Origin of the sequence: Salmonella sp. 741265050_HSA (genome assembly GCF_046569445.1) — a bacterium.
Lineage (GTDB): Bacteria > Pseudomonadota > Gammaproteobacteria > Enterobacterales > Enterobacteriaceae > Salmonella > Salmonella enterica.
Genome location: NZ_JBKFSV010000013.1, coordinates 57,672 through 102,074, shown reverse-complemented (window position 1 = coordinate 102,074; position 44,403 = coordinate 57,672). Strand labels below are relative to the sequence as shown.

44 protein-coding genes (1 of these 44 cut by a window edge) are annotated in these 44,403 nt (G+C 53.6%); 15 read left to right on the top strand and 29 right to left on the bottom strand.

The genetic code is table 11. The features are described from left to right. The 9 genes from ACLD4F_RS18195 to fkpA all read right to left on the bottom strand — a co-directional run. Positions 1-222 (bottom strand): GTP-binding protein (locus ACLD4F_RS18195; protein WP_000031665.1); only part of this gene is annotated, 222 nt, incomplete at its 3' end. Positions 223-293: 71 nt separating this feature from the next. Continuing rightward, entirely contained in the window at positions 294-2,408 is a 2,115-nt protein-coding gene (gene fusA / locus ACLD4F_RS18190) for an elongation factor G (RefSeq protein ID WP_000124693.1), read from the bottom strand. Positions 2,409-2,504: 96 nt separating this feature from the next. Continuing rightward, the gene (gene rpsG / locus ACLD4F_RS18185; RefSeq protein WP_001138042.1) at positions 2,505-2,975 is read right to left on the bottom strand and encodes a 30S ribosomal protein S7; all 471 of its coding nucleotides are present in this window, start codon (positions 2,973-2,975) and stop codon (positions 2,505-2,507) included. A gap of 95 nt (positions 2,976-3,070) precedes the next feature. After that, complete coding sequence (gene rpsL, locus ACLD4F_RS18180; protein ID WP_000246815.1) at positions 3,071-3,445, bottom strand: 30S ribosomal protein S12; 375 nt, start codon at positions 3,443-3,445, stop codon at positions 3,071-3,073. Between the two features lie 125 nt (positions 3,446-3,570). Beyond that, positions 3,571-3,858, bottom strand: a complete 288-nt coding sequence (tusB, locus tag ACLD4F_RS18175; protein WP_000903400.1) for a sulfurtransferase complex subunit TusB — start codon at positions 3,856-3,858, stop codon at positions 3,571-3,573. Positions 3,859-3,865: 7 nt separating this feature from the next. Further along, the gene (tusC, locus tag ACLD4F_RS18170) at positions 3,866-4,222 is read right to left on the bottom strand and encodes a sulfurtransferase complex subunit TusC (protein ID WP_000820705.1); all 357 of its coding nucleotides are present in this window, start codon (positions 4,220-4,222) and stop codon (positions 3,866-3,868) included. Beyond that, complete coding sequence (gene tusD, locus ACLD4F_RS18165) at positions 4,222-4,608, bottom strand: sulfurtransferase complex subunit TusD (protein ID WP_001268010.1); 387 nt, start codon at positions 4,606-4,608, stop codon at positions 4,222-4,224. Before tusD ends, tusC begins: the two co-directional genes overlap by 1 nt. Next, a complete protein-coding gene (locus ACLD4F_RS18160; protein ID WP_000091471.1) occupies positions 4,608-5,330 on the bottom strand; it encodes a transcriptional regulator in 723 nt (240 codons plus the stop codon). The genes tusD and ACLD4F_RS18160 overlap by 1 nt, the downstream gene beginning before the upstream one ends. A 276-nt stretch (positions 5,331-5,606) precedes the next feature. Further along, positions 5,607-6,425 (bottom strand): FKBP-type peptidyl-prolyl cis-trans isomerase, encoded by an 819-nt coding sequence (gene fkpA / locus ACLD4F_RS18155; RefSeq protein ID WP_000838225.1) that lies wholly within the window; start codon positions 6,423-6,425, stop codon positions 5,607-5,609. Between the two features lie 219 nt (positions 6,426-6,644). Between fkpA and ACLD4F_RS18150 the strand changes: the two genes are divergently transcribed. Continuing rightward, positions 6,645-6,863, top strand: coding sequence for a protein SlyX (locus ACLD4F_RS18150; protein WP_001152701.1), 219 nt, complete (start codon positions 6,645-6,647; stop codon positions 6,861-6,863). A gap of 188 nt (positions 6,864-7,051) precedes the next feature. Here the strand turns inward: ACLD4F_RS18150 and slyD are convergent, their stop codons facing one another. The 4 genes from slyD to kefG all read right to left on the bottom strand — a co-directional run bounded on the left by slyD (position 7,052) and on the right by kefG (position 10,304). Then, positions 7,052-7,642 (bottom strand): peptidylprolyl isomerase, encoded by a 591-nt coding sequence (gene slyD, locus ACLD4F_RS18145; RefSeq protein ID WP_001521971.1) that lies wholly within the window; start codon positions 7,640-7,642, stop codon positions 7,052-7,054. A gap of 94 nt (positions 7,643-7,736) precedes the next feature. Beyond that, positions 7,737-7,937, bottom strand: a complete 201-nt coding sequence (locus tag ACLD4F_RS18140; RefSeq protein WP_001007735.1) for a YheV family putative zinc ribbon protein — start codon at positions 7,935-7,937, stop codon at positions 7,737-7,739. A 10-nt stretch (positions 7,938-7,947) separates the two neighbouring features. Beyond that, the gene (gene kefB / locus ACLD4F_RS18135) at positions 7,948-9,753 is read right to left on the bottom strand and encodes a glutathione-regulated potassium-efflux system protein KefB (RefSeq protein ID WP_023136948.1); all 1,806 of its coding nucleotides are present in this window, start codon (positions 9,751-9,753) and stop codon (positions 7,948-7,950) included. Next, positions 9,753-10,304 (bottom strand): glutathione-regulated potassium-efflux system ancillary protein KefG, encoded by a 552-nt coding sequence (kefG, locus tag ACLD4F_RS18130; protein WP_000081820.1) that lies wholly within the window; start codon positions 10,302-10,304, stop codon positions 9,753-9,755. Before kefG ends, kefB begins: the two co-directional genes overlap by 1 nt. Before the next feature lie 265 nt (positions 10,305-10,569). Here kefG and ACLD4F_RS18125 point away from each other — a divergent pair, with 265 nt between their 5' ends. Both ACLD4F_RS18125 and ACLD4F_RS18120 read left to right on the top strand, forming a co-directional pair. Beyond that, positions 10,570-12,477, top strand: a complete 1,908-nt coding sequence (locus tag ACLD4F_RS18125; RefSeq protein WP_023233146.1) for an ABC transporter ATP-binding protein — start codon at positions 10,570-10,572, stop codon at positions 12,475-12,477. Positions 12,478-12,639: 162 nt separating this feature from the next. Further along, positions 12,640-12,861 carry a LysR family transcriptional regulator gene (locus ACLD4F_RS18120; protein WP_079944722.1) on the top strand — a complete coding sequence of 74 codons (222 nt, stop codon included), beginning with the start codon at positions 12,640-12,642 and terminating at the stop codon, positions 12,859-12,861. Between the two features lies 1 nt (position 12,862). On the opposite strand, the gene ACLD4F_RS18115 is transcribed toward ACLD4F_RS18120, so the two are convergent. After that, positions 12,863-13,174, bottom strand: a complete 312-nt coding sequence (locus tag ACLD4F_RS18115) for a monooxygenase (RefSeq protein WP_000047689.1) — start codon at positions 13,172-13,174, stop codon at positions 12,863-12,865. 197 nt (positions 13,175-13,371) lie between these two features. On the opposite strand from ACLD4F_RS18115, the gene ACLD4F_RS18110 reads away from it, so the two are divergent. Genes ACLD4F_RS18110 through ACLD4F_RS18100 form a run of 3 tightly spaced genes read left to right on the top strand, consistent with a single transcriptional unit; the run spans position 13,372 to position 15,575 of the window. Next, the gene (locus ACLD4F_RS18110) at positions 13,372-14,439 is read left to right on the top strand and encodes a hydrolase (protein WP_001214115.1); all 1,068 of its coding nucleotides are present in this window, start codon (positions 13,372-13,374) and stop codon (positions 14,437-14,439) included. Continuing rightward, on the top strand, positions 14,436-14,654 hold the full coding sequence (locus ACLD4F_RS18105) for a YheU family protein (protein WP_000586568.1): 219 nt from the start codon (positions 14,436-14,438) through the stop codon (positions 14,652-14,654). The genes ACLD4F_RS18110 and ACLD4F_RS18105 overlap by 4 nt, the downstream gene beginning before the upstream one ends. Positions 14,655-14,705: 51 nt before the next feature. Beyond that, positions 14,706-15,575, top strand: a complete 870-nt coding sequence (locus ACLD4F_RS18100) for a phosphoribulokinase (protein WP_001274690.1) — start codon at positions 14,706-14,708, stop codon at positions 15,573-15,575. Positions 15,576-15,670: 95 nt separating this feature from the next. Here ACLD4F_RS18100 and ACLD4F_RS18095 read toward each other — a convergent pair whose 3' ends face one another. After that, positions 15,671-16,075 carry an OsmC family protein gene (locus ACLD4F_RS18095; RefSeq protein WP_001148919.1) on the bottom strand — a complete coding sequence of 135 codons (405 nt, stop codon included), beginning with the start codon at positions 16,073-16,075 and terminating at the stop codon, positions 15,671-15,673. 307 nt (positions 16,076-16,382) lie between these two features. On the opposite strand from ACLD4F_RS18095, the gene crp reads away from it, so the two are divergent. Then, complete coding sequence (crp, locus tag ACLD4F_RS18090) at positions 16,383-17,015, top strand: cAMP-activated global transcriptional regulator CRP (RefSeq protein WP_000242758.1); 633 nt, start codon at positions 16,383-16,385, stop codon at positions 17,013-17,015. Between the two features lie 48 nt (positions 17,016-17,063). Continuing rightward, positions 17,064-19,151: a YccS/YhfK family putative transporter gene (locus ACLD4F_RS18085; protein WP_000269311.1), complete on the top strand. Its 2,088-nt coding sequence runs from the start codon at positions 17,064-17,066 to the stop codon at positions 19,149-19,151. Positions 19,152-19,193: 42 nt separating this feature from the next. Here the strand turns inward: ACLD4F_RS18085 and ACLD4F_RS18080 are convergent, their stop codons facing one another. The 5 genes from ACLD4F_RS18080 to ppiA all read right to left on the bottom strand — a co-directional run bounded on the left by ACLD4F_RS18080 (position 19,194) and on the right by ppiA (position 22,532). After that, positions 19,194-20,411: an aspartate aminotransferase family protein gene (locus tag ACLD4F_RS18080; protein WP_411010971.1), complete on the bottom strand. Its 1,218-nt coding sequence runs from the start codon at positions 20,409-20,411 to the stop codon at positions 19,194-19,196. Positions 20,412-20,496: 85 nt separating this feature from the next. Continuing rightward, positions 20,497-21,060 carry an aminodeoxychorismate synthase component 2 gene (gene pabA / locus ACLD4F_RS18075; protein ID WP_411010970.1) on the bottom strand — a complete coding sequence of 188 codons (564 nt, stop codon included), beginning with the start codon at positions 21,058-21,060 and terminating at the stop codon, positions 20,497-20,499. 31 nt (positions 21,061-21,091) lie between these two features. Next, positions 21,092-21,694 carry a putative adenosine monophosphate-protein transferase Fic gene (locus tag ACLD4F_RS18070; protein ID WP_024798402.1) on the bottom strand — a complete coding sequence of 201 codons (603 nt, stop codon included), beginning with the start codon at positions 21,692-21,694 and terminating at the stop codon, positions 21,092-21,094. Further along, a complete protein-coding gene (locus tag ACLD4F_RS18065; RefSeq protein ID WP_001519136.1) occupies positions 21,684-21,851 on the bottom strand; it encodes a YhfG family protein in 168 nt (55 codons plus the stop codon). Before ACLD4F_RS18065 ends, ACLD4F_RS18070 begins: the two co-directional genes overlap by 11 nt. A 108-nt stretch (positions 21,852-21,959) precedes the next feature. Next, positions 21,960-22,532: a peptidylprolyl isomerase A gene (gene ppiA / locus ACLD4F_RS18060; RefSeq protein ID WP_000920478.1), complete on the bottom strand. Its 573-nt coding sequence runs from the start codon at positions 22,530-22,532 to the stop codon at positions 21,960-21,962. 276 nt (positions 22,533-22,808) lie between these two features. Here ppiA and tsgA point away from each other — a divergent pair, with 276 nt between their 5' ends. The 7 genes from tsgA (at position 22,809) to ACLD4F_RS18025 (ending at position 36,041) form a co-directional block, all read left to right on the top strand. Beyond that, positions 22,809-23,990, top strand: a complete 1,182-nt coding sequence (tsgA, locus tag ACLD4F_RS18055) for an MFS transporter TsgA (protein WP_000185268.1) — start codon at positions 22,809-22,811, stop codon at positions 23,988-23,990. Between the two features lie 262 nt (positions 23,991-24,252). Further along, a complete protein-coding gene (gene nirB / locus ACLD4F_RS18050; protein ID WP_076727287.1) occupies positions 24,253-26,796 on the top strand; it encodes an NADPH-nitrite reductase large subunit in 2,544 nt (847 codons plus the stop codon). Further along, positions 26,793-27,119, top strand: a complete 327-nt coding sequence (gene nirD, locus ACLD4F_RS18045) for a nitrite reductase small subunit NirD (protein WP_000084812.1) — start codon at positions 26,793-26,795, stop codon at positions 27,117-27,119. Before nirB ends, nirD begins: the two co-directional genes overlap by 4 nt. 194 nt (positions 27,120-27,313) lie before the next feature. After that, positions 27,314-28,123: a nitrite transporter NirC gene (nirC, locus tag ACLD4F_RS18040; RefSeq protein WP_000493576.1), complete on the top strand. Its 810-nt coding sequence runs from the start codon at positions 27,314-27,316 to the stop codon at positions 28,121-28,123. An 11-nt stretch (positions 28,124-28,134) separates the two neighbouring features. Further along, positions 28,135-29,508 (top strand): siroheme synthase CysG, encoded by a 1,374-nt coding sequence (gene cysG / locus ACLD4F_RS18035; RefSeq protein ID WP_000349897.1) that lies wholly within the window; start codon positions 28,135-28,137, stop codon positions 29,506-29,508. Positions 29,509-29,836: 328 nt separating this feature from the next. Continuing rightward, a complete protein-coding gene (gene bigA / locus ACLD4F_RS18030; RefSeq protein WP_411010969.1) occupies positions 29,837-35,677 on the top strand; it encodes an autotransporter adhesin BigA in 5,841 nt (1,946 codons plus the stop codon). Positions 35,678-35,870: 193 nt separating this feature from the next. Beyond that, a complete protein-coding gene (locus ACLD4F_RS18025; protein WP_000472323.1) occupies positions 35,871-36,041 on the top strand; it encodes a YhfL family protein in 171 nt (56 codons plus the stop codon). 144 nt (positions 36,042-36,185) lie between these two features. Here the strand turns inward: ACLD4F_RS18025 and trpS are convergent, their stop codons facing one another. The 9 genes from trpS to ACLD4F_RS17980 form a co-directional block, all read right to left on the bottom strand. Continuing rightward, a complete protein-coding gene (trpS, locus tag ACLD4F_RS18020; RefSeq protein WP_000165562.1) occupies positions 36,186-37,190 on the bottom strand; it encodes a tryptophan--tRNA ligase in 1,005 nt (334 codons plus the stop codon). Further along, complete coding sequence (gene gph, locus ACLD4F_RS18015; protein WP_079944570.1) at positions 37,183-37,941, bottom strand: phosphoglycolate phosphatase; 759 nt, start codon at positions 37,939-37,941, stop codon at positions 37,183-37,185. Before gph ends, trpS begins: the two co-directional genes overlap by 8 nt. Then, entirely contained in the window at positions 37,934-38,611 is a 678-nt protein-coding gene (gene rpe / locus ACLD4F_RS18010; RefSeq protein WP_000816287.1) for a ribulose-phosphate 3-epimerase, read from the bottom strand. The genes gph and rpe overlap by 8 nt, the downstream gene beginning before the upstream one ends. Before the next feature lie 17 nt (positions 38,612-38,628). Continuing rightward, positions 38,629-39,465 carry an adenine-specific DNA-methyltransferase gene (dam, locus tag ACLD4F_RS18005; protein WP_000742132.1) on the bottom strand — a complete coding sequence of 279 codons (837 nt, stop codon included), beginning with the start codon at positions 39,463-39,465 and terminating at the stop codon, positions 38,629-38,631. Between the two features lie 180 nt (positions 39,466-39,645). Then, positions 39,646-40,923 (bottom strand): cell division protein DamX, encoded by a 1,278-nt coding sequence (damX, locus tag ACLD4F_RS18000; protein WP_079944569.1) that lies wholly within the window; start codon positions 40,921-40,923, stop codon positions 39,646-39,648. Between the two features lie 97 nt (positions 40,924-41,020). Further along, the gene (gene aroB / locus ACLD4F_RS17995) at positions 41,021-42,109 is read right to left on the bottom strand and encodes a 3-dehydroquinate synthase (protein ID WP_000439824.1); all 1,089 of its coding nucleotides are present in this window, start codon (positions 42,107-42,109) and stop codon (positions 41,021-41,023) included. 56 nt (positions 42,110-42,165) lie between these two features. Then, positions 42,166-42,687, bottom strand: coding sequence for a shikimate kinase AroK (aroK, locus tag ACLD4F_RS17990; protein ID WP_000818621.1), 522 nt, complete (start codon positions 42,685-42,687; stop codon positions 42,166-42,168). 464 nt (positions 42,688-43,151) lie between these two features. Further along, positions 43,152-44,390 carry a DNA uptake porin HofQ gene (gene hofQ / locus ACLD4F_RS17985; RefSeq protein WP_079944568.1) on the bottom strand — a complete coding sequence of 413 codons (1,239 nt, stop codon included), beginning with the start codon at positions 44,388-44,390 and terminating at the stop codon, positions 43,152-43,154. Beyond that, on the bottom strand, positions 44,305-44,403 hold the 3' end of the coding sequence (locus ACLD4F_RS17980) for a HofP DNA utilization family protein (RefSeq protein ID WP_000648140.1). 303 nt of this gene lie beyond the right edge of the window; the window shows 99 of its 402 coding nt (coding positions 304-402); its start codon lies beyond the right edge, outside the window; its stop codon occupies positions 44,305-44,307. The genes hofQ and ACLD4F_RS17980 overlap by 86 nt, the downstream gene beginning before the upstream one ends.

Below are 44,403 nucleotides of genomic sequence, written 5' to 3'. Positions count from 1 at the left end.
GGTCGGGGTATCGTATTCAACGTGAGAAGTGTTGATGGTGATACCACGCGCTTTTTCTTCCGGAGCGTTATCGATCTGGTCGAATGCACGAGCAGCACCGCCGTAGGTTTTAGCCAGTACGGTGGTGATTGCAGCGGTCAGGGTAGTTTTACCGTGGTCAACGTGGCCGATGGTGCCGACGTTAACGTGCGGTTTTGTACGTTCAAATTTTTCTTTAGACACGGCTATATTCCTTACTATAGCGCTCTCCCCTTCAGGAGAGAGCACGGGATTTTGGTTTTTAACCCTGCGGCTTATTTACCACGGGCTTCGATTACGGCCTGAGCAACGTTGTTCGGCGCATCATCATACTTCAGGAATTCCATAGTGTACGATGCGCGACCTTTGGTCAGAGAACGCAGCTGAGTTGCATATCCGAACATTTCAGACAGCGGTACTTCAGCGTGGATCTTAACGCCTGTAACTTCAGATTCCTGACCTTTGAGCATACCACGACGGCGGCTAAGGTCGCCGATAACGTCACCGGTATTCTCTTCAGGTGTTTCTACTTCAACCTTCATGATCGGCTCAAGCAGAACTGGTTTTGCTTTCTTAAAGCCTTCTTTAAAGGCGATAGACGCAGCCAGTTTAAACGCCAGCTCAGAGGAGTCAACGTCATGGTAAGAACCGAAGTGCAGACGCACACCGAGATCAACTACCGGATAACCCGCCAGCGGGCCAGACTTCAGCTGCTCCTGGATGCCTTTATCAACGGCCGGGATGTATTCGCCAGGAATTACACCACCTTTGATGTCGTTGATGAACTCGTAACCTTTCGGGTTAGAGCCCGGCTCCAGCGGGTACATGTCGATAACAACATGACCATACTGACCGCGACCACCAGACTGTTTCGCGTGTTTACCTTCGATGTCGGTAACTTTCGCGCGAATCGCTTCGCGGTAAGCAACCTGAGGTTTACCCACGTTAGCTTCAACGTTGAATTCACGCTTCATACGGTCAACGATGATATCCAGGTGAAGTTCACCCATACCAGCGATGATGGTCTGGTTAGATTCTTCGTCAGTCCATACGCGGAATGACGGGTCTTCTTTCGCCAGACGGCCCAGAGCCAGACCCATTTTTTCCTGGTCAGCTTTGGTTTTCGGTTCTACCGCGATGGAGATTACCGGCTCAGGGAATTCCATACGTTCCAGAATGATCGGGTTTTCCGGATCACACAGGGTGTCACCGGTAGTCACGTCTTTCAGGCCGATAGCAGCCGCGATGTCGCCCGCGCGAACTTCTTTGATCTCTTCACGTTTGTTGGCGTGCATCTGAACGATACGACCGAAACGCTCACGTGCGGTTTTCACGGAGTTCAGTACGGTATCACCAGAGTTAACCACACCGGAGTACACACGGAAGAAGGTCAGGTTACCCACAAACGGGTCGGTAGCGATTTTGAACGCCAGCGCAGAGAACGGCTCGTCGTCGCTTGCGTGACGCTCAGCCGGAGTATCTTTACCGTCGTCCAGAATACCGTTGATCGCAGGTACGTCTACCGGGGATGGCAGGTAATCAATTACCGCATCCAGCATCGCCTGAACACCTTTGTTCTTGAATGCAGAACCACAGGTTACCAGGATGATTTCGTTGTTCAGAACGCGCTGACGCAGAGCTTGTTTGATCTCTTCTTCAGTCAGTTCTTCACCACCCAGGTATTTTTCCATCAGCTCTTCAGAAGCTTCTGCGGCGGACTCGATCAGGTTCTGGTGCCATTCGTTAGCCAGGTCCTGCATGTCAGCCGGGATATCTTCGTATTCGAAGGTAACGCCCTGGTCGGCATCGTTCCAGTTGATGGCTTTCATTTTCACCAGGTCAACAACGCCGGTGAAACCTTCTTCAGCACCAATTGCCAGCTGCAGCGGAACCGGGTTCGCGCCCAGACGGGTTTTGATCTGACCAACAACTTTCAGGAAGTTCGCGCCCATGCGGTCCATTTTGTTAACGAACGCAATACGCGGAACTTTGTATTTGTTTGCCTGACGCCATACGGTTTCAGACTGCGGCTGAACACCACCAACTGCGCAGTAAACCATTACCGCACCATCGAGAACACGCATGGAACGTTCTACTTCGATAGTGAAGTCAACGTGCCCCGGGGTGTCGATGATGTTGATGCGATGCGGTTCATACTGCTTAGCCATACCAGACCAGAATGCAGTAGTCGCTGCGGAGGTGATAGTAATACCACGCTCTTGCTCCTGCTCCATCCAGTCCATGGTAGCTGCGCCGTCATGAACTTCACCGATTTTGTGGTTTACACCGGTGTAGAACAGAATACGTTCGGTAGTAGTGGTTTTACCGGCGTCGATGTGCGCACTGATACCGATATTACGGTAGCGTGCGATGGGTGTTGTACGAGCCATTTGATTCCTCGTTGATATCTTTAGGCGTTCAGTTAAGTTATCCAAAACGGGCGACTTACCTGAAGCGCCCGCCTGGTGACTATGACTCCGAAGGGATTACCAACGGTAGTGTGCGAACGCCTTGTTGGCTTCTGCCATACGGTGAACGTCTTCACGTTTCTTAACTGCAGTACCTTTGTTGTCTGCAGCATCAGAAAGTTCGTTCGCCAGGCGCAGAGCCATGGATTTATCACCGCGTTTACGAGCAGCTTCTACGATCCAACGCATTGCCAGAGCATTACGACGGACCGGACGGACTTCAACTGGTACCTGATAAGTAGAACCACCTACACGGCGGGATTTAACTTCTACAGTCGGGCGAACGTTTTCGAGAGCGACTTCGAAAGCTTCCAGTTCAGATTTACCAGAACGCTGAGCCAGGGTCTCCAGCGCGCTGTATACGATTGATTCTGCAGTAGATTTTTTACCATCTACCATCAGGATATTGACAAATTTAGCCAGCAGTTCTGATCCGAACTTCGGATCCGGCAGAATTTTACGCTGACCAATGACGCGACGACGTGGCATGGAAATACTCCGTTGTTAATTCAGGATTGTCCAAAACTCTACGAGTTTAGTTTGACATTAATTTAAAACGTTTGGCCTTACTTAACGGAGAACCATTAAGCCTTAGGACGCTTCACGCCGTACTTAGAACGAGCTTGCTTACGGTCTTTAACGCCGGAGCAGTCAAGCGCGCCACGAACGGTGTGGTAACGAACACCCGGGAGGTCTTTAACACGACCGCCACGGATCAGGATCACGGAGTGCTCCTGCAGGTTGTGACCTTCACCACCGATGTAGGAAGTCACTTCAAAACCGTTAGTCAGACGAACACGGCAAACTTTACGCAGTGCGGAGTTCGGTTTTTTAGGAGTGGTAGTATATACACGAGTACATACGCCACGTTTTTGCGGGCATGCTTCCAGCGCAGGCACGTTGCTTTTCGCAACTTTGCGAGCACGTGGTTTGCGTACCAGCTGGTTAACTGTTGCCATTAAATAGCTCCTGGTTTTAGCTTTTGCTTCGTAAACACGTAATAAAACGCCCTCACACAATATGAGGACGCCGAATTTTAGGGCGGTGTCGAAAAGGTGTCAAGAAATATACAACGATCCCGCCATCACCAGGCCATCTGGTTGGCATACTTAACCGTGAGTCTGACAAACTCAGTATAGTCAACCCTGACGACACTGTCTGAAATTTGACCACCCAGGCCGCGGGCGTCAATGTCTTCTTTCAAGGCATAGACCGTTATGGGGGCATCGCGCAGACTTTCAAGGAAGCGGTTACCTTCAATCGCGACGGTAACGCCATCCTGGAGCAACAAAAGCGCATCGCCCTCTTTTAGCAGGCGCAGCAAAGCGGGAAAATCAACGCTCGAGGCGCAATGAGGTAAGGTATGCAGCATAAACGCCTCAGAATCTCAGGATGACATCATAGTTGCCAAGCTCGCGGCGTAACGCCACGGGTTCAAGCGGCGTGGCGTCTACCACAAAATTAACGTTCTCCAGACCACGCTCGCGCAGCGATGCCGCGCAGATCCAGCATTGATCAATATCGTACAAATCAAAGAGCTTGAAAGTAGCAATATAATCACGCGCCAGCACAGCGTCTGGTTTTTGTCCCGGTAATAACTGAAAGACGCCGTCGCTGATAAAAAAGACGCCCAGCGCTTCCGTTAGCGCTGACGTCGCCAGCAGCGCATCCAGTCCTTCACGGCCTGAGGCGCTGCCGTGCGGCGCGGTGGAAAAGACAAATGCAATACGTTTCATTAAAACTGCACCACCCGATCGCAGGTGAGAGATGCCTCCGCCAGCGCGCCCAGTCCGCTTAGCGTAAAGCCCGGCTGAAGATTGGCGGACGGCAACGCCAGTCTGCCAGCTTCAGTTTCATCAATAATACCGCGACGAAGCGCCGCCGCGACACAGATGTTCAGCGCTACGCCATGCTGCGTATTCAATTTCTGCCAGGCGCGTACCAGATCATATTCATCGCTCGCCGGCGAGGTCAGGAGATTGGCGTTATAGACACCTTCCCGATAGAAAAAGACGCTGGCTAACTCATGCCCCTCATTGAGCAGCGCGTGGGCGAACTGCAATGCGCTGCTGGCCTGCTGGGTGCCATATGCCGGCCCGGTGACCATAATGGCATAACGCATTATTTATCCTGCCCCTGAAAATCGCCGCTTTTGAACTGGCGAATATAGAGGTAAACCGTGTGTTTTGAGATATTCAGACGATCGGCTACCTGGTTAATGGCGTCTTTAATATCGAAAATGCCTTTTTCGTACAGGTTAAGGACGATCTGACGATTTTTCGCGTTGTTAGAGACATTACGATCGGCATTCACTTCTTCGATCGTGAACTCCAGCGTCTGGGTGACTAAATCTTCGACTGAGGAGGCAAAATTAACCGCTGAGCCGACTTCCGGCGTTTCCGGCGGAATAAAGGTATTCATAATCTGTGAAAATGGCACATCAAGATTCATGTTGATGCACAGTAGACCAATGACGCGCTGCTCGCGGTTGCGAATGGCAATCGTCAACGACTTCATCAAGACACCGCTTTTCGCGCGCGTGAAATAGCATTTCGACACGCTACTGTCCGCCCCTGTCATGTCGTGCAACATGCGCAACGCCAGGTCGGTAATCGGCGAGCCAATTTTACGGCCCGTATGTTCGCCATTGGCAATACGAATGGCTGAACATTTTAGATCCTGCAAAGAGTGCAATACGATTTCACAATGGGAACCTATAAGCATCGCTAACCCGTCCACTACCGCTTCGTAGGATTTCAGAATATCGAAGTCGGTTTGCTCGAAGGGACGCTGATCCAGCAAATCAAGTTCACTGGTTTCGTTGGTTAAAAGCGACCTGGACATGAAAAAAAACACTCCTTTTCAGGAGCCTGTCGTTATGTTTTCAGGGCAGGCTCATTATTTACGCGGATGATTAAATTAATACAGTGAGGGTTCATCTTTCCAGTACTAATTTGCTCGTCTATTTCAGGCTACGTGTGCGTTGGCGGTCATTCAGCCTACGGTCTCGCCCTTAACGACCAGCGCAAGCGCCGTTATCCGCAAATCAAATTATGGTGAGTAATATATCCGGCCTGCATAAAAAAAACCGCCGCTATTACAAGCGGCGGCTCTCAGTTTTTATTTTTTAGCAGCATCTGCGGCTTTAGCGTCAGCCGCATCGGCAGGTTTAGCATCCGCTTTCGGCGCTGGTTTGATATCCAGCAGCTCTACGTCGAATACCAGGGTGGAGTTCGCCGGGATACCCGGAACGCCCGTTTTACCGTAGGCCAGCGCCGGTGGGATAACCAGCTTGATCTTGCCGCCTTTCTTAATATTTTTCAGGCCTTCAGTCCAGCCAGGGATAACGCCGTCCAGACGGAAGGAGAGCGGTTCGCCGCGCGTGTAAGAGTTATCAAACTCTTTACCGTCGATCAGCGTACCTTTGTAGTTCACCACAACGGTATCGCTATCTTTCGGCGCCTCGCCTGTGCCTTCTTTCTCTACTTTGTAAAGCAGACCGGTAGAGGAGGTTTTCACGCCTTTCTCTTTAGCAAAAGCGTCGCGGAACGTTTTACCTTTTGCTTCGTTATCGGCAGCGTCTTTTTCCATCTTCGCCTGAGCAGCGCTCTTCACGCGTGCTTCAAACGTCTGCAGCGTTTGCTCAATTTCCTGATCGGACAGTTTGCTCTTATCGGCAAAGGCATCCTGAACGCCGGCAATCAACTGATCTTTATCCAGTTTGATGCCCAACTTTTCCTGCTCTTTAAGCGAATTTTCCATGTAACGACCCAGCGAGGCGCCCAGCGCATAAGCCGCTTTTTGATCGTCGTTTTTAAATGCTGCTTTGCTATCAGCGGTAGCTGCCGGTTTCGCCGCATCAGCAGCAAAAGTGATCGGTGCATGCATAGCAACGGCCATCGTAGTTGCCAGCAGCGTGGCTTTAAACAGTGATTTCATCCATATCTCCAGGGCCGGGGCATCTCGCCCCATGTTAACTTACGTAAGAAGCGTACTATAAATCGTTGCAGAACAAATCAACATACGAACACGCCCTATTATCACTTCTTTTCAGACTCTTTTTGTTTAAATTAGTTTCGTAGGGCGCGTAATGGTTGCTGTGAAAGCCGGTAAAGTTAAGTAGAATCCGCCGACGGAGACAACATAAAGAGGTACATCATGCAGGATATCACGATGGAAGCTCGTCTGGCTGAACTGGAAAGCCGTCTGGCGTTCCAGGAGATTACCATAGAAGAACTAAACCTGACGGTAACCGCACATGAAATGGAGATGGCGAAGCTGCGCGATCATCTGCGTTTGCTCACGGAAAAGTTAAAAGCCAGTCAGCCGTCAAATATCGCCTCTCAGGCAGAAGAAACGCCGCCGCCGCATTATTGAGACGAAAAAAAAGCGGGGTTAACCCGCTTTTTTTGTGCCCGATGATTTATCGAACCAATGATAATACCCTAAGGATTTCGAGTCACAGCAAGGCGGCAAGCTTGAAAATTCCCCGGGAGCATAGATAACTATGTGATCGGGGTTTGAAAGCGTAGCCAACACCGCGGTGGCTTGAAAGACGACGGGGATTAGTGGCAACCGCAGCCGCCTTTACCACCGCCACCGCAGCAGCCTTCGCCGCCGTGCTCGTGACTATGGTCATGACCATGACCGCCACAGCAGCCGTCTTCACCGTGATCGTGGTGGTGATCGTGCGCGCCGTGAACATGACCGTGAGCCAGTTCTTCTTCAGTCGCTTCACGAATCGCAACAACTTCGACGTTAAATTTCAGATTCTGGCCCGCCAGCATGTGGTTACCATCAACCACAACGTGATCGTCTTCCACTTCGGTAATCTCTACCGGTACCGGGCCCTGGTCGGTTTCAGCCAGGAAACGCATCCCTACCTGCAGTTCATCAACGCCCATAAAGACGTCTTTAGGCACACGCTGCACCAGATTTTCGTCATACTGGCCGTAAGCGTCGTTCGCGCCAACAGCGACATCAAATTTGTCGCCAACTTCATGGCCTTCCAGCGCGGTTTCCAGACCAGAGATCAGGGAGCCGTGACCGTGCAGGTAATCCAGCGGCGCACTCACCGGAGACTCATCAACCAACACACCGTCTTCTGTACGTACCTGATAGGCCAGGCTGACCACCAGGTCTTTTGCTACTTTCATGATATCTCCTGAGCATGGGAAGAATAGTGGCGCAGATTGTAGCGGAATTCTGCAGCCGTGTACCCCTTAGCTTAAAAAAACCTGCGGCATATCGCTAGTCCGGATGAAAAATCCCGATCACTTGCTCTTCTTTGCGAACATGCTCGCGAACGTCTTTATCCGCTTCCCGCATTTGATGCCCGCACTTAACGCATTCAACAATATCGACATTATTTTCACGCCACATCGCCATTGTATCCTGCGCCTGACAGGCCGGACATTTCGCGCCTGCAATAAAACGTTTACGGATTGCCATTGTTTTACCCCTACTCAAATTCATCCCAGCCATCCAACTGGCGCCGTTCCTGTTGCATTTCGCGCTGAAAAATCTCCTCCAGTTCGCGTCGGGCCTCTCTGGCGCGCGAAATCTGTACCATGTCGCTATGCTCCGGGATCAGCTCCCGCAACATTCGCATATCCAGCCGACGAAAATGCAACTGCGCGCGTTGCGCCTGATGCGGATGCATACCTAACGACACCAGAGTTTTACGTCCCAATTCCAGCGCGCTGGAAAACGTTTCACGGGAAAACTGCGTGACGCCAGCCTGTAATAACTCATGGGCCTCCACACGTCCACGCGCTCGCGCAAGAATATGCAGATGAGGAAAATGCTGCTGACACAGCGCCACCAGCTTCATCGTGTCTTCCGGTTCATTACACGTGATGACTATCGACTCCGCCGCCTCCGCGCCCGCAGAACGCAGCAGCTCGACTTGTGCAGCGTCGCCGTAATATACTTTATAACCATATTTGCGCATCAGATTAACGGCGCCGATATCGCGTTCCAGCACGGTGATACGCATCTTATTCGCCATCAATAAGCGAGCGATCACCTGACCAAAACGGCCAAAGCCGACGACAATCACCTGGGGCTTATCATCTTCAACCCACGGCTTTTCATCATTCTCTTCCGGGCCATTAAGACGGCGCGATAACCACTTATCAATCCCTTTCATCAGTAGCGGCGTGGTCATCATTGATAACGTGACAGTCACCAATAATAACGCCATCTGATCGCCCTGAAACAGGCGCTGAGAAGAGGCGGTAGAAAAGAGCACAAAAGCGAACTCGCCCCCCTGACTCAGCACGCTGGCAAACTGCATCCGTTCAGAACTTCTTATTCCATATAGCCGCGCCAGCAGATACAGCGTCAGCATTTTTATGGCGACCAGAATAACAACGCTCGCCGCCACCCACAGTAAATGGGTATAAAGTACGCCGAGATTTAGCGACATACCGACGGAGATAAAGAACAGCCCAAGCAGTAAACCTTTAAAGGGATCGATAGCGTTTTCCAGCTCATGCCGGTATTCGCTCTCTGCCAGTAAAACGCCGGCAATGAAGGTTCCCAGGGCCATCGACAGTCCCAGCGCGTCCATAAATAAGGCGGCGCTCAACACCAGCAACAACGTCGCGGCAGTGAAGACCTCCCGCACGCCGGACGCAGCAATAAAACGAAATACCGGGCGCAACAGGTAACGACCGCCAATCAGCATTACCGCGAAGGCCAATACCTTCATTGCCACTTTAAACCAGTCGAAATGCTCGTCGGCCGATCCCGCCAATAAAGGCACCAACGCCAGCGCGGGGATCACCGCTAAATCCTGAAACAGTAAGACGGAAAACCCTAACTGCCCGGACTCGCTACGGTTCATGCCTTTCTCGCGCATCAGTTGTAGCGCCATCGCCGTCGAAGACATCGCCAGGCCAATCCCGCCGACGACCGCCGCCTGCCATAAGAAATCAGCAAGCATCAATAACCCCGCCAGCACCGCCGCGCTTAACAGCACCTGAGCAGCGCCGACGCCGAAGATAGAGCGCCGTAGTTGCCAAAGCCGGGACGGATTGAGTTCGAGACCAATGATAAACATCAGAAACACGACGCCCAGTTCGGAAAAGTGCAGGATCTCGTCAACGTCGCTGATAAATCCCAGCCCCCACGGACCGATGGCGATTCCCGCCAGCAAATACCCTAGCACCGCGCCGATGCCCAGCCTCGCGGCTAACGGCACCGCCGCCACCGCCGCGAAGAGGAACAACACTCCCGCTGTCAATAAATCAGCACCTTCCATCAATAGCCTCCCGCGCTCACAGGATTCGCCAGCCACTCGCCATAGGCTTTCGCATGACTGGCCAGCGTCTGCGGCGACTGGCGCCGCGCCCAGTACACAATAATGGGCGGCATCCAGTGCATCCGGCACATGGCCGCGGTCAGTTCAAAGGGGCGCAGTACATCGCTCATTGGATAGCGGTTTAGCGCGTCATACCGGTAAGCGCTCTCCGGCTCGCCGGTCGTAATCACGCTACGCCAGTACTTTCCCACCAGTTGGTTTCCCCCTGGTCCGCTGGCGAACCCCCGACTCAAAACGCGATCAAGCCATTCTTTCAGTAAAGCCGGACAGCTATAGGTGTAAAGGGGATGCTGAAAAACAATGACGTCGTGCTCACGTAACAGGGCTTGTTCATAGGGCGTGTCGATAAAAAAATCAGGATAGCGCGCATAAAGATCGTGCACGGTTACGTTATTGTGCTGTATGGCCGGTTTAAGCAGTACCCGGTTAGCAACCGAGTCCTGAGATTCCGGATGGGCATACAACAGCAAGACTTTCGCTGGCTGAGACATCAATCCCCCTCCCGGTTGTTTTGGGTCGATACATGCCATTCTTCAGGCCGCTTCTACGTTGACAGTGTTTGTTCAACTCAGGAACGTACTCTATGTCCGCCGCTGGAGATTAATGAGAGATATTCTTGTCCCTCACCAAAGGCGGCCTGAATGATTTTGTGTATCGTTGTTGTTTTGAGCTACCATTGCGCTCCAGCGCGGCGGTACGCCCGAATATTACATTATCATAATGATAAATTAACATAGTCTGAACATACGGCGCCTTATGATTGTTTTCTCCTCGTTACAAATTCGTCGCGGCGTGCGCGTCCTACTGGACAATGCCTCGGCTACCATTAATCCAGGCCAGAAAGTCGGCCTGGTGGGTAAAAACGGCTGCGGTAAATCTACCCTGCTGGCATTGCTAAAAAATGAAATCAGCGCCGATGCCGGGAGTTTTACCCTGCCCGGAACCTGGCAATTAGCGTGGGTGAATCAGGAAACACCTGCGTTGCCTCAGCCAGCGATTGAGTATGTCATTGATGGCGACCGTGAATACCGGCAGCTGGAGGCGCAGCTTAACGACGCCAACGAACGTAACGACGGACATGCTATCGCCTCCATACACGGTAAGCTGGACGCCATCGACGCATGGACCGTTCGCTCGCGCGCCGCCAGCCTGCTACACGGTCTCGGCTTCTCTAACGATCAGCTGGAACGTCCGGTCAGCGACTTTTCCGGCGGCTGGCGGATGCGCCTTAACCTGGCTCAGGCGTTGATTTGCCGTTCCGATTTACTGCTGCTCGACGAACCGACCAACCACCTCGATCTGGATGCCGTTATCTGGCTGGAAAAATGGCTGAAGAGCTATCCAGGCACCCTGATTCTGATCTCCCACGATCGCGATTTTCTTGACCCGATAGTGGATAAAATTATCCATATCGAACAGCAGACTCTGTTCGAGTACACCGGCAACTACAGCGCGTTTGAAGTTCAGCGCGCCACGCGCCTGGCGCAACAGCAGGCGATGTATGAGAGCCAGCAGGAGCGTGTGGCGCATCTGCAAAGCTACATCGACCGTTTCCGCGCCAAAGCGACCAAAGCCAAGCAGGCGCAAAGCCGTATCAAGATGCTGGAGCGTATGGAACTGATTGCGCCGGCTCATGTCGACAACCCGTTCCATTTCAGCTTCCGCGCGCCGGAAAGCCTGCCGAACCCGCTGCTGAAGATGGAAAAAGTCAGCGCAGGTTATGGCGATCGCATCATTCTGGAATCCATCAAGCTGAACCTGGTGCCCGGCTCGCGTATCGGCCTGCTGGGCCGCAACGGCGCGGGGAAATCGACGCTGATCAAGCTGCTGGCGGGCGAACTGGAACCGTTGCACGGTGAAATTGGCCTCGCCAAAGGCATTAAGCTCGGCTACTTCGCCCAGCACCAACTGGAGTTCCTGCGCGCCGATGAATCCCCGTTGCAGCATATGGCGCGTCTGGCGCCGCAGGAACTGGAGCAGAAGCTGCGCGACTATCTCGGCGGCTTCGGCTTCCAGGGCGACAAAGTAACGGAAGAGACGCAACGTTTCTCCGGCGGCGAGAAAGCGCGCCTGGTGCTGGCGCTGATCGTCTGGCAGCGTCCAAATCTGCTGCTGCTCGATGAACCGACCAACCACCTGGATCTCGACATGCGTCAGGCGCTCACCGAAGCGCTGATTGATTTCGAAGGCGCATTGGTCGTCGTGTCGCACGACCGCCACCTGATTCGCTCCACCACTGACGACCTCTATCTGGTTCACGACAAAAAGGTCGAACCGTTCGACGGCGACCTGGAAGATTATCAGCAGTGGTTGAGCGATGTGCAGAAGCAGGAAAACCAGGCCGACGACGCGCCGAAGGAAAACAACGCCAACAGCGCCCAGTCACGCAAAGATCAGAAGCGTCGCGAAGCCGAGCTACGCACTCTGACGCAGCCGCTGCGTAAAGAGATTACCCGTCTGGAAAAAGAGATGGAAAAGCTCAACGCCCAGTTAGCGCAGGCGGAAGAGAAGCTCGGCGACAGCAGCCTGTATGACCCCAGCCGTAAAGCGGAGATGACCGAGTGTCTGCAACAGCAGGCCAGCGCCAAATCCGGGCTGGAAGAATGTGAAATGGCATGGCTTGAGGCGCAGGAGCAGCTTGAGCAGATGATGCAGAACGACTAAGAGCCTATCCCATTAGGCTATTTTATTCGCCATTTTAGGGCCGGGCAGTGCTCGAAATCCTCACGTACTATGTGTACGCTCCGGTTTCTGCGCGCTGTCCGGCCCCAAACTGGCTTCAACAATTACGCCTACTGCGATAGGCTCTAACGCGCGGGGCGGGCGATGAACCTGTCAATCACCGATGACATTACCTTCCGCAAGCTCACCATCTTCATGATGTTTGTGGAGAAGGGTAACATCGCCCGCACCGCCGAGGCGCTGAACACGCTGGAAGAGAACGTTCGTGGTCCGCTGTTCGTCCATAAAGGCCTCTTCGGTACTCGTCCCGGTATAAAGATTACCGTTGCGGTCGGCAGCACCGGAACAGAAGCCTGCGTTATGTGATTTAGCGGCAAAGGTTGCCGTGATTTATTTTCGTCAGCGCGTCGTTCACGCCAAATAATTTAAACGTCACCTCATCAACGCCAAGATTTTTCAGACGCGCAGTGTGTTTTTTAATATAAGCCTGCGCCGTTTCTTCGGATTCAAACAAGTAAATGCCGCCAGCTTGCTGGTTTTTCTCGCTTTCTGTCCAGATTTTCCAGATGAAGCCCGGCTCCTCATTGATAGACTCCGCCAGCCCGACCAGTTGCTGAGTCATCTCCTCGCCAAAAGGGCCGCTAAAGTTAAAATGGATCTGTAAAAGTGTCTTCGACATGCCTTCTCCTTGAGTCACATAACTATCGTGTTGCCACACTACCACGATTAATTCGGCTGATGCAGAGGTTCACGCGATTTCTGTGGGGTATTGCGCGCGCCTTGCATACCGCCCCCGCTGGTGAAATGAGGCGCAATTTTATTTCGCCAGACGACCAATTGAACGTAAAATCACATATTGACTAATCTGTGAACCTTATGCGCGGTATAGTATTGTTTCCAATTATCAATTGTTCTGGTGCTATGGTTGAGATCACGTCCACAGAAATGACCCCGCCTGTCAATGACTCGCATGAATTTATTCCCATGCGTGGCATTCGTAATCGCCATTTACAAACTATGCTGCCGCGCTTAATCCGCCGCAAAGTGAAGTTCAACGCCCACTGGCAGCGGCTGGAGCTACCGGACGGCGATTTTGTCGATCTGGCATGGAGCGAAGAACCGCAACAGGCAAAGCATAAACCGCGGCTGGTGGTCTTTCACGGTCTGGAAGGCAGCCTGAACAGCCCCTATGCCCACGGGCTGATTGAGGCGGCGCAAAAGCGCGGCTGGCTGGGCGTGGTGATGCACTTTCGCGGCTGTAGCGGCGAACCCAACCGTCTGAATCGTATTTACCACTCCGGTGAAACGGAGGACGGAGCCTGGTTTTTACGCTGGTTACAGCGGGAGTTCGGCGCCGTTCCGACAGCCGCCGTGGGCTATTCGCTCGGCGGTAATATGCTGGCGTGCCTGCTGGCGAAAGAAGGCCGCGATATTCCCATCGAGGCGGCGGTGATTGTTTCTGCGCCCTTTGTTCTCGAAGCCTGTAGCTACCATATGGACAAAGGGTTTTCCCGCGTCTATCAGCGTTATTTGCTTAATCTGTTAAAAGCGAATGCGTCACGCAAGCTGGCGGCGTACCCCGGGTCGCTGCCGGTGAATCTGGCGCAACTGAAATCAATGCGCCGTATTCGCGAGTTTGACGACCTGATCACCGCGAAAATTCACGGCTTTGCCGACGCCATCGACTACTATCGTCAGTGTAGCGCCATGCCGTTGCTTAACCAGATTGCTAAACCGACGCTGATTATTCACGCTAAAGACGATCCGTTTATGGATCATCATGTGATCCCTAAAGCGGAAGATCTGCCCCCGCAGGTGGAGTATCAGCTAACTGAGCATGGCGGACACGTAGGATTTATCGGCGGTACGCCGCTGCGCCCTGAAATGTGGCTGGAACGCCGAATTCCTGACTGGCTGACAACGTACCTGGAGGCGTCATCATGATCATTCCCTGGCAGGGGCTCGCCCCCGACACGCTGGACAACCTGATCGAAAGCTTTGTGTTGCGCGAAGGCACCGATTATGGTGAACATGAACGTTCGCTTGAACAAAAAGTCGCTGACGTAAAACGCCAACTGCAATCCGGCGAGGCCGTGCTGGTATGGTCTGAATTACATGAAACGGTCAATATTATGCCGAAAAAGCAGTTTCGCGAATAAAACGCCTTTGCCGACAATACATTATTACTAAAGCTCAATCATGGAGTTGCCATGTCAGCCAAACATCCGGTGATAGCAGTAACAGGGTCAAGCGGCGCGGGGACCACCACCACCAGCCTCGCGTTTCGTAAAATTTTCGCGCAGTTAAATCTGCACGCCGCCGAGGTGGAAGGCGACAGTTTTCATCGTTACACCCGCCCGGAAATGGATATGGCGATCCGCAAAGCGCGTGACGCCGGGCGGCATATCAGCTATTTCGGGCCTGAAGCCAATGACTTCAGCCTACTGGAACATACCTTTATTGAGTACGGGCAGACGGGTAAAGGCCAGTCGCGTAAATATCTGCATACCTATGATGAAGCCGTACCGTGGAATCAGGTTCCCGGCACGTTTACCCCCTGGCAGCCGCTTCCCGAACCGACCGATGTGCTGTTTTATGAAGGACTGCACGGCGGCGTCGTCACCCCGCAACATGATGTCGCGCGTCATGTTGATCTGTTGGTTGGCGTGGTGCCTATCGTCAACCTCGAGTGGATTCAGAAACTGATTCGCGACACCAGCGAGCGCGGGCACTCCCGTGAAGCGGTGATGGATTCCGTGGTGCGTTCCATGGACGACTACATCAATTACATTACGCCGCAGTTCTCGCGTACCCATATTAACTTCCAGCGCGTGCCGACCGTCGACACGTCCAATCCGTTCGCCGCAAAGGGTATTCCCTCGCTGGATGAGAGTTTTGTGGTGATCCATTTCCGCAACCTGGAAGGGATCGATTTTCCCTGGCTCCTGGCGATGCTCCAGGGCTCGTTTATTTCTCACATTAATACATTAGTGGTGCCGGGCGGCAAAATGGGGCTGGCGATGGAGCTGATTATGTTGCCGCTGGTGCAGCGATTAATGGAAGGCAAAAAAATCGAATAACCGCGGTGAAATGCCCGATGGCGCTACGCTTATCGGGCCTACGAGATAAAAACGGGTAGGCCGGATAAAGCCACGCCGCCATCCGGCATCACGTGTTACGCCGCAATCACTTCATACGAATGGGTAATATTGACCGCTTTTTCCAGCATTAGCGCCACCGAGCAATATTTTTCCGCGGAGAGATCGACAGCGCGCGCGACGGCAGCCTCTTTCAGATCGCTGCCGGTAACGATAAAATGCAGATTAATGTGCGTAAACAGGCGCGGCGCGTCTTCCCGGCGCTCGGATGTCAGCTTCACTTCGCAGTTGGTGACATTCTGACGGCCCTTTTGCAGGATTGATACCACATCAATAGCGCTACATCCGCCAGCCGCCATTAATACCATCTCCATCGGACTCGGCGCTTTGTCACCGGAGTTGCCATCCATTAAAATCTGGTGGCCGGAGGAGGACTCTCCGAGGAACGTGAGCCCTTCAACCCACTTTACACGCGCTTGCATATTTCGTAACTCCAATGTTTCAATTTTCCTGAAAGATTACGCGCATACAACAAAAGTCGCAATGGAAGGCGACCTGGGTCATGCTGAAGCGAGACACCAGGAGACACACGGCGAAAGCTATGCTAAAACAGACAAGATGCTACAGTAATACATTGACGTACTGCATGTATGCAGAGGACATCACATTACAGGCTACAATCTATTTTCGTAGCCCCCTTCCCAGGTAGCGGGAAGTATATTTTTGCAACCCCAGAGACAGTGCCGTTTTCTGGCTCTGGAGACAGCTTATAACAGAGGATAACCGCGCATGGTGCTTGGCAAACCGCAAACAGACCCGACTCTTGAATGGTTCTTGTCTCATTGCCACATTCATAAGTACCCGTCAAAGAGCACGCTGATTCACCAGGGTGAAAAAGCAGAAACGCTGTACTACATCGTTAAAGGCTCCGTGGCAGTGCTGATCAAAGATGAGGAAGGGAAAGAAATGATCCTTTCTTATCTGAATCAGGGTGATTTTATTGGTGAACTGGGCCTGTTTGAAGAAGGCCAGGAACGCAGCGCCTGGGTACGTGCGAAAACCGCATGTGAGGTCGCTGAAATTTCCTACAAAAAATTTCGCCAATTAATCCAGGTCAACCCGGATATTCTGATGCGCCTCTCTTCCCAGATGGCTCGTCGCTTACAAGTCACCTCTGAAAAAGTAGGTAACCTCGCCTTCCTTGACGTCACCGGGCGTATCGCTCAGACGCTGCTGAATCTGGCGAAACAGCCCGATGCCATGACGCACCCGGATGGGATGCAGATCAAAATCACCCGTCAGGAAATCGGCCAGATCGTCGGCTGCTCCCGCGAAACCGTTGGTCGTATTTTGAAAATGCTGGAAGATCAAAACCTGATCTCCGCGCATGGCAAGACCATCGTCGTCTACGGCACCCGTTAATTCCGTCAGAATGGCGCGTTTTATCATGCGCCATTTTTGTTTGCATCGATGTGGCGAAGACTGATTTATCACCCAGAGATTAATTACGCACTACGGCAAACGCTGGTGCTGTGCCTGCCTGTGGCTGTTGGTTTATTGATAGGCCAGCTACACCTGGGCTTGCTTTTCTCTCTCGTTCCCGCCTGCTGCAACATTGCAGGTCTGGATACCCCGCACAAACGCTTTTTTAAACGCCTGATCATCGGCGCGTCGCTGTTCGCCGGATGCAGTCTGGTAACGCAACTTCTGCTGGCGGAATCCATCCCCCTGCCGTTGATCCTGACCGGGCTCACGCTGGTGCTTGGCGTGACGGCGGAAATTAGCCCGCTTCACGCGCGGCTACTGCCAGCGTCGCTGATTGCCGCCATCTTTACCCTGAGTCTTGCGGGATACATGCCCGTCTGGGAGCCACTGCTCATTTATGCGCTGGGCACGCTATGGTACGGCGTGTTTAACTGGTTTTGGTTCTGGCTATGGCGCGAACAGCCGCTGCGCGAGTCATTGAGTTTGTTATACCGTGAACTGGCCGATTATTGCGAAGCGAAATACAGCCTGCTCACCCAACATATCGATCCGGAAAAAGCGCTGCCTCCCCTGCTGATACGCCAGCAAAAAGCGGTCGATCTCATTACCCAGTGTTACCAACAGATGCATATGCTTTCGGCGCACAACAATAATGATTACAAGCGTCTACTACGGGCTTTTCAGGAAGCGATGGATTTGCAGGAGCACATCTCCGTCAGCTTGCATCAGCCGGAAGAGGTACAGAAACTGGTAGAACGCAGCCATGCGGAAGAGGTGATTCGCTGGAATGCGCAAACGGTCGCCGCCCGTCTGCGCGTGCTGGCGGATGACATTCTTTATCATCGTCTGCCGACGCGCTTCTCCATGGAAAAACAGATTGGCGCTCTGGAGAAAATCGCCAATCAGCATCCTGAAAATCCGGTAGGCCAGTTCTGCTATTGGCACTTCAGTCGAATCGCCCGTGTGCTGCGTACTCAGCGTCCGCTGTACGCCCGCGACCTGATGGCCGATAAACAGCGTCGTCTGCCGCTACTTCCGGCGCTGAAAAATTATATGTCTCTAAAATCGCCGGCGCTACGCAATGCCGGACGCATCAGCGTGATGATGAGCATCGCCAGTCTGATGGGCAGCGCGTTGCACCTGCCTAAACCGTACTGGATACTCATGACAGTGCTGTTTGTCACCCAAAACGGCTATGGCGCGACGCGCGTACGTATTCTGCACCGTTCGGTCGGAACGCTGGTCGGCCTGGTGATTGCCGGCGTCACGCTGCACTTACATATTCCCGAAAGCATTACGCTGGCGGTCATGCTGGTACTAACGCTGGCAAGTTATCTGATTATTCGTAAAAACTACGGCTGGGCGACGGTCGGCTTTACGGTGACGGCGGTATACACCATCCAGTTACTGACGTTAAACGGAGAGCAGTTTATTGTGCCGCGGCTGATCGATACGCTGATTGGCTGTTTAATTGCCTTTGGCGGCATGGTCTGGCTGTGGCCGCAATGGCAAAGCGGGCTATTACGTAAAAACGCCCATGATGCGCTGGAAGCCGATCAAGAAGCTATCCGACTGATCCTCAGTAACGATCCGCAGGCCACCCCGCTCGCTTATCAAAGAATGCGGGTCAACCAGGCGCATAACACGTTATTCAACTCGTTAAATCAGGCAATGCAGGAACCCGGATTCAATACCCACTATCTGTCGGATATGAAACTGTGGGTCACGCACAGCCAGTTTATTGTCGAGCATATCAACGCCATGACGACGCTGGCGCGGGAACACACCATGCTGACGCCGGATCTGGCGCAGCGCTATCTGGAATCTTGCGAGATTGCGATTCAGCGCTGCCAGCAGCGCCTGGAGTACGACAGGCCAGGCGGCTCCGGCGATGTCAATATTCTGGAGTCGCCGGACATGCCGTCACATGGCTTATTGAGCACTCTGGAACAACATTTACAGCGCATCATTGGCCATCTGAACACCATGCACACCATTTCGTCGATGGCCTGGCGTCAGCGTCCGCATCACGGTATCTGGCTGAGTAAGCGGCTACGGGATACAAAAGGTTAAGTCCGACTGCCGGATGCGCTACGCTTATCCGGCAATCCGCCATCAGGCCACCACCTTCCCTACCGCCTGCGCAAAGCGCTGCATCCCTTCCTCGATATCCGCGTCTTCCACCACCAGCGACGGCGCGAAACGCATCACGTCGGCTCCGGCATTGAGCACCATCACGCCGGCCTCCGCTCCTGCGTACAGAAAATCGCGCGCCCGACCTTTGTACTCCGGTTTCAGTTCCGCGCCAATCAGCAGCCCCATGCCGCGAATATCGCTGAAAATGTCAAATTGCTCGTCAATCGCCTGCAAATGTTGCACAAACTGTTGCCGCTTAGTGTGAATGCCTTGTAGTACCTCTGGCGTATTAATAATATCGAATGCCGCGCCAGCCACCGCACAGGCCAGCGGATTGCCGCCATAAGTTGAACCATGCGAACCGACATGGAAGGCCGAGGCTATTTCCTGCGTGGTCAGCATGGCGCTCACCGGAAAACCGCCTCCTAACGCTTTGGCGCTGGTGAGGATATCCGGCGTGACGCCGTAGTGCATATAGGCAAACAGGTCTCCGGTGCGCCCCATCCCGCACTGCACTTCATCAAACACCAGCAACGCCTGATGCTCGTCACACAGGTCGCGTAACCCTTTGAGGAATTCCGGTGTAGCCGCCTGCACGCCGCCTTCACCCTGAATCGGCTCGACCACCACCGCGCAGGTGTGGTCATCCATTACCGCTTTCACCGCATGGAGATCGTTGAAGGGAACGTGAACAATATCGGCGGGTTTCGGCCCAAAGCCGTCGGAATATTTTGGCTGCCCGCCGACAGAGACGGTAAACAAGGAACGGCCATGAAAGGCGTTATGGAAGGCAATGATTTTCGTTTTGAACGGGCTATGGCGCACGCAGGCATAATGACGCGCCAGTTTAAAAGCGGTTTCGTTCGCTTCGGTGCCGGAATTCATAAACAGCACGCGCTCGGCAAACGTGGCGTCGATCAGTTTACGTCCCAGACGCAACGCTGGTTCATTGGTAAAAACGTTACTGGTATGCCACAAGGTTTCCCCCTGGGATTTCAGCGCCTCGACCAGTGCCGGATGGCAATGGCCCAGCGCAGTCACTGCAATCCCGCCGGCGAAATCGATATACTCTTTGCCCTGCTGATCCCATACGCGGCTGCCTTTACCTTTGACCGGAATAAAGTCCGCCGGTGCATAAACAGGCAGAATCACCTCATCAAAAGTTGCGCGCGTAATAGCCGTTTGTTCAGTTGCCATATCATTACCACCCGGTTAAGTAGAAATGCCAGTGAAATTATAATCACAAAATATGAATAAAAAATCACTCAATAGCAACCACAAATCAACGCCGGAGGAAATTTTCCAGCAGAGCGTGTCCTTGTTCGCTGAGAATACTTTCCGGGTGGAACTGCACGCCTTCCAGATCCCACTCGCGGTGGCGAATGCCCATGATCTCCTGTGTCTCACTCCAGGCGGTCACTTCAAAGCAGTCAGGAAGCGTTTCGGGGGCAACCACCAGAGAATGGTAGCGTGTCACGGTTAATGGGTTGGCGAGTCCCTGAAAAACGCCCTGCCCGTTATGCGTAATCGGCGAGGTTTTACCGTGCATCACTTTTGCTGCCCGCACCACCGTCGCGCCAAAGGCCTGCGCCATCGCCTGATGACCCAGGCAAACGCCCAGCATCGGAATACGTCCGGCATAATGGCGGATGACCGCCAGTGAAATGCCAGCGTCATTCGGCGTACAGGGGCCAGGAGAGATAACGATTTTTTGCGGGTTCAAAGCGTCAATGTGCGCCAGCGTCAGCGCATCATTGCGCCGGACCTGCACTTCCGCGCCCAGTTCACAAAAATACTGGTAGAGGTTCCAGGTAAAGGAATCATAGTTATCGATAAGCAGGATCATGGCGGCTCCGGGTCAGTAGAACCGCACTATTTTACTCAGTTTCGCGAGCTTCGCTTATCGCTTTCTGAAAAATCGCCTGCAAAGCGGAGAGATCGCCCATCGCGCCGCTCTGGTTCGCCTGCTTCCATGTTTCAACCGCAATACCTTGCCAACTCAGCGCGTAGCCTGCATGTAGCGCCAACTGTTCAAAGAAGATGCGCTGCGCCAGCCCGCTTCCCAAACGAAACGGATGAAGCACGTTAATTTCACAGTAGTAATGCGCCAGCCGCTCGACAAACTTCTCGTGTGGCAGACCGACCAGATAGCCCTCTTCTTCCAGATCCTGCATCAGAGCGTTGCCCTCTTTTTCGATATAGGCAAAGTGGCAGAAACGGGTATCGCCCTGGTAAATATCGACCTCCCGCAGTTGCCCTGCCCAGTCGAAAATATCCTGATAGAGCTGGCGATGAATCGCGCACAGATGAGGCAAGCCGCGTACCAGCGGCCCCAGTTCAATCGTGGCGGCGCGGAGCGCGGTCATTTCATATGCCGCTTGCGCCAGTCGCTGGGCCTGATGAATTCCCAGCCGATTACGCATCACATTCAGCCCCGGATAGAGGTACGGATCGCGCCCTTCGCCAAATTTATCGCTCATAGTGCCTCCGAAGCTCGTCAAGACGTGCCAGCGCTTCATCGGCGGTCAGAGTTACTAAAGGGATCTCAATACCTTCGAGACGGCGGCTTTGCTGGAAATTAACGTTGCGCCGCTGTTCCCAAAAGCGTGACTTTTGTTTATCGGTAAGTTTCTTCACCGGGCCTCCCTGAATATGTCTGTGCTTGACCACAAGTATAAGCAGCAATTTCAGGTTACGCTGAGACAGGGAGAAAACGCGGGCGGCTCGCGCCCGCGCTGGCATGTTTTATGGCAGGACTTTCGCGGAAAGGATAACGACTGGTTTTGTCGGCACATTCTGATAAGGCCCGACATCGTGCGTCGGTACCTGTGAGATTTTATCGGCGACATCCATACCTTTTACCACTTTACCAAATACCGCATAGCCAAAGTCGCGCTGGCCGTGGTCGAGAAAAGCGTTATCCGCGACGTTAATAAAGAACTGGCTGGTGGCGCTGTCTTTATCTGCGGTGCGCGCCATCGCGATCGTGCCGCGAGTATTACGCAGACCGTTGTCGGCTTCATTCTTAATCGGCGGATTCGGTTTCTTCTGCTGCATCTGCTCGTTAAAACCACCGCCCTGAATCATGAAGCCAGGAATAACGCGGTGAAACGTAGTGTTGTTATAGAAACCACTGTTGACGTAATCGACAAAGTTTTTCACAGAAACCGGCGCTTTCTGGCTGTTCAGCTCCAGCTCAATATTCCCGGCGGAGGTGGTTAACAGCACATGAGGATCGCCTTTTGCTGCCAACGCTGCGGGAGAAAGAGCAGAAAGAGCGAAAACAGCTGCGACAGCCGCCAGAGTCGATTTGAGCATGAGATTTCCTTAAAGAGAGCAGAAATAAAGCAAGTGGAATGATTTTAAAGAGCCTTCCTGGGCCAGGCCAGCCCTTTACCTAATTTTACGTATATGAAACAAATGTAACGTTACGACGCAACGCCGTATTCTTGCAATATGATGTGACAAACATCACATTAAAAAATGCAATGAACATTACTATCACTAATAATTATTTAAATGCATCACAAAAGCGCCTAAAATCTGCCCGCTTAACGCGCCCTCCACGCGCTTCACTTCTCTTCAAGGCCAGACATGACTAACAGCAACCGCATCAAGCTCACATGGATCAGCTTTCTTTCCTACGCCCTGACCGGGGCGCTGGTGATTGTCACCGGGATGGTGATGGGAAATATCGCAGACTATTTTCAGCTGCCCGTTTCCAGCATGAGTAACACCTTTACTTTCCTGAACGCCGGGATTTTGATCTCGATCTTCCTCAACGCGTGGCTGATGGAAATCATCCCGCTGAAAACACAGCTACGCTTTGGTTTTATCCTGATGGTGCTGGCGGTGGCCGGGCTGATGTTCAGCCACAGCCTGGCGTTGTTCTCAGCGGCGATGTTTGTGCTGGGGCTGGTCAGCGGGATCACCATGTCGATTGGCACCTTCCTGATTACGCAACTGTATGAAGGGCGTCAGCGCGGTTCCCGACTGCTGTTTACCGACTCCTTCTTCAGCATGGCGGGGATGATTTTTCCTATGGTCGCCGCCTTCCTGCTGGCGCGTAGTATTGAGTGGTACTGGGTCTACGCCTGTATCGGCCTGGTCTACCTGGCGATTTTCATCCTGACCTTCGGCTGTGAATTTCCGGCGCTGGGTAAACATGCGCAGCACTCTCAGGCGCCTGTCGTCAAAGAAAAATGGGGCATTGGCGTACTGTTTCTCGCCGTCGCCGCGCTGTGCTATATCCTCGGTCAATTGGGCTTTATCTCCTGGGTGCCGGAATACGCCAAAGGCCTCGGCATGAGCCTGAATGACGCCGGGGCGCTGGTGAGTGATTTCTGGATGTCCTATATGTTCGGCATGTGGGCGTTCAGCTTTATCCTGCGCTTTTTCGATCTGCAACGCATTCTGACCGTACTGGCGGGTATGGCAGCGGTACTGATGTATTTGTTTATTACCGGCACGCAGGCGCATATGCCGTGGTTTATTCTGACGCTGGGCTTCTTCTCCAGCGCCATTTATACCTCCATCATTACGCTGGGATCGCAGCAAACGAAAGTGGCCTCGCCTAAGCTGGTTAACTTTATTCTGACCTGCGGCACTATCGGAACGATGCTGACCTTCGTCGTCACCGGCCCGATTGTGGCGCACAGCGGTCCACAGGCGGCGTTACTCACCGCGAATGGTCTGTATGCGGTGGTCTTTGTGATGTGCTTTGCGCTCGGCTTTGTATCCCGTCATCGCCAGCATAGTTCGCCAGCGGCGCATTGATAATGATTGCCGGATGGCGACGTCGCCCTCCGGCACTCTCCCCCCCCTCCTGACGAGGTAGGCCTGTTGGTCTAAAAACCCCTCATTTTGTATGTTATTTGTACAAACCTGAAAAACCTGACAATTCCGTCACTTATAAAAATCCAGACAAATCAGCCATATACCCATTAAGAGGTATATAAAGGTGAATTTGATTTACATCAATAAGCGGGGTTGCTGAATCGTTAAGGTAGGCGGTAATAGAAAAGAAATCGAGGCAAAAATGAGCAAAGTCAGACTCGCTATTATCGGTAATGGTATGGTCGGCCACCGCTTTATTGAGGATCTCCTTGATAAATCCGACGCTAGCCTGTTCGACATTACCGTGTTCTGTGAAGAACCCCGTAAAGCCTATGACCGTGTCCACCTGTCATCCTACTTCTCTCACCACACCGCGGAAGAGCTCTCTCTGGTGCGTGAAGGATTTTACGAGAAGCACGGCGTGAAGGTACTGGTTGGCGAACGCGCAATTACCATTAACCGTCAGGAGAAAGTGATTCACTCCAGCGCGGGTCGTACCGTTTATTATGACAAGCTGATCATGGCGACCGGTTCATATCCGTGGATTCCGCCGATTAAAGGCTCCGAAACCCAGGATTGCTTCGTTTACCGTACCATTGAAGACCTCAACGCCATTGAAGCCTGCGCCCGTCGCAGCAAGCGCGGGGCGGTGGTCGGCGGCGGTCTGCTGGGGCTGGAAGCCGCTGGCGCGCTGAAAAACCTCGGCGTGGAAACGCACGTCATTGAATTTGCGCCAATGCTGATGGCGGAACAGCTCGATCAGATGGGCGGCGAGCAGCTACGTCGCAAGATCGAAAGCATGGGCGTGCGTGTACACACCAGTAAAAACACGCAAGAGATTGTTCAGCAGGGTAACGAAGCGCGTAAGACTATGCGTTTTGCCGATGGCAGCGAGCTGGAAGTCGATTTTATCGTCTTCTCTACCGGTATTCGCCCACGCGACAAGCTGGCTACCCAGTGTGGTCTGGCCGTCGCGCAGCGCGGCGGGATCGTGATTAACGACACCTGCCAGACGTCCGACCCGGATATCTACGCTATCGGCGAGTGCGCCAGTTGGAACAACCGCGTTTACGGTCTGGTCGCACCAGGCTATAAAATGGCCCAGGTCGCCGTTGACCATATCCTCGGCAGTGAAAACGCCTTTGAAGGCGCGGACCTCAGCGCCAAGCTGAAGCTGCTGGGCGTGGACGTCGGCGGCATCGGCGACGCGCATGGCCGCACGCCGGGCGCGCGTAGCTACGTTTACCTCGATGAAAGCAAAGAAGTCTACAAACGTCTTATTGTCAGCGAAGATAACAAAACGCTGCTCGGCGCAGTACTGGTCGGGGACACCAGCGATTACGGCAATTTGCTGCAACTGGTACTGAACGCCATCGAACTGCCGGAAAACCCGGATTCGCTGATCCTGCCGTCGCACGCGGGCAGTGGTAAACCCGCTATCGGCGTGGATAAACTGCCGGACAGCGCGCAGATCTGCTCCTGCTTCGATGTGACTAAAGGCGATCTGATCGCCGCTATCAATAAAGGCTGCCATACCGTGGCGGCGCTGAAAGCGGAAACCAAAGCCGGCACCGGCTGCGGCGGCTGCATCCCGCTGGTGACGCAGGTACTGAACGCCGAACTGGCGAAACAGGGTATTGAAGTCAACAACAACCTGTGCGAGCACTTTGCTTATTCTCGTCAGGAACTGTTCCACTTAATCCGCGTGGAAGGTATCAAAACCTTTGAAGAACTGCTGGCGAAACACGGTAAAGGCTACGGCTGCGAAGTGTGTAAGCCGACCGTCGGTTCGCTGCTGGCGTCGTGCTGGAACGAATACATCCTCAAACCGCAGCACACGCCGCTACAGGATACTAACGACAACTTCCTGGCGAATATCCAGAAAGACGGTACTTACTCGGTGATCCCGCGCTCCGCTGGCGGTGAAATCACCCCGGAAGGTCTGGTGGCCGTGGGTCGTATCGCCCGCGAGTTTAACCTCTATACCAAAATCACCGGTTCTCAGCGTATCGGTCTGTTTGGCGCGCAAAAAGACGATCTGCCGGAAATCTGGCGTCAGCTGATTGAAGCGGGCTTCGAAACCGGTCACGCGTATGCCAAAGCGCTGCGGATGGCGAAAACCTGCGTCGGCAGCACCTGGTGCCGCTACGGCGTGGGCGACAGCGTCGGTTTCGGCGTGGAGCTGGAAAACCGCTACAAAGGCATTCGCACCCCGCACAAGATGAAGTTCGGTGTCTCCGGCTGTACCCGTGAATGTGCGGAAGCGCAGGGTAAAGATGTCGGTATCATCGCCACTGAGAAAGGCTGGAACCTGTACGTTTGCGGTAACGGCGGCATGAAACCGCGTCACGCGGATCTACTGGCAGCCGATCTCGATCGCGAAACGCTGCTCAAGTATCTCGACCGCTTTATGATGTTCTACATCCGTACTGCCGACAAACTGACCCGTACCGCGCCGTGGTTAGACAACCTGGAAGGCGGCATCGAGTATCTGAAATCGGTCATCATCGACGATAAGCTGGGCCTGAACGAACATCTGGAGGAAGAGATGGCGCGCCTGCGCGCAGCGGTGGTCTGCGAGTGGACAGAAACCGTTAACACCCCATCCGCACAGGTTCGCTTTAAGCACTTTATCAACAGCGACAAGCGCGACCCAAATGTCCAGGTCGTCCCGGAACGTGAACAGCATCGACCGGCCACGCCGTATGAACGTATCCCGGTCACTCTGGTGGAGGAAAACGCATGAGCCAGTGGCAAAACATCTGCAAAATCGATGACATTCTGCCGGGAACCGGCGTCTGCGCGCTGTTAGGTACTGAACAAGTCGCGATTTTCCGTCCTTACCATAGCGATCAGGTATTCGCGATCAGCAACATCGACCCGTTCTTTGAAGCCAGCGTGCTGTCTCGTGGACTGATTGCGGAACACCAGGGCGAACTGTGGGTCGCCAGCCCGCTGAAGAAACAGCGCTTTCGCCTGAGCGATGGGCTGTGCATGGAAGATGAGCAGTTCTCTGTGAAACATTACGACGCGCGGGTAAAAGACGGCGTGGTGCAGTTGCGCGGTTAATTATTTTTGGGAGGCGCAACGCCTCCCCTTTTTTGTATTTTTTTCATTTTAATTGTTATCACAAAATCATTTGTACTGCATCGCGGCGGCAACTGAGCAAATCCCCAGGAGCATAGTTCACTATGTGACTGGGGTGAGCGAGGGCAGCCAACAAAGAGGCAGTGCAAAGGATGAAGTGAGAAAAGGATAATCAAATGTTTACAGACACTATTAATAAGTGTGCGGCTAACGCTGCGCGCATCGCACGCCTGTCGGCGAATAATCCGCTCGGCTTCTGGGTCAGTTCGGCAATGGCCGGGGCTTATGTCGGTCTTGGCATCATTCTTATTTTCACCCTCGGCAATCTGCTCGACCCATCCGTACGTCCTCTGGTGATGGGTGCAACCTTTGGTATCGCCTTAACGCTGGTCATCATCGCGGGTTCTGAACTGTTTACCGGTCACACCATGTTCCTGACGCTGGGCGTCAAAGCAGGCACTATCAGCCACGGTCAAATGTGGGCTATCCTGCCGCAAACCTGGCTCGGCAACCTGGTCGGTTCCGTCTTTGTCGCCCTGCTTTACAGCTGGGGCGGCGGCAGTTTGTTGCCGGTCGATACCAGCATCGTTCACTCAGTCGCGCTGGCGAAAACCACCGCGCCCGCCACAGTACTGTTCTTCAAAGGCGCGCTGTGTAACTGGCTGGTTTGTCTGGCAATCTGGATGGCAATCCGCACCGAAGGCACGGCAAAATTTCTTGCTATCTGGTGGTGTCTGCTGGCGTTTATCGCTTCCGGCTACGAGCACTCCGTCGCGAATATGACGCTGTTCGCCCTCTCCTGGTTTGGTCATCACAGCGACGCCTATACCCTGTCCGGAATCGGACACAACCTGTTATGGGTCACTCTGGGTAATACTTTGTCCGGCGTCGTGTTCATGGGATTGGGTTATTGGTATGCTACGCCGAAATCGGAGCGTCCTGTTCCGCAAAAAACCAACCAAATTAAGGTTACAGCCAACCATTAAGGGGTAATGTCGTGGACCATTTGCCTATATTTTGTCAATTACGCGACCGCGACTGTCTGATCGTCGGCGGTGGCGATGTCGCAGAACGCAAAGCACGGTTACTGCTGGAAGCAGGCGCACGTTTAACGGTCAATGCGCTAACCTTCATTCCACAGTTCACCGTATGGGCAAATGAAGGCATGTTGACTCTGGTTGAGGGTCCGTTCGACGAAACGCTTCTCGACTCGTGTTGGCTGGCGATCGCGGCCACTGACGACGATACCGTCAACCAGCGCGTCAGCGACGCGGCGGAGTCACGCCGTATCTTCTGCAACGTGGTGGATGCGCCGAAAGCCGCCAGCTTTATCATGCCCTCCATTATTGACCGCTCGCCGCTGATGGTCGCCGTCTCCTCGGGCGGCACTTCCCCGGTGCTGGCGCGTCTGCTGCGCGAGAAGCTGGAATCGCTGCTGCCGCAGCATCTGGGGCAGGTCGCGCGCTATGCCGGGCAACTCCGCGCCCGAGTGAAAAAGCAGTTTGCCACGATGGGCGAGCGTCGTCGCTTCTGGGAAAAATTTTTCGTCAATGACCGGCTGGCGCAGTCGCTGGCGAATGCCGATGAGAAAGCGGTTAACGCGACAACCGAACGCCTGTTTAGCGAACCGCTGGATCACCGTGGCGAAGTCGTGCTGGTCGGTGCCGGGCCGGGCGATGCCGGACTGCTGACGCTGAAAGGGTTACAACAAATCCAACAGGCGGATATCGTGGTTTACGATCGCCTCGTCTCCGACGACATTATGAACCTGGTACGCCGCGATGCCGATCGGGTCTTTGTGGGGAAACGCGCAGGTTACCACTGCGTCCCACAGGAAGAAATCAACCAGATCCTGCTGCGTGAAGCGCAAAAAGGTAAACGCGTGGTACGCCTGAAAGGCGGCGATCCCTTTATCTTTGGTCGCGGCGGTGAAGAGCTGGAAACGCTGTGTCATGCCGGTATTCCTTTCTCGGTAGTGCCGGGGATTACCGCGGCTTCCGGCTGCTCCGCCTACTCCGGTATTCCGCTAACCCATCGCGATTACGCCCAGAGCGTACGTCTGGTCACGGGTCACCTGAAAACCGGCGGCGAGCTGGACTGGGAAAACCTGGCGGCAGAAAAACAGACGCTGGTGTTCTACATGGGGCTGAATCAGGCAGCGACTATCCAGGAAAAACTGATCGCATTCGGTATGCAGGCCGATATGCCGGTTGCGCTGGTAGAAAACGGTACCTCTGTGAAGCAACGCGTCGTCCACGGTGTGCTGACGCAGCTTGGTGAATTAGCGCAACAGGTTGAAAGCCCGGCGCTGATTATCGTTGGCCGGGTCGTTGGCTTACGCGATAAATTAAATTGGTTCTCTAATTATTAATTAAAATAAAGCCCTGAATAACAGGGCTTTATTTTACAACTACTCGTAATCTCAAATTATTTTCACTTAAAAGTGAATTAAGAAATCAACTTTAAATACACCAGAAAAATTTAAATAGTAATAATTCTGCCTAAAAACCCTTTTATTCGTCAAATTCACCTCTTATTCATTCATACAATAAATAACACCGTTAAGCACTCAATTTGACCTGACCTGGTTATCGGGTGATAAAATAAACACTAAAGCATAATTTTTCTTCTGGCCATTTCATCATTGCCTGTACCGCTCTCTGCATATGTTTAGTACGCAAGGAAAATATTAATTAAGGATGAACCCTATGCAAAAGAAAAAACTTATTTCTATCGCTATCGCTTTAACGCTACAAAGTTATTACATTCCGGCCATCGCCGCAGAAAATAACGATGATGAAAAAGAATGTCCCAGTAATATCTCCTCTCTGCCTAAAGAAAAACGCGCAAAACTCTCACCGACCTGCCTTGCTACACCTGAAAATGATAATCACTGGGGCTGGGTTGCTGGCGGCGTTGCTGCACTGGTCGCAGGTGTGGCTATTGGCGTTGAAAATAACGGTGGCGGAGATTCTACTCATTCTTATACCCCCCCTACGCCCGATAATGGCGGCGACGTTACCCCACCCGACGATGGCGGCAACGTCACCCCGCCTGACGATGGCGGCGATGACAATGTGATCCCGCCCGATGATAGCGGCGATGACGATGTAACCCCACCCGATGATAGCGGCGATGACGATGTAACCCCACCCGATGATAGCGGCGATGATGATGTGACCCCGCCCGACGATAGCGGCGATGGCGATGTGACCCCGCCCGACGATAGCGGCGATGACGATGTAACCCCGCCCGACGATAGCGGCGATGACGATGTAACCCCGCCTGACGATAGCGGCGATGACGATGTAACCCCGCCCGACGATAGCGGCGATGACGATGTAACCCCGCCCGACGATAGCGGCGATGACGATGTGACCCCGCCCGATGATAGCGGCGATGACGACGACACGCCCCCAGATGACTCTGTTATTACCTTCAGCAACGGCGTCACCATCGATAAAGGCAAAGACACCCTGACCTTCGATAGCTTCAAACTGGATAACGGCAGCGTTCTCGAGGGTGCCGTGTGGAATTATTCAGAACAGGACAACCAGTGGCAGCTCACCACCGCAGACGGCAAAACGCTGAACGTCACCGGCTGGGACGTGACCGACGCCAATGCCGCCGTGATTGAAGGCACCCAGGAAAACGGTCTCTACTGGAAGTACGACAGCCGGGGCTATCTGATTATTGCCGACGATAAAACCACGGTTATCACCGGCGATGGCAAATCGAATACCACCGATCGCGGCATGGATATCAGCGGCCAGGGCCGTACCGGCGCGATTATTTCCGGCAACCACACCACCAACACGCTCTCCGGGGACGCCAGCGTGACCGATGGCGCCACCGGCATGGTAATCTCCGGCGACAGCACCACCAACACCATTTCAGGCAACTCAACGGTGGACAACGCCATCGGCGCGCTGATTTCCGGCAACGGCACCACCACCGGTTTCTCCGGCGACATTACCGTAAGCGGCGGCGGCACCGCCATCATCATTGATGGCGACAACACCACGATTAAGAATACCGGTACCTCCAGTATCAGCGGCGCAGGCTCCACCGGCACCATCATCGACGGCAATAGCGCACGCGTCAGCAACGACGGTGACATGACCATCGCCGATGGCGGCACCGGCGGCCACATTACCGGCGATAACGCGGTTATCGATAACGCCGGGGACACCACCGTCAGCGGCGCGGACTCAACGGCGCTGTATATTGACGGCGACAATGCGCTCGTTATCAATGAAGGTAATCAGACCCTCTCCGGCGGCGCCACCGGTACGCAAATTAACGGCGATAACGCCCATATCGCCAATACCGGCGATATTACCGTGGATGGCGCGGGCTCTGTCGCCGTGGTTATCAACGGCGACAACGGTAGCCTGACCCAGGCGGGCGATCTGCTGGTCACCGATGGCGCGACGGGTATCATCACCTACGGCACCGGCAACGAAGCTAAAAATACCGGCCACACCACCGTGCGCGACGAAGGTTCCGTGGGTTTTATCGTCGCAGGCGAACAAAACACGTTAAAAAATAAAGGCGATATCAGCGTCAGCCTCAATGGTACAGGCGCGCAGGTGAGCGGCAATACGGCGCAGGTTGAGCTGGATGGCGATATTAACGTTACCTCAGCACAGGACAGCGATGGCGTATTTCGTGGTGCAACGGGTGTGAACATCAGTGGCGATAGCAACACCGTTAATATCACTGGTAATGTCAATATGAGTGCTGACTATATGCAGGACTCTCTGATAGCCAGCGATACATCACTAACCGGCGTCACTGTCGGCGGTGACAACAATAATATTTCGCTCGATGGCGGGCTTAACATTGATGTTAGCGATCAGTCCGCTGGCAGCGGACAATATCTGAACGTCGTTGGCTTAAACGTGACGGGTGACGGGAACAGTGTCGCGATCGATGGCGGTATTAATGTTACTCACAGCGAATATGGCGATATTGACGATGTGCTTATTCATGGTATTGATATCAATGGAAACAGCGAAGCCACGCTAAGCGGTCACTCTACGGTAGATACGGCAACTCTTAGCGGCGGCAATGTCGTGCTGGCTCAGGTCAAAAATGGCGGCACACTGGTTTTGGACGACAGCTCAGTTATTGATATTAATGCCAAATATGTGGATTCGTTCAATTTCACCTCAAATGCCTTGCTAATGGCCGACGGGGAAAGTTCATCGATTGAAAACAACGGCAGCATCACCAGTCAGGGCGTATATACCATCATGCGCGCTGACGATGGCGCAGAAATCAGCAACAGCGGCAATATCCTTATTTATGCAACGGGCAATAACGTCAGCGGCAGCGATGACCGTACAGGTATTACTCAGGCTAACGGTAACGGCTCTGTTGTTCAGAACAAGGCTGGCGGGGATATCACCGTTATTTCTGACCAAACGCCGGCGTACATCGGTGGTATAAGCGTATACCCACTGAAATGGTACACCCACACCTTTTACGCCATGCTGTCCTCCGGATACGGCAGCGTTATCAATGATAAAGGCGCAACTATCCATTTGCAGGGCGCAGGCGTATATGGCGTTAGCGCCAGCAGAGGAACAGCGATAAACGAAGGCGATATTTACCTGGATGGTTTTATCCCGACGCTGGACGATGAAAACAACATCACTGGCACCAGCTACTGGCAGCCATCATCGCTCTATCTCACCAGCTCAGGAATGGTGGCGGGTTCCACCGACGGTGGCGATGGCGACGCTACCGCTACCAACACCGGCACCATTACCGTTAATAACGCCGGGTTCGGCATGATGGCGCTTAATGGCGGTACCGCCATTAACCAGGGCGTGATCACCCTGACCGCCGATGAGGGCGTGACCGGCCAGGCAAACGAGCTGGTCGGGATGGCGGCGCTCAACGGCGGCATCGTGATTAACGATACGACTGGCACCATCAATATTGATGCTGATTACGGCCAGGCGTTCCTGAGCGACAGTACCAGCTACATCATCAATAACGGCGCTATCAACCTCAACGGCAGCCCGATGGATGATACTGATTCACACATGGGCAGTACGCCAACGGATAAAATCTGGATCCAGTCCCTGCCCGGCAGCGGCGACAGCGACACCCAGACCTCTGATGCGGGTTTCTTCACCAACGGCACGCTGGCGAATTACGGCAATGAAACGCTGAACGGCGATGTGGACGTTAACGGGGGCTGGCTGTACAACGAGACGGGGGCCTCGCTCACCGTCAACGGTACCCTGACGATTAACGGCGGGGCTAACGCGCTGGCCAACTACGGGACGCTGGACGCGAACGCTATTTCCACCTGGCACAGCCTCTTTAATGAAGCGGACGGCAGCATCACCACCGATCTGTTAACCCTTAATGGCGACGTCACTTTTTACAATAACGGCGATTTCACCGGCTCCATAGCGGGCACCAGCTACCAGCAGGAAATCGTCAATACTGGCGATATGACGGTGGCGGAAGATGGCAAATCGCTGGTCAGCGGCAGCTTCTATTTCTATAACGAAGAGGACGCTACGCTTACCAACAGCGGCAGCGCGGTGGAAGGCGGCGAGAACACCATCATCAATCTGACGCGCGCCAACGATTCGCTGACCCAGGTGAACAGCGGCACCATCACCGCCACTAACGGTTACAGCGCCATCACCACGGTCAACGGCAGCAATGACCCCAAATGGATCTGGAACACCGCAACCGGCGTGATTAACGGTATTAACCCGGATGCGCCGCTAATCAATTTGGGCCGCGGCTATAACTTCGGCAACCAGGGCACTATCAACGTGCAGGGCGATAACGCCGTGGCGATTAGCGGCGGCACCAGCAGTTATGTCATTAACCTGGTCAATAGCGGCACCATCAACGTCGGTACCGAGCAGGGCAAGGAGGACGGCACCAACGGCACCGGGCTTATCGGCATCAAGGGCAACGGTAATGCCACCACCATAAACAACACCGCAGACGGCGTGATCAACGTTTACGCGGATGACTCGTATGCGTTTGGCGGCAAGACCAAAGCCATCATCAACAACGGCGAAATCAACCTGCTGTGCGACAGCGGCTGCGACATCTACGCGCCGGGTACTACGGGCACGCAGAACGACCATAACGGGACAGCGGACATCGTTATCCCAGATGCGGCTACCGCCCCAACCGAGGGCAGCATCCCCACGCCGCCAGCGGATCCAAACGCGCCGCAGCAGCTCTCCAACTATATTGTCGGCACCAACGCCGATGGCAGTTCCGGTACGCTGAAAGCCAATAATCTGGTGATTGGCGACAACGTGAAGGTGGATACCGGTTTTACCAGCGGCACGGCGGAGACCACCGTGGTGGTGGATAACGCGTTCACCGGCAGCAATATCCAGGGTGCGGACAACATCACATCCACCAGCGTGGTGTGGAACGCCCAGGGTAGCCAGGACAGCGACGGCAACGTTGACGTCACCATGACCAAAAACGCCTATGCCGATGTGGCGACCGACGCCAGCGTCTCCGGCGTGGCGAGTGCGCTCGACGCCGGTTACACCAACAACGAGCTGTATACCAGCCTCAACGTTGGCACCACCGCCGAACTGAACAACGCCCTGAAACAGGTCAGCGGCGCTCAGGCCACCACCGTGTTCCGCGAAGCGCGCATCCTCAGTAACCGCTTTAACATGCTGGCCGACGCGGCCCCGCAGATTAAAGACGGCCTGGCGTTTAACGTAGTGGCGAAAGGCGACCCGCGCGCGGAGCTGGGCAACGACACCCAGTACGATATGCTGGCATTACGCCAGACGTTGGATCTCACCGCCAGCCAGAATCTGACGCTGGAGTACGGTATTGCGCGTCTGGATGGCGACGGTTCGAAAACCGCAGGCGATAACGGCCTGACCGGCGGCTACAGCCAGTTCTTTGGCCTGAAGCACAGCATGGCGTTTGATGAAGGTCTGGCGTGGAACAACAGCCTGCGTTATGACGTGCACAACCTCGACAGCAGCCGTTCTGTCGCCTATGGCGATGTCAACAAAATTGCCGATTCCGACATGCGTCAGCAGTACCTTGAGTTTCGCAGTGAAGGGGCGAAAACTTTCACCATGATGAGTGATACGCTGAAAGTCACGCCATATGCCGGGGTGAAATTCCGTCACACCATGGAAGATGGCTACAAAGAGCGCAGTGCCGGAGATTTTAACCTGTCGATGAACTCTGGCAACGAAACGGCGGTAGACTCTATTGTCGGCCTGAAGCTGGATTACGCCGGGAAAGACGGCTGGAGCGCCACCGCTACCCTGGAAGGCGGCCCGAACCTGAGCTACAGCAAGAGCCAGCGTACAGCGTCATTACAGGGTGCGGCGGGTCAATCGTTCGGCGTGGATGACGGTCAAAAAGGCGGCGGCGTTAATGGTCTGGCAACCATCGGCGTGAAATACAGCAGCAATGATACCGCGCTACATCTGGATGCCTACCAGTGGAAGGAAGACGGTATCAGCGATAAAGGCTTTATGCTTAACGTTAAGAAAACATTTCGTTAAATAAACGACATTATATAACACTAATACAGGCCGCTTATTATTAAGCGGCCTTTTTTAAATCATATTTACTGGTAAAGATGAAGTCCTTATTTGGACTACCTGTATGATTCATTAATTGCTATCGTACTATACGCTAAATAGATCTTATATTTATTCCACCAGTAGTGCTCGTTTTATCAACAAGGATTTTGAAATGTTTAAATTTGTAAAAATTGCCGTTGTGGCAGGGGTTCTGGCGACGCTCACTGCTTGTACTGGTCATATCGAAAACAAAAAAAACAACTGCAGCTACGATTATTTGCTGCACCCTGCAATTTCTATTTCTAAAATTATTGGTGGTTGCGGCCCGGCTGCCGATCAATAATAGAAACGACTGCGCAGATACAAAAAAACCGGGATTTTCCCGGTTTTTTTACAGGTCTGATAAACGGTACGGCGCAGATGCCTTGTCCAACTTACGCTCGTTTGTAGGCCCGATAAGCTCGCGCCATCGGGCAAGCAATAACCCTTACGGTTTCGCCACAAAGCCAATGGCTTCGTAAACGGCTTTCAGCGTTTCGGCCGCACGTGCGCTGGCTTTTTCCGCCCCGTCTTTCATCACCTTCTGCAAGAACGCTTCGTCGTTGCGGAAACGGTGATAGCGCTCCTGCAACTCAGACAGCATTCCGGAAACCGCCTCCGCCACTTCGCCTTTCAAATGGCCATACATTTTACCTTCAAACTGTTTTTCCAGTTCAGGAATGCTCTGACCGGTCACGGCGGAAAGAATATCCAGCAGGTTAGAGACACCCGCTTTCTCTTTCACATCATAACGCACTACCGGCGGCTCGTCGGAGTCAGTGACCGCACGTTTGATTTTCTTCACTACCGATTTCGGATCTTCCAGCAGGCCGATCACGTTATTACGGTTATCGTCCGATTTGGACATTTTCTTCGTCGGCTCCAGCAGCGACATCACACGCGCGCCGGATTTTGGAATAAACGGTTCCGGTACTTTGAAAATATCGCCATACAGCCCGTTAAAACGCTGGGCGATATCGCGGCTCAGTTCCAGATGCTGCTTCTGATCTTCGCCTACCGGCACCAGATTGGTTTGGTACAACAGGATGTCTGCCGCCATCAACACCGGGTAATCAAACAGGCCGGCGTTAATGTTTTCCGCATAGCGCGCAGATTTATCTTTAAACTGCGTCATACGGCTCAGCTCGCCGAAATAGGTATAGCAGTTCAGCGCCCAGCCAAGCTGCGCATGTTCCGGCACATGGGACTGAACGAAAATAGTGCTCTTTTCAGGATCAATACCACATGCCAGGTACAGCGCCAGCGTATCCAGCGTCGCTTTACGTAGCTGCTGCGCGTCCTGACGCACGGTAATAGCATGTTGGTCTACGATGCAGTAGATGCAATGATAGTCATCCTGCATGTTTACCCACTGACGCAATGCCCCCATATAGTTGCCAATGGTCAATTCACCTGAGGGCTGTGCGCCACTAAAAACGATGGGCTTAGTCATTTTTTATTTCCTGGTTATCGCTATGCGGAAGCCCAAGTGCGGGCAAAAGATCGTTAAAACTGTCATAAATGACGTCCGGCTCGCTAAGAGCGATCACTTCGCCATAATTGTAGCCGTATGTCAGGCCAACCGAAGGGCAACCCGCCGCTTTTGCAGCCTGAATATCATTACGCGAATCGCCGACAAAAAGCATCTGCTCCGGCATCATGCCCAGTCGGCTTGCCACCAGCAACAGCGGCTCCGGATGCGGCTTCTTATTTTGCACATCATCGCCGCCGATAACCACACTAAAGTATTTGGCGATATCAAGCGATTCCAGCAACGGCGCGACGAACGGCGTCGGTTTGTTGGTCACCAAACCTAATGACAATCCGCTGGCGTGCAGCGCGCCCAGCGTGTCGGCGACATGCGGAAATAAAAAGGTGCCTTCTTCCGCCACTTCGCCATAATACCTGTCGAACAGTTTACGCAGAATGCGTACCTGTTCCTCGGCAGGAATATCTTCATCAACGGGCGGTTTCCCCATCGTCTTACGCAGCGTGGCGCGCTCCTCGCGAGCCCAGGTCAGCGCGCGTTCCATCAATACGTCTGCGCCGTTACCAATCCAGGTAATCACGCGCTGCTCGCCCGCGACCGGCAGTTCCAGCGCATACAGCGCCATATCCACCGCCGCGGCAAGACCCGGCGCGCTATCCACCAGCGTACCGTCAAGATCAAAGGCGACGCCCCGAATATTCTGCAACTTATCCATGAGTTACCTTTGCCAGCTCACTGCGCATTTCATCAATCACTTTTTTGTAGTCGGGTTTATCGAAAATTGCCGACCCCGCAACAAACATGTCCGCACCTGCTGCGGCGATCTCGCCGATATTGTTCACCTTCACGCCGCCGTCCACTTCCAGGCGAATGTCGTAACCGGAGGCATCAATGCGGCGACGCACTTCGCGCAGTTTATCCAGCGTCTGCGGAATAAAAGACTGGCCGCCGAAGCCTGGGTTCACGGACATCAGCAGGATCACATCCAGTTTGTCCATGACGTAATCGAGATAACTGAGCGACGTTGCCGGGTTGAATACCAGCCCCGCTTTACAGCCGTGTTCTTTAATCAACTGTAGCGTGCGGTCAACATGTTCGGAGGCTTCCGGGTGAAAGGTAATGATGCTCGCGCCAGCGGCGGCAAAGTCGGGCACGATACGGTCGACTGGCTTGACCATCAGGTGGACATCAATAGGCGCGGTAATACCGTACTGACGCAGGGATTTCAGCACCATCGGGCCGATAGTCAGGTTCGGCACATAGTGATTATCCATGACGTCAAAGTGTACAACATCAGCACCGGCAGCCAGCGCTTTGGCGGTGTCTTCACCCAGGCGAGCAAAATCAGCCGACAGAATTGAGGGGGCAATCAAATACTGTTTCATCCGCTTCTCCTTGAGAATTATTTTCTTGCAGGCGTTGCGACTCCTGGTTGGTACAGAGCCAGCAGTTCGTCCACCTTTTTACGTGTGCCGCCGTTGCTGCTTATACTGCGTCTAACTTTGACGACATGCAATTTTGCGAGTTGATACCACTCGCGTGTGAGCGCCGTATCATGGTTGGAAATGAGCACCGGTATCCGGTTACTGACCAGATTCTCAGCGATTTCCGCCAGATGCGCTTGTTGCGTCAGGCTAAAACTATTGGTGTGATACGCTGTGAAGTTAGCCGTGGCGGACAGCGGCGCATAAGGCGGATCGCAATAGACCACCGACGACTTGTCCGCACGCGCCATACTGTCTGCGTATGACTCACAGTAAAAGAACGCATTCTGCGCTTTTTCTGCAAAGTGGTACAACTCCGCTTCCGGGAAGTAAGGTCTTTTATAACGACCAAACGGTACATTAAATTCCCCGCGCAAGTTATAGCGGCAGAGTCCGTTATAACCGTAGCGGTTCAGATATAAAAACAGTACCGCCCGACGAAAGGGGTCCTGGCAGGTATTGAACTCCTCACGGAGTTGGTAATAGACCTCAGCCTGGTTAGTTTCAGGCATAAACAGCTCGCGCGAAGCCTGTACATACTCGTCAGTACGTAACTTCACGATGTTATAGAGGCTAATAAGGTCGCTGTTGATATCGGCGAGGATATAACGAGAAAAGTCGGTGTTAAGAAACACCGATCCGGCACCCACAAAAGGTTCAACAAGGCACTCGCCTTTTGGCAAATGTCGTTTGATATCATCAAGCAGAGGGTATTTTCCCCCTGCCCACTTCAAAAAAGCGCGATTTTTTTTCATGCTGACTAACTAATTACACCTTCTCCGGCTGTGGAGAAAGCTCCGACAGCATCCTGCGCTTTAGGCTGTGCCGCGTTGCTTTACGGCGCATTTGACGGTAGCAAATGCGCCCCTCGCGCCTGTCCTGAACAAAAATAGCTGTCAGCGACACTCACAGGCAATTGCAGGACACAGCCTGGATTATTTCAGATCGGCCTGAACCTGATGCAACGGTTTTGCCCACGGGTTTTTCGCCTGCACATCGGCAGGTAAGGTGGACACCGCACGTTTAGCATCTTCTTTCGAAGCATACATCCCCGTTACCAGCACATACCACGGTTGTCCATTACGCGTCGTCTCGTATACCACATAATTTTTCAGGTTCTCTTTCTTCGCCCAACCGTTCAGGTTGTCGTAATTTGAAGAACTACTGAGCTGCAATGTGTAGTGGCTGGATGGCGCGCTCTTTAATGCGCCAACGTTGCCGGCGCTTTTCCCGCCGCCTGCGACAGGCGTCGTCGAGGCTTGCGCTGGCTTCGCGGTTTGTACCGGCGCAGCGCTTGCCGTCGCTGTCGGCGCAGCCGTCGTGGTGGTCGCTTTCGGCGTCGCGGCTGGCGCTGCCGGTTCCGTGCGTTTCACTGGCGCGACCGGTTTCTTCGGTTCCGCAGTGGTGGTTTTCGCCGTGGTCTGCGGTTTCTTAGGTTCAATGACGGCCTGTTTACGTTCCGGACGCGTGGTATGACGCTCACCAGGTTCGCTAACCGCCGCCTGACGCGTCGTGCTGCCATTGCGAACTGGCGCGACGGTTGCAGGCTCTGTCGGCAACGTAGAGTTCACCGCAACATTGTTCATCTGCTCTGGATTCTGCGTCAGCGCATTATTCAGATCGCCCTGCACTTCCACGCGCTGCTGACCGTCAGCGACCACAGGCGACTGTCCCTGCGTCGGCGTTGAAGAAATCGGCGGCAACGAAATATCCTGCGACGTATTGCCCGCGGTTTGTTCTGCGGAGGTGGCGCCCGGCGCAGGCTGGGTCGCATTCGCCTGATCGGCGGCGTTACCGGAAAGATCGATACTCTTTTCGCCAGAGGCCGACGGCTCGCTGGAAGACGTAGAGGGGGCTTTCAGCGCGGAGCCGATACCGATAATCAACAGCAGCAGCACCAGTACGCCAACGCCCATCATCATGTACTGACGAGAGGCTGGCTTATGGGCCGCTTTTTTACGCTTACGTGGGCGGCGTTCAACACGCTCCTCGTCCACCGTATCGTCTTCATCGGATTCGTACTCTTCTTCAACTTCAGGTTCTTCACTACGCGCTTTACGCGTACGCGTCGGACGGCGATCGTCGGCGTCCAGATCAACGTCATCAAAGTTGATCTGCGGCTCATTATCGCGTTCTGAAGATTGACGAGAACGACCAGTACGACGATCGCTGGGATCGGGTTTCAGCTCGTCTTCTGGTTTGAATTCATCCATTTAACACCCCACTCAAAGGTTAATGCTTACGACATTGCACATAACCTGAAGCTAAAAGACTGACATCTACGCAATATCAGTCTGACCTTTCTTGTTGTTACGCCTGCTGACAGTCAGCAATCGCGCTAAGAACGACTTCGTGCGACACTCCGCCGCGCACTTCACTTTTCCCTATGGCCAGCGGAAGCACTAAACGCAGCTCCCCCGCTAACACTTTTTTATCTCGCAGCATGTGCGGCAAATAGTCCTGCGCGGACATCTCGCAAGGGCCATTGACTGGCAGCCCGGCCCGTTCGAGTAGAGCGATGATGCGCTGCGTATCAGCAGAACTGAACTGCCCCAAACGCTCGGATGCGCGCGCAGCCATCACTATACCTGCGGCAACGGCTTCACCATGTAACCAATTGCCATATCCCATTTCCGCTTCAATGGCGTGGCCAAAGGTATGTCCAAGATTCAGTAAAGCACGTAAGCCCGCTTCACGCTCGTCGGCGGCAACAACTTCGGCTTTCAGCTCGCAACAACGACGAATACAGTACGCCATCGCCGGGCCGTCCAGACGCAATAGCGCATCCAGATTACCCTCAAGCCAGGTGAAGAAGTCCGCGTCAAGTATAATGCCGTATTTGATCACCTCTGCCAGTCCCGATGCCAGTTCGCGTGCGGGAAGCGTTTTCAGGCAATCAAGATCGACAACCACAGAAGCGGGTTGGTAAAACGCGCCAATCATGTTTTTGCCAAGGGGATGGTTGACGGCGGTTTTCCCGCCCACGGAAGAATCAACCTGCGACAGTAAGGTAGTTGGCACCTGGATGAAACGTACGCCTCGCTGGTAGCTGGCCGCCGCAAAACCGGTGAGATCGCCAATCACGCCGCCGCCAAGCGCGACCAGCGTGGTATCACGACCATGCGGTTTTTTCAGTAACGCCGTAAACACCGTATCCAGCACCGTCAGGCTCTTATACTGCTCGCCGTCAGGAAGAATCACGCTGTCTACGTTAACGCCCGCCCGTTCGAGTACGCCGCGAACCTTGTCCAGATAAAGCGGCGCCAGGGTTTCGTTGGTCACTAACATGACCTGATCGCCTGATTTCAGCGGCAAGAATGAAGCTGGTTCGTTAAACAAACCAGCCGCGATGGTGATCGGGTAACTACGTTCCCCGAGAGTGACTGTAATCCTCTCCATGACGCGACATCCACCTTAGTTACTTGTGCCCGCTTACCCAGCGTATTCTGCTTGAATTAGTTGCTTTCCAGCATATGAATAATCTGGTTTGCCACAACCTTAGCGCTTTGATCGTCGGTGCGAATGGTGACGTCGGCAATCTCTTCGTACAGCGGATTGCGTTCGTTAGCCAGCGCTTCCAGAACTTCGCGAGGCGGCGCTTCAACCTGCAACAGCGGGCGTTTTTTATCACGCTGCGTGCGCGCCAGTTGTTTTTCGATGGTCGTTTCAAGGTAGACCACGACGCCACGCGCGGAGAGACGGTTACGCGTTTCACGCGATTTTACAGAGCCACCGCCGGTTGCCAGCACAATACCCTGTTTTTCCGTCAATTCGTTGATAACTTTTTCTTCACGATTACGGAAGCCGTCTTCACCTTCAACATCGAAGACCCAGCCCACATCAGCTCCGGTTCGTTTCTCAATCTCTTGATCAGAATCGTAAAATTCCATATTGAGTTGTTGAGCTAACTGGCGCCCAATAGTGCTTTTTCCGGCACCCATAGGCCCAACCAGAAAGATATTGCGTTTCTCTGCCATTTTTTCGGTACTACTAAGACTATTCGTTAATGGTAAACCCGCTTCACAGACACCCAGCGCAGCAGGACATGAACTGAAACCTCATAAGATATTGCGAGAGTCAGACTGAAAATTATCTCAATACTCAAGCGGGTTTGGCAACTGAATAAATCACCAAGCCTGATTGTTGCAAAACCCGAGTTAGCGTTGCCGGATGGCGACCAGAACAACATATCCGGCCTACAAATTGCTCTACTTTCAAACAATTGTGCGCAATCCGCAGAACCAATACGTCTGCATCAGCGGACATTCAGCCGTTTATCATCGGTCTTATGCACACCTTCGGCAAGGCAAAGCGCATTAATCAATGCGTCAGCAACGAAAAGCACGACTCTCAAATCGGTACTCCTTGTATGCTAAATACATCCGCACGTCAAATCCCGCAGATGCGTTCAGTGCAAAAACAGCGCTTTTTTATGCATAAATTATTCTGTCGCCACCAGTCTGGGGGTGATAAACACCACTAATTCGCGTCGCTCGTCCTCTTTGCCGTCATGGCGGAAGAGCTGACCAAGCCAGGGAATATCCCCCAACAGCGGCACGCTATCGCTACCCGATTTATTTTTTCGCGAAAAAATGCCGCCCAGCGCCAGCGTCTCGCCGCTTTTTACCTCTACCTGCGTTTCAATTTCCTGTTTATCTATCGCCAGCACTTCGCCGTCAGCCTGTTGTAGTACCTGACCGGGAACATTCTGGCTGATATGTAACTTCAGGCGGATGCGCCCTTTTTGCAAAACGGTGGGCGTCACCTCCATTCCCAGCACCGCTTCTTTAAATTCCACGGAGGTCGCGCCGCTTTCACCGCTGGAAACCTGATAAGGAATTTCGCTGCCTTGCTTGATACTGGCTGGCTGCAGATGCGAAGCCAGCAGCCGGGGGCTGGCGATAATATCCAGTTGCTGCTTTTGCTCCAGCGCTGACAGCTCCAGATCCAGCAAGCGTCCGTTAATGCGCCCGATGTTAAACCCGACGCGTGAGGTGGCGGCGGCGACGGATAAATCACTGGAAAGCGTCGTCACGTCACCCACCGCGCCCGCTTGCGTCGCGTCAGCCAGCGTCCACTTTACGCCCAGTTCCCGTAGACTCTTTTCGTTAATGGTGACGATATGCGCCGCCAGCTCCACCTGCGCCACCGGCAGATCCATTTGCGATACCCATTTTTCCAGCTCCGCCAGGGCCGCGCGGTTATCGCGCAACAGCAGGCGGTTGGTGCGCTTATCTACCATGATGGTTCCCTTCGCGCTCAGGAGTTTCTCGCCCGCTTTCGCCAGTTCGCCGGCATCGGCGTATTGCAGGCTAATGCTGCGGTTTTCCAGCGGTAAATTAGCCTGAAGCCTTAACCGCTCGGCATCCTGCCGCGCACTATGTTCTTTCTGCCAGGCCTGTGAATGAACATGGAGAATATTCCCCTCCTGACGCAGCACCAGCCCCGCGCTATTGACCACCGTCTGTAGCGCCTGTTTCCATGGCACATCCGTCAGATGTAGCGATAATGTCCCGCTGACGTCCGGCGACACCACCAGATTCTGCCGCTCCTGCTCGGCTAAAGCCTGCAAAACCTGCACCACAGGGACGTCATCAACCACCAGCGTCACTTTCGCCGCTTTTCCCGCCTGCACGGCGGGCATCAAGGCTATCAGTATTATGGCTATCCATCGCTTCATTGTCCGCTCCCTG

Excerpts from the sequence above, each read along its gene's own strand:
- ACLD4F_RS18160 (WP_000091471.1), bottom strand. The coding sequence starts at position 5,330 with ATGTCCAGGTCGCTTTTAACCAACGAAACCAGTGAACTTGATTTGCTG.
- rpe (WP_000816287.1), bottom strand. The coding sequence starts at position 38,611 with ATGAAACAGTATTTGATTGCCCCCTCAATTCTGTCGGCTGATTTTGCT.
- ACLD4F_RS18115 (WP_000047689.1), bottom strand. The coding sequence starts at position 13,174 with ATGTCGAAGACACTTTTACAGATCCATTTTAACTTTAGCGGCCCTTTT.
- dam (WP_000742132.1), bottom strand. The coding sequence starts at position 39,465 with ATGAAAAAAAATCGCGCTTTTTTGAAGTGGGCAGGGGGAAAATACCCT.
- rpsG (WP_001138042.1), bottom strand. The coding sequence starts at position 2,975 with ATGCCACGTCGTCGCGTCATTGGTCAGCGTAAAATTCTGCCGGATCCG.
- rpsL (WP_000246815.1), bottom strand. The coding sequence starts at position 3,445 with ATGGCAACAGTTAACCAGCTGGTACGCAAACCACGTGCTCGCAAAGTT.
- crp (WP_000242758.1), top strand. The coding sequence starts at position 16,383 with ATGGTGCTTGGCAAACCGCAAACAGACCCGACTCTTGAATGGTTCTTG.
- ACLD4F_RS18110 (WP_001214115.1), top strand. The coding sequence starts at position 13,372 with ATGCGCGGTATAGTATTGTTTCCAATTATCAATTGTTCTGGTGCTATG.
- kefG (WP_000081820.1), bottom strand. The coding sequence starts at position 10,304 with ATGTCTCAGCCAGCGAAAGTCTTGCTGTTGTATGCCCATCCGGAATCT.
- fkpA (WP_000838225.1), bottom strand. The coding sequence starts at position 6,425 with ATGAAATCACTGTTTAAAGCCACGCTGCTGGCAACTACGATGGCCGTT.
- gph (WP_079944570.1), bottom strand. The coding sequence starts at position 37,941 with ATGGATAAGTTGCAGAATATTCGGGGCGTCGCCTTTGATCTTGACGGT.
- damX (WP_079944569.1), bottom strand. The coding sequence starts at position 40,923 with ATGGATGAATTCAAACCAGAAGACGAGCTGAAACCCGATCCCAGCGAT.
- aroK (WP_000818621.1), bottom strand. The coding sequence starts at position 42,687 with ATGGCAGAGAAACGCAATATCTTTCTGGTTGGGCCTATGGGTGCCGGA.
- kefB (WP_023136948.1), bottom strand. The coding sequence starts at position 9,753 with ATGGAAGGTGCTGATTTATTGACAGCGGGAGTGTTGTTCCTCTTCGCG.
- ACLD4F_RS18085 (WP_000269311.1), top strand. The coding sequence starts at position 17,064 with ATGTGGCGAAGACTGATTTATCACCCAGAGATTAATTACGCACTACGG.
- ACLD4F_RS18080 (WP_411010971.1), bottom strand. The coding sequence starts at position 20,411 with ATGGCAACTGAACAAACGGCTATTACGCGCGCAACTTTTGATGAGGTG.
- tusD (WP_001268010.1), bottom strand. The coding sequence starts at position 4,608 with ATGCGTTATGCCATTATGGTCACCGGGCCGGCATATGGCACCCAGCAG.
- aroB (WP_000439824.1), bottom strand. The coding sequence starts at position 42,109 with ATGGAGAGGATTACAGTCACTCTCGGGGAACGTAGTTACCCGATCACC.
- tusC (WP_000820705.1), bottom strand. The coding sequence starts at position 4,222 with ATGAAACGTATTGCATTTGTCTTTTCCACCGCGCCGCACGGCAGCGCC.
- tusB (WP_000903400.1), bottom strand. The coding sequence starts at position 3,858 with ATGCTGCATACCTTACCTCATTGCGCCTCGAGCGTTGATTTTCCCGCT.
- hofQ (WP_079944568.1), bottom strand. The coding sequence starts at position 44,390 with ATGAAGCGATGGATAGCCATAATACTGATAGCCTTGATGCCCGCCGTG.
- ACLD4F_RS18120 (WP_079944722.1), top strand. The coding sequence starts at position 12,640 with ATGAACCTGTCAATCACCGATGACATTACCTTCCGCAAGCTCACCATC.
- nirC (WP_000493576.1), top strand. The coding sequence starts at position 27,314 with ATGTTTACAGACACTATTAATAAGTGTGCGGCTAACGCTGCGCGCATC.
- nirB (WP_076727287.1), top strand. The coding sequence starts at position 24,253 with ATGAGCAAAGTCAGACTCGCTATTATCGGTAATGGTATGGTCGGCCAC.
- ACLD4F_RS18095 (WP_001148919.1), bottom strand. The coding sequence starts at position 16,075 with ATGCAAGCGCGTGTAAAGTGGGTTGAAGGGCTCACGTTCCTCGGAGAG.
- slyD (WP_001521971.1), bottom strand. The coding sequence starts at position 7,642 with ATGAAAGTAGCAAAAGACCTGGTGGTCAGCCTGGCCTATCAGGTACGT.
- pabA (WP_411010970.1), bottom strand. The coding sequence starts at position 21,060 with ATGATCCTGCTTATCGATAACTATGATTCCTTTACCTGGAACCTCTAC.
- ACLD4F_RS18125 (WP_023233146.1), top strand. The coding sequence starts at position 10,570 with ATGATTGTTTTCTCCTCGTTACAAATTCGTCGCGGCGTGCGCGTCCTA.
- nirD (WP_000084812.1), top strand. The coding sequence starts at position 26,793 with ATGAGCCAGTGGCAAAACATCTGCAAAATCGATGACATTCTGCCGGGA.
- trpS (WP_000165562.1), bottom strand. The coding sequence starts at position 37,190 with ATGACTAAGCCCATCGTTTTTAGTGGCGCACAGCCCTCAGGTGAATTG.
- tsgA (WP_000185268.1), top strand. The coding sequence starts at position 22,809 with ATGACTAACAGCAACCGCATCAAGCTCACATGGATCAGCTTTCTTTCC.
- ppiA (WP_000920478.1), bottom strand. The coding sequence starts at position 22,532 with ATGCTCAAATCGACTCTGGCGGCTGTCGCAGCTGTTTTCGCTCTTTCT.
- ACLD4F_RS18105 (WP_000586568.1), top strand. The coding sequence starts at position 14,436 with ATGATCATTCCCTGGCAGGGGCTCGCCCCCGACACGCTGGACAACCTG.
- ACLD4F_RS18025 (WP_000472323.1), top strand. The coding sequence starts at position 35,871 with ATGTTTAAATTTGTAAAAATTGCCGTTGTGGCAGGGGTTCTGGCGACG.
- ACLD4F_RS18140 (WP_001007735.1), bottom strand. The coding sequence starts at position 7,937 with ATGGCAATCCGTAAACGTTTTATTGCAGGCGCGAAATGTCCGGCCTGT.
- ACLD4F_RS18100 (WP_001274690.1), top strand. The coding sequence starts at position 14,706 with ATGTCAGCCAAACATCCGGTGATAGCAGTAACAGGGTCAAGCGGCGCG.
- bigA (WP_411010969.1), top strand. The coding sequence starts at position 29,837 with ATGAACCCTATGCAAAAGAAAAAACTTATTTCTATCGCTATCGCTTTA.
- ACLD4F_RS18150 (WP_001152701.1), top strand. The coding sequence starts at position 6,645 with ATGCAGGATATCACGATGGAAGCTCGTCTGGCTGAACTGGAAAGCCGT.
- fusA (WP_000124693.1), bottom strand. The coding sequence starts at position 2,408 with ATGGCTCGTACAACACCCATCGCACGCTACCGTAATATCGGTATCAGT.
- ACLD4F_RS18070 (WP_024798402.1), bottom strand. The coding sequence starts at position 21,694 with ATGAGCGATAAATTTGGCGAAGGGCGCGATCCGTACCTCTATCCGGGG.